The sequence below is a fragment of the candidate division WOR-3 bacterium genome, from assembly GCA_039803925.1.
Classification (GTDB): domain Bacteria; phylum Hydrothermota; class Hydrothermia; order Hydrothermales; family JAJRUZ01; genus JBCNVI01.
In genome coordinates this window covers 1-46,837 of the sequence record JBDRZL010000017.1, presented here as the reverse complement: position 1 = coordinate 46,837, position 46,837 = coordinate 1, and the positions used below count along the sequence as shown (strand labels likewise).

Here is a 46,837-nt window from a genome sequence, read left to right as displayed (position 1 = left end):
CCAATAAACACTTCAGTTTTGAAAGGAGGAATTTTCCCTTCTTCTGGTTGAAATTCAATAAATTCAGTTATTGGGGTTAAAGATAGCCATTCATTTTCTGATAGAATCCCATCAATTACAATCTTTCCTACCTCAAATTTTTGAAGGGTTAAAAGATAGGAGAATAATAAAATCAATTTAATCATTTAATTCCTCCTTTTTATTTTTATTCAATTTTTTTATTGAATGTATCTTTTTCAACATATCCTCCCCAACAGAATTTTTTACAATAAAGAAATTTAAAAGGTTTGTGTGTGGAAGGAGGACAAACATATTCATTACAATATTTTATTTTACAAGGTGTCTGTTTTTTTAAATTTTGAAATTCTTCACCTTTATTTATTACCTTCATTTTGTTCCTCCTTTTTAATTTTTATAATTATATCGAAAAATTGATTAAGAGTTTCAAATTGCGAGGGCGATGTAATTATAAATGTCTTATCTTTAAACTTTCCCATGGTCTCTAAAAACTTTTCCTTTCCATTTTCGTCAACATTAGTAAAAGGTTCATCAAAAAGATATATATCACTTTTTTTAAGAAAACATCTTATTATATCAATTTTTTTTCTTTCCCCCGCTGAAAGCAAATTTACATTTTTTGTTTTTAAATGATTCAAATTAAAAATATCAAGGTAATAGTCTATTTCCTCTTTTTTACATCCCGAAATAATTTCTAAATTCTCGTATATATTCCCGTCCATTAAAAGTGGAGGGGCAAAGGAAATTGAGATATTTTTTGAAAATAAACTTATTTCACCATTAAAAGAATATAGACCACAAAGGGTATAAAGTAGTGTTGTTTTTCCACTCCCATTTTCTCCTAAAATTAAAACCCTTTTACCTTCAGGAATTTCAAAATCTGGATATTTAATTTTTTTATCAAGAAGACTAACTTCAACATTTTTAAATACAATCTTTTTATTATTTGAAAAATTAAATGAAACTTTATAAGGGGATGGAGAAAGTTCTTCCATTCTTTCTATTTCTCCAGTGCATTCTCTGATGTTTATTATTGAATTATACAGGTTTTCAACAGCAGAAATCAACTGCCATAATATTGTGCTAAAACCTAAATAACTACCTATTGTTAACCTACCATTTAAAATTTCATAACCTGCAAAAATCAGTAACCCAATCTGCATAATCATCTGGAGAAATGCTTGAATATTGTTTATAGAAGCTGTAAAGAATGTTACTTTTGTTAAAAATTGAAGAAATTCTTTTAATTTCAATTTAAATTTTTTCTCTGCATGGTTAATTATTTCAAAAATTTTTATCAACTTATAATTTTCAATTAAATTATTTAAAAAACCCTGAAGTAAAGCACTTTTTTCATCCCTTTCTTTAATAAAAATTTTATATTTTCCTCCGAAAAAGTAATTTAAAAAGGTATTTATTAAAAAAAATGGGATAATGAAAATGCATAACTGGGGAGCAATTAAGAAACCAATAGAAAAACCAAGTATACTCCAGAAAAGATTTAAAACAATACCAGAGGTTGTTGTTAATAAACTTGTTATTATTGAATCGGGCTCATCATGAATTCTTGATAAAAAATACCCTGAAGGACGTTTTGAAATAAATTCATAATCAAGGGAATAGAAATTTTTAAGTAAATTTACCCTTAGTTTTATTTCGACCCTGTTTCTTAAATATCTTAAAGTTATAGTTGAAAAGAAACCCAAAAGTATTGATATCATCCAGGAAAAAAGTGTCAAAAAACCAAAACGAAAAAGAAAGTTAAAATCTTTATTTATTACACCCTTATCCACAATTTCTTTCACTAAAAACGAAGTAATTGTAGCGAAAAATACACTTAAAAGGGTAAATAAAACAAAAACTGAAAATCTAAAACTGTTGTTTTTCCATACTAAATTTTTGAAAGTTGAGAAAAATTTTTTAATTTCTCTCATTTAAATTTAAATTCGTAGATTTTCTTTAAATAATCTTTAAGTGAATACTTCCAGAATGAGCATTTAATAATTCCCTTCGACCTTCTCAAAGGACAGGAACCATTACATAGTGGTAAAAACTTACAATAAACACAAAAATCTGGTAATTTAAATTTAAGATTACTCAATTTTTTATTAATTTTTTTATCAAAAATATTACCACAGCTTTCCTCTTCTCCAACAAGTTCAAGGCATTCTTTTAATCTTCCATCAGCATCAATTATAAAACTGTTTTCGGATACAAAACCACATCCACCTGCATGAGGTTGTGGATAAAGTTCAAAATTATTAAAACCTATCTCAAAAATTAAAGGAATTATATTTTCTGTAAGTATTTTCCCAAATTCTTTTTCATCAAAATGAATATTTCTTTTATCAGGATTTTCTTCAAATTCACCCAGGATGGAAGAGAAATAGAAACTAATATTTTTATCTTCATCAAATTTTTTCAAATCATTTAAAAGATTCTTAATACTAAAAATGTTTTCCTTATCAACCTGAATTCTTATTGAAATTTTTAAATCTTTAAATTCTTTGATTTTTTCTAAATTATTCATTAAAATTTCATAACTGTTATTTCTTCTTTTATTATGAAAATTTCTATCACCATCAAGGGTTATTTGGACAAATTTTAAATTGCAAATTTCGCAGAGTGCTTTTGCAGTGTCATAATTTAAATAATAACCATTTGTAATGATTGAAGAAGAGAAATTTAATTTTTTTTCTTTTGATATATTTTTTATGACTTCTCCAAACTTTAATACCATGTCAAGTTTTATCAATGGTTCCCCTCCAAAGAATAACACACTTATATTTTCTAGCTCATTTTTGCTATCTATAATTTCCTTTATAAATTCAATAGATTTTTTAAAAATTGATTCTTCCATATCATATTTTTTACTTCTTTCAAAACAGTAAGAACAATTGAAGTTGCAGAGCTGGGTTGGGACAAAAGTGATGCCTAAATATTTTTTATTTACATTTTCAATTTCATCGAAATTTTTTAAAAAAGTTTCCCTATCATTTCCTTTAACAATAAATCCATTTGAAGTAAACTCTTCTAACATTTTTTCGTTTTTATCCCATAAATTTTCATTTTTATAAAATTCAATATATTCCTTTTCATCAAGAAGAACAAAACCTTTTGACAGAATATTGTAAAGTAAAATTCCTTTATCAACTTCTATTTCTATATTATAATAGCTTTTTTTCCACTCAAACTCACTCTTTTTATTCATCTTTTTATTATTTTTTATTTTTATTATGGATTAATATGAAAGGGGGGGGAGTACCCCCCCTTGTCTTATTTGGGTTTTTCACGCATCACCCCTATAACCCAAGAAACAGAACTTTCCACAATACAAAATGGGGCACTCATTTTGGGGTGTGACACTTGTTTTTCCTTGGTTTACTATTTTCATGTTTTCCTCCTTTTTATTTTTAATCCCTGAGTTGGGCTTTAACCAATTTATCAGGGTCTTATTATATATATAACAATTTAAAAAGCCTTTTCGGTTTTTTTTTTTTTAACGAATCTGAGATTTTGTTATGATTAAAATTTTTTTATGTTTTAAATCTGAAATAAAACTATATTCAATCTTTTTCAAAAATTCCCTTCCTTCAAATAAATATATCCTTTTACACCTTAATTGATTTTCTGGATTCTTTAATGAATTTATATTTGAAAAAATAACAATCTTACTTTCCTCTTTTATTTTCCCAATTTCTAAATCATCAAATAAAAAAATATTTAATAAGCAATCCTTACAATTTAATTCCACTGAAAAACTATTCTTTTTCAAATCCTTTAATTCAATTTTTTCACATTTACATAAAAATTTTAAAAAATTATAAATAACATTTAAAAAATCTTTATTTAAAAGTCTTCTTAAACTCATATATTTTCTCATATAAAACGGAATTTTTGATCTCCAATTTTTATGGTAATCCTTATTCTTTTTTCTCCATTTAATAAAATAATGAGGATTTTTATTTTTCCATTTCCTTTGAATCTCTTTCACCCTTTCTTCATTTTCAACCAACCATTTCCTTCTTAATTCTTTCCTGCTTCTTTTATCAGGATTAATTTTACTCTTTATCTCAGAAAAAATATCCTTAACTCTTTCATAAGAAATATTCAATTTTTTTGAAATCTCTTTTAAATTAAACCCTTGCTTTATTAAACTTATAATCCATAATTCTTCATCCTTTAATCTATATAAAATCCTTTCAAAGTCTTCTAAAAATTTTTCATTTTTTACCTCATTTAGCATCTCAAGTTCCTCATTCTCTTTTAAAATTAATTTTGTTTCCCTCTTTAAATAATTCAAGAAATGATTATCTAAGGATTTCAAAAAATAATTCTTAAACTCTCTTTCATCCCCTTTAAATTTTTCCTTACATTTTTTAAAACATAAAAATGCTTCTCCTAAAAGGTCATCTTTATGATGAAGAAAATTATACTCTTTACAAAAATTTAAAATTTTAATATTGATTTCTTTTAAATATTCTTCAAAATTCATATTTAAAGCAAATTATAATAATATTCAAAATAAATTATAATATTAACATGTTAATTTTATCAAAAATGCTTGAGAGGTAAGAAAATTTCAAAAAAAAATTGGAAAAATTGATAAGATTAATTTAACTATCAGTCTGAAAGAATTAATTTTAATGAGATCTGAAGGTTGCTTAAAGATTATATTTTTAAAACTTGAAATTTTATTTTTTTTACAGTATAATTTATATTACAAATTAATTTGTAAATAAAAGGTTCAAATCCTGTAAAACAAAAATTTTTAAAAAATGGAAAATAAAAAATCACTAAAAAGTGCAGGTCCCATGATATTTTTAGGTTTTCTTTTTATCGGATTGGGTATAGGCTTTCTTTTCGGAAAAGTTGCTGTAGGCTCTTCTATAGGTATGGGTTTCGGTTTTATACTTTGGGGAATTCTCTATTTTCTTAAAAAATGAAATTCAAAGAACTTGACCCAATAATTCATGAAAAAACAAGGCTTTCAATACTCATTTATCTTCTGCAGAATAAAGAAGTAGATTTTTCAACACTCAAAAAAATTACTGATACTACTGAAGGAAACCTTTCCTCCCATTTGAGGGTGCTTGAAGATAATAAATTAATTGAAGTTAAAAAAACTTTTGTGGGCAGAAGACCAAAAACTTTTTATAAATTATCTGATTCAGGTAAAAATAAACTTTTAGATTACCTTGATAAGCTAAAGAAAATTTTAAAAGAAATAAAATAGGGTTCAAATCCCCCTTAAATTTTTATATAAAATATGAAAAAAGAAATTGAAGAAATCCTTGAAACCATAGATATACTTAAATATATCTCTCAGAGAGCTAAAAAAGAAATTAAACACTTTGCTATATACATGATAATATTCGGGTTTTATATTTCAACTTGTGTTTTTATAACTCTTATAACAGAAAAATACATTTTATGGTTTTATCTTTTGCCTCTTGCCTTCTTTTTCTCTACAATTCATGTTTCAGGCATAATTTTCTCTATTTTAATATGGGGAATCTTTTCTATAATCTATTTCTTTATAATTCCAAAACTTGGAATACCCCTATATATTTCTGCAATTTTTATTGGAATTCTTGTTACCTTTGGTTATTACATGAACTACTACATAGGAATTAAAAGAAAAACTTATAAACCTCTCAATTCAAAATTAAGTGTAATTCCTAAAATAGGCATTTTCTGGGGATTTGCCTTTGCTGGAATTATATTTAATATTTTTCTTTTTTATAATGTTCTTGGAGAAGATATAAATAAAATTGTCAATCCCCTTTATAGCTACACAACCGGAATGGGTCTTTTTGTTACAGGATTTGTTCTTCCATTTTTTTATATTCTTGGAATTATAGAAGTTATATTTATTCCTCTTCTTAATTATATAAATAATGCCTTAGCCTATATTACCCATGGGATTGTTGGTTTACTTATGGCATTTTATTCTATTTACCTTTTAAAAAAGAAAGAGGAATAATTTATTTCTTTATATAAAAACTTTTTCTTCTTTCTACATATGCTCCAAAAACACCCTTTACCCACTCTTCCTCTATCCTATCACTCCTGTTTAAATTCCAGTAATAAAGATCTTCATTTTCAGCCCTAACATAAACCTCGTAAATACCTTCAGATCTAAATGCACTTCCCCTTCTGAAAAGATCAAAAAAGGTGTCAGGTGAAAAAAATGTAAAAAAGGAATCTTTAGTATTCTCTAAATAAATAACATAAAATTTCGCTCCTTCACTTTTATTCCATATAAGTAAATTGTTAGAAGGAACATAAATCGTATCGTAAATGGGATAAATTATATCAAAATCAGTTGGAACCTTTGTAACCTTGATAAGCTCCCTTGAATCAGGAAACTTAATTTTAAGGGTACAATCTATACCTGAGGGAACATAAAAAGTATCATAATATACAAGATATTCATTTGAATCTATGTCACTAACTATTTTTTCTTTAAATAAATATTCTTTACCCCCAAATTTTATTTTAACAGAACACCCGGAAACACCTTGTGATGGAACTTCATCTGGACTATATAACCTATCAACAAAAACAATCTGCTCTTCAAATTTTTTACTTGACTTTAATACACACCAAACAATGTAATCCGGAATAATCACCTTCTCTATTTCTTTTTTACAGGAAATAAAAATTAAAGTCAAAAGAAAAATTTTTAATCTTTTCATCTAAAAAATAATTTTTATTTCAAAACTTGGAACAAAGGGAATTTGATATAATTCTCGTTTCACAGGTGGTTCTTTATCATAATCATAATAATATAAAAATACATTTTTTCTGTTGTAAACATTTATTATACTCAAGGAATAAAAGCCCTTAATTTTTTTTATTTTGAAATCCCTTGAAAGGGAAATATCAAGCCTGTGATAAGGTGGAAACCTTACACTATAAGGATAGGATTCAATTTCATCCCATATAACCTTTGGATATCTATCTGGATATGGATTATAAAAGAATCTATACCTTTTAATAACATCTGTGAAGGGTGAACCAGTTGTATATAAAAAATTTAACCCCAGATCTAAATTGAATATTAACTTATAAAATAAACTTAAAGAAAAATTGAAGGTTTTATCCCACCTCATTGAATGATATTTGTTTTCCTTTTCAAATTTTCCGTGAGACTTTAATACTGTCAAACTTAAATTAAAATTTAATTTTCCAAAGGTCTTTTCAATAAAAGAATCAAAACCGTAACTTTCTCCTTGCCCTTTTAAAAACAAGGTTTTATCAGGATTTAATGGGTCATAGTTTTTTATTTCATAGTCAAGAATGTAATCATACTTCTTGTAAAAGATTTCAAAATCAATTTTACCCCAATCTGGCAAATAGGAAATTCCTGTTATATAATGTTTTGAATTCATTGGCCTATAACCATCAAAAATTGTTACCCAGTAATAAAAGGGATCAAAAACTTCTGAAAAATTGATAGCCATAAGATACTGATTGAAAACTCCAAAAGCAAATTTAATTGCAAGATTTTCTCTCAGAAAATATTTTAAATTAATCCTTGGTTCAATTCTAAAACTTTTAGCATTTCTCTCAGGTGTTTCCTTGATTCTTAAATAAAAATAATTTGTCCTTAAACCCGGATTAATTCTTAAATTATTTACTTTGAAATTTAATTCAGAAAAGAAAGAAAGGATGTGAGGATTTCCTTTATCAAGTTGTTTAATACCAAAAATATCATTCTGAAATTTTCCATTTAGATTCTCATATTCAAAACCAAAAGTTTTATCAAAACTTCCCTTAAACTCTCCCTTCCATTTTAAACCAGCTATGGAAACAGGATTCCAGAGGGAAATAAACTCTCCTATTTTAAAATAACTGAAAAAAGAAGAGAAAAATAAATTTATTTCATGAAAGTTTTTTCTATGTATATAAAAAGTTCTAAAGGAAAAACCATCATTTCCCCATTTTAAAAGGATTTCATCTTTTTTCTGATAAAATAAATCTCTACTTGTAATGTAGGAGAATTTAAATCTTAAAGAGGGTGATTTTTCAATCTGATAGGAAGATAAAATATCAAAAAAATGATAGGGAAATTCAAAATCCCTGTTTATCAAAGAAATATATTTATCAAAATAGGTTCTTCTCAAAAAAACAAGGTAATTTCCCTTAAAAAGTTTTCCTTCATTTAAAAGGCGGAAAGATAAAAAACTTAAAGCTAATTCAAGATTTATTTTTTCTGAATTATAAGGTTTTATTTCAGCATATAAAAGCGAGGATAAAGCATTTCCAAATTGAGCCCCATAAGCTCCCCTGTAAAATTCATACCTTGAAAGTGCTGAAAGATCAAAAACCGAGAAAATTCCACCGAGATGATAGGGGTTATAAAGGGGAATTTCATCAATAAGTGTTAAATTTTCCTGAGGAGAACCTCCTCTAACAGAGAACCTGCCTGATAAATCTGTTACCTGAACCACACCAGGTAAGGTGGAAACTGTTCTTAAAAGATCTCCTTCAATAAATTTTGGAAGTCTCTTTAAAATTTCTGTTTCCCTTTTTACGGCAGAAGCCCTTTCCTCTTCAAATTCCTTTTTTCTTGAATAAATGATAATTTTTTCAATTTCTATTTCAATCTGATTTAGCTCAACATTTAAAATTTTATTCTCTCCTTCCCTCAATTCCACTTCTAAACATTTTTCCTCATAACCAACAATTTTAAAACATAAAAGATATTTTCCTTCTTTTAATTTTGAAATAACATAAAAACCCCTTTCATCTGTAAGTGTTCCTTTATTTAAATCCTTTATATAAACAAAAACAAAAGGAAGAGATTCACTTGTTTTTTTATCTATCACCCTTCCAGAAATACTTGAAAAGGCTATAAGAATTTTAAACAAAATCATTTTAAGTATTAATTGCCATAAGAAAAGGACAGTTTATATGTAGTTTTTTATAACTCAAATTTTTATGACAATAATAACCGGAAATTTCAAAGCTAAAATTGAAAATTGAACCCCTTAAAATTTTTCTTTTTATACTATAAGACCAGGCTCTTTCTCTTTTACTTTCATTAACTGAAACTATAATGTATACTTTACCTACTTCCATATCCAGAATATCATCACCTGAAGGAGAAGATTTTCCCTTTATTCCTCCAACCATTGGATGGGAATGAAAATCTCCTATAACTTTAAGATTTTCAATTTTTAAGGAATTAATTAATTGAATTATTCTTTTTTCCCTCTTTGCTATAGGCGCAACACTGTAAGGAGACTTTTTTACAATCTGTAAAACCTGCGCATCCTCAACAATTATTTCCCTATTATTAAAATAACCAAGTATAAGACCATAACATTCATAGTGATAAGATTCTGCTGAGGCAAGTATCATTTCAAGGAAAGCTGGCGATTTCAAAATAATAACATCTGGTGATAAATTCATAGTTAAAAAATAAAACCCTCTTTTAAATTTTCTTTTAACTGATTAAGTTCATCTTTTTCTATTTTATCTTTTTTTAAATATTCAGATACAATAAGATTCATGTTGCTTAACCTTTCTGCTATAATTCTTGATATTGAAAATAAAATCTCAATGTAAGGTTTTTCTCCTTTTAAAATTTTTTCCTCAAGAAGTTTCCCATCAATTCTAAAAAAAATTGAATCCTTACTTGCTCTTAAAGTTGCTGTTCTTCCACTCTTTAAAAGAAAAGAAAGCTCACCTATTATTGCTCCTTCCTTTAACTCTGCAATTTTCACAAGTTCTTTTCCCTTTAAAATTTCAGCTTCACCTTCAACAATTATATATAAATCCTCTCCTTCTGAACCTTCCTTGAAAAGTATTTCGCCCTTTTTAAGATATATAAAAGACGCAATTGAAGAAATACTATCTATCCCCTTTTCACCTATACCTTTAAGTAAGGGGTGATTTAAAAGGAAATTTTTATAAGTTTCTTTCATTTAAAATTTTCTCTGTTAAATAATTATAAATCTTGTATAAATCTTTTTTAAAATTTTTTAATATTTTCCTGTGAAGTTTTATTGTTTTTAAATCCTTTCTTCTTGCAGGACCTGTTAAAGAGTTTTTTGCTCCTTTTGAAAGGACATTTTTAAAGGATGCATTTATTATTGGTTTTAAAATTTCTCTTTTCAATTTTAAACTTTCAAGGATTTCCTCTGCCTTTAAAATTGAATATACAGAAAAATTTGAGGCAAAAACACAGGCAATGTGAATCAAAATCTGCTCTTTATCCTCCATTTTTATTATTTTGAAATCCCTTGAGAAAATTTTTTTTAAGATTTTATAAGTTTCTTCATTTCCTGAAAAAGTTGCGTATATATTTTTAAAACTTTCTTTACTTCTTTCAGGAAAAGTTTGGATTGGATGAAGTTTACCTATAAAATTTCCCTTTTTCTTTAAAGGCTCAAGAATTGATAAAGGTGTTGCACCTGAAAGATGAATAAAGTGTTTTCCTTTAATCCCTTTTATTTTACTTATTTCTTTAACCCTTAAAGGAATAAGATCGTCCTTAACAGTTATGAAAATTAAATCTGAATTTATAACTAAATCTTTTAAATTTCCTTTTCCCTTTGTTACTGAAAATATATTTACCTTAAAAGATTTTTCCCTCAAAAGGTCATAGAGGGAACTTCCCACTTTTCCAAATCCAATAATTCCTGCTTTCACAATATATATTATAATTAATTATGAAAGTCTTCTCTATAAAAGAAAAAATTTTAAAATCTTTAAATAACATGGATTTTGACGAGGAAATTTTTTTAGATGTATTTAAATTTCAGTATGATAACAACAAAGTATATAAAAAATTCTGTGATAGGTTTAATAAGGATAAAAGCAAGGTAAAAAATTTTGAGGATATTCCTTTAATGCCTGTTAGATTCTTTAAAAAATATGAGGTTAGGTCAATTAAAGAAAAAGGAGGAGTTATTTTCCTTTCATCTGGAACAAGTGAGTTTTTAAGATCAAAATCCTTTTATGTGGATACTGAATTTATAAATAGAAGTATCCTTATTTCCTTTAAACATTTTGTTTTGCCTGATGATTTAAAAACTAACTTTTATATATTTTTTGAACCTTTTGAAAAGAGGAATAATTCCTCCCTTTCCTATATGCTTTCCCTTGTTGCAAAAAATTTTTCAAAAAATTTTTATTTTGTATTTGATAGAAAAGATTATAAGGATGCTCTTAAAAAAATGAAAAGAGAAAAGAAAAAAATAGTATTACTTGGAACAACCCTTTCCCTTTATGATTTTGCAATTTTTTTAAAAGAAAATAATGAAAAAATTTTTTTAAAGGAAGGCTCGAGAATTATGGATACAGGTGGATGGAAAACTAAAAGGATTTTATTAAAGGAAAAAAATTTAATAAAGATTTATAAGGAATTTTTTAACATTGATGAAAGTTATGTTATAAATGAATATGGAATGTGTGAAATTGCTTCACAGTTCTATGATATAACTTTAAGAAAATTTATTTTTGAAAACAAAAAGGTAAGATTTAAATCTTCTTTACCCTTTTTAAGATTTAGAATTTTAAATGAAGAGGGAAAATTCTCTAATAAAGGCTTAATAGCAATTTACGATCTATTCAATCTTGAAACCTGTTCTTTTCTTTTAACACCTGATATGGGAAAAATTAAGGGAAAAGGTTTTGAAATAATTGAAAGGGTTGATGAGGAATTAAGGGGCTGTGCCCTTATAAGTGAAAGTATTCTTTTTAACTAATCCTCTAAATCCTCTTCAAAAAGGGGCTCAAATTTCTTTTTATCCCTTTTTAACTTTTTCCCTAAAACTTCATAAACTCTATCAGGTGTTATGCCTTTTATTGGTCTTAAAGCTACAATATCATTCTTTTCAATTATTTCTCCTTTTCTTTTATTTCTTTTCAAATAAATTGATCTTCTTGCAACTTTTTTTACTTCAATTTCACTTTTTGTTATTCTTTTAATTCCATCACCGAGCATTTTTTCTGTTAATCTTATATTTTTAACCCATAAAAAGAGCTCTTCAGGTGAAAGGGAAGCCTTATGATCTGGACCAGGAAGACCTTTCCATAGAGTGAAATGTTTTTCAATAATTTTTGCTCCAAGAGAAACTGCAATACAACTTGCAAGGTATCCTTCTGAATGGTCAGAAAAACCTATTATTGCATCTTTAAATTCTCTTTTAAAATTTTCAATAACTTTCAAATTGAGTTCATCAAAAGGTGCTGGATATTCCGAAGTGCACTGAAGTATAGCAATTTCAGGAACCTTTCTTTCTTTTAAAAATTCGTAAGTTTTTTTCACTTCCTCTAAATCTGCCATTCCTGTTGAAATTATAACTGGTTTTTTAAATTCTGCTATTACATCAAGAAGATAAAAGTTGTTTAAGTCTGTTGAACTTATTTTAAAAAATGGAACACCAATTTCATTTAAAAATTCTGCTGATCTTATATCATAAGGGGTTGAGAAAAATAAAATTCCAATTTTATCACAGTAATTTTTTATAATCTTAAAATCTTCAAAGGAAAGTTCCAGTTTCTTACACATCTCATACATATCCTCTGATTCATCTTTTCTTTTCTGATAGGGTGCTTTCTCTGTTCCCCTTGAAATAACCTCTTCTGTTATGAAGGTCTGAAATTTAACAGAATCACAGCTTGCCTTTTTAGCAAGATCACATAAATAAAGGGCTAAATCCCTTGAACCATTATGGTTATCACCTGCTTCTGCTATTAAAAAAGTTCTATCTTTTGTTAGATCTTTCAGTTTCATTTTTTAATTTTAAAATAATTTCAGTCATTTTTAAATCATATATTGTGTCTATATCAATAGATTTTTCCCTTGGCATATAGTATATGGTTAATTTTTTTCCATAAAAGGTTTTTTCCTTTAAAAGAGCTTTTTGCTTTGCTATAAAAATAGCTCCATTTGGTAAAAATAGTTTTTTTCTGAATTTCTTTGAGAAGTAAAAATCAAAGAATTTGTTTTTTTTATAAATTGCCCATTTAAAAGGTTTTTCAAAATCAGTAACACTTACAAGAAAATCAGCTCTTTCCCTTTTTATTTTATCAAAAGCCTTTAATATATCGTTTTTATCCCTTAAAGGTGATGTTGGTTGTAATAAAAATATATAGTTAAATTCTTCTTTTAATTTTTTTAAAACATGAAATACTGCACTTATAATTTTTGCTTTGTCACCTGATAATTTTGCAGGCCTCTTGATAACATCTACACCTTTTTCTAAACTTAATTTTTTTATTTCCTCAGAATCAGTTGAGATAACTATTCTATCAAAAATCCCGCTTTTTAATGCCTCTTCAATTGTATATAAGATAAGTGGTTTTCCAAGAAGTGGATAGATATTTTTATTTTTAAGCCTCCTTGAAGAGGCTCTTGCAGGTATTATACAGAGCAATTTATTCTTCAAGTTTTCTAATAAACTCCTCCTTTAATTTTGCTATAAATACATTTGTTTCCCTCTCAGTTTCTCCCTTTCTGTTTGAACAGAAAACAAGGTATTTTCCATCCCAGGAAAACATCGGAAAGGAGTCAAAGCCCTCAAAGTAAGTTATCCTTTCAAGATCACTTCCATCTGTTTTCATTATATAAAGGTCAAAATTAAAGGGTTTATCTTTATCAAGGTTAGCAGAAAAAATAATGTATTTACCCTTTGGATGGGGAAAGGGTGCAAAGGAAATTTTTCCAAAGTTTGTCAATTTTTTTATTTCTGAACCATCTCTTTTAACCATATAGATTTCAAGTCTTAAAGGTGCAACAATATTTTTTTCAATAAGTTCTTTATAATTTTTTAACTCTTCCTCATTTTCAGGATAAAATGCCCTATAAAGTATATATTCATTTCCTGGCATAAAATAGGGTCCACCTTCATAACCATACAGATTTATAACTTTTTTAACTTCACCATTTTCTGGGTTTAACATATATATTCCAATATCACCGTCCCTTAAAGATGTAAAAACTATTTCTCCCTTTTCATTTACAGTTGCTTCAGCATCATAAAAAGGGTTATCTGTTAACCTTTTAAGCTCTTTTTTTTCTAAATTAAACATAAAAATATCATAGGGAAATATAGGCCAGTAATATCTTTTTATATCAAGTTTTGGAACTTCAGGACATTCAGGAGATATGTGATGTGTTGAGGAATATATAATATTTTTACCGTCTGGCATAAAATAAGCACAAGTTGTTCTACCCTTACCCCTTGAAACAAGGTTATACTTTTTCTTTTTTAAATCGTATATGAAAATCTGGTCGCACATATATTTTTTGTAATCACTTCTCTGAAAGATGATTCTTGTATTATCAAAGGAGAAATAGGCTTCAGCATTATCACCACCTGATGTAAGTTTTTCAATATATTCAAAGTATTTTTCTTCTCCCTTGTAAATAAACTCTTTTATTTCTAATTGTTGGAGGATTAGATAAAAAATTACTATCATCCTGTTTACTTAACTTTTTTAAAAAGAGAATTGAACTCTTATTATTTTAAAGATATTATTTTAAGAAAATGAAAAAGAATTTTAAAATTCTCCTTGTAAATCCCTGGGTGACTGATTTTTCTTTATATGATTTCTGGATCAAACCCCTTGGTCTTTTAGTGCTGGGTAGTATTTTAAAAAGAGAGGGTTTTAAGGTTTTTCTTCTTGATTTTCTTGATAGGCACAATCCCTTTTTCAGGGAAAAATTAGGTGAAAAAGATTTAAAGAAAATAAAGGATAAAAGTTTCAGTACCGGAAAGTTCCCCTCAAAAGAAATTGAAAAACCCTCTTTATTAAAGGATATAAAAAGAAAATATAAAATTTATGGGTGGTATGAAAATATTTTAAGAGATTATTTAAAAAATTTTGATAATTTTGATTACATTCTTATAACAAGTGGAATGACTTACTGGTATCCTGGGATAAGAAAAACAATTGATTTTTTGAAGGAATTCTATCCTCAATCTATATACATACTTGGAGGAAGGTATGTTTTTCTATGCAGAGAACATGCTGAAAAAAATTTTTACGATACAATTATTATTTCTGAAAGAAAAATAAAGAATATTTTGGAAAAATTATCAAAAATAATGGATGTAGAAATTGATATTGATAAGTATTTAAAAAGGGATAATATCTGTTTTGACATTTATTTTGATTATCCAATTTTAAAACATTTTGCAATTTTAAGGTCCTTTGGGTGTCCTTTCAGTTGTTCCTATTGCGTATCAAACCTTTTGTTTCCAGAGTTTTATGAGCTTGGGGATGAAAAGATAATAGATGAGATAGAAAGAATAAATAAAATTAAGAAAGCAAAAGATTTAGCCTTTTATGATGATGCACTTTTGTACCCTAAGGAAAAATTTAAAAATTTTTTAAAAAAATTAATAGAAAAAAATCTTGATATAAGAATTCACACTCCCAATGCAATTCATGCAAGGTATATAGATGAGGAGATGGCTTATCTTTTAAAGAAGGCAAATTTTAAAACAATAAGAATAGGATTTGAAACAATTAATGAGGAAAAACTTAAAAACAAATGGTCAAAAAAGCTTACTTTAAAACACTTTGAGGATGCAATTACAAATTTAAGGAAGGCTGGATTTGATGAGATAGGTTGCTATGTTCTTATAGGAACTGAGGATGATGATTTTGATGAAATTTTGAAGAGTTACGAATATCTTTATAATAAAAAGATAAAAATTTATCCTGCTCAATTTTCACCTGTGCCTTCAACAAATTTTTTTGATAAAGATACGGACCCTCTTCTTTCAAATAAATCCATTTATTTTAAAGGTAATAAGGATATAGGTTTTGAACTTTACGAAAAAATAAAAGATTTTGCAAAAATTTTAAATAAGAATATAAAAGAAAACCTTTCTTTCAAGGAACTTATGAAAAAATTTTTTAATTGACTTATTATTTGTGAAGAGTATAAAATATAAAAAAGGAGGTTAAATATGAATTTAATAGCATTTTTCTTTATAAATAAGTATGCCTATGCGGTTTTACCTTATGAATCAAGAAATGTAGATTCCAATGTTTATAGAATTGTTATTGATTATATGGAGGAGGAACTTTCCTCTTATGGAAGTGTTCTTGAAAGGAATAAGGTTCAAGAGTTTTTTCTTAAAGTAAAAGAATGTGAAAGTGACACTTGTTTAAAAAAATATTCGGAAGAATACGATTTGGAAAATATAGTATTTGTTTATCTTGATAGACTCGGTGAAAAATACCTCTTAAGGGTTAAAGTTTTTAATTCAAAGGAAGGTAAATTTGTTTACAATCAGAGAGATGTTGCTGACAGGGAATCAGATTTAAATATTATTGTTGAGAGAATGGCAAAATCTGTATATGAAGGAAAAAGCATTGAAAAAGTCGTTTCAACAGAAACAATCACAGGTTATGAAGCTGAAGAAGAACCAAGAAAGAGACGAACGAGGAGATATTTAACTGCAAGGGTAGGTTCAATTTTCCCTTTAACAGGATATTATGATGAAAATAGGGATGTTCCTTTGAATCTATCAAGATTTATTCTTGGATTTCATTATGAAGTAAAAAAGACATCAGTTTCCCTTGAATATGCTGTTTTTTCAAGAGGTTTTGGATTTGAATTTCCTGTAAGGTTTTATACTTCAACCGGAGATAATGCTCTATTTTATGAATTTGTGCCTGGTTACTATTTTATGCCTGATATTTATGAAAACGGATATTGGTTTAATGATGGTAGTGGTCGCAAAATTGCTGGAGGAAATGGACCTGCTCTTGGAATAGGTGGGGGTTTTATTCTTTTTCACACATATGATATTCAATTTATTATAAATGCAAAATACCTTTTTATTTTAAATAATGGTCCTGATTCAGGAGTTGAAATAACTTTCGGGCTTTTAGCCGGAAGGTAAGTTAGTTAAAACTTAAGGGACTTTTTCAAGGGTATTGGAAAACACATTTTTCATAAAATGGAGGTCCTGTAATGTTTTTAAATTTAATTTTCTTTTCTTTAAATTAATAAGGTCTTCTAAGGATATAACATAAACTTTTGTTTCACCAAGTTTTTTTTCTACAATCTTATAATCCTTTATATTTTCTTTTAAGTGCAGTTTAATTCTCCATGGAAAAATTCTCCTGTGATAAAAAAATAAAAATTCCTCTTGAAAACTTTCTTTGTTTTTTAAATACTCATATAAAAATTTGTATTTTATATTTCCTTTTATTTTCATCCCCATATTCTGCATTAATTTTATAAATCTTTCAAGGTTCTTATCTTCAAAATCAATTATTAAGTCTATATATCTTATTTTTTTTCTAACCCCCCACATATATACCGCTGTATCGCCGAAGATTGCGAAATTTATTTTGTATTTTTCAAAAAAGTTAAAAACCTTTTCAAATTTTAAGAGATATTTTTTCATTTTTGCTTTCTAATATTACTTTTTACTATTATAAATATTTAATGATAAATTTTTCAAATATACTATCTTTTTGTAAGAACGTTTTTTTCTATTGCTACATTTGTACTAAAAATATTAATATGTTTTACAAAGTAATAAAGGCTACTTAAAGAAAAAAGTAAAAGCCATGGAAGCGCACCCCAGATTTTCAGTTTGAAAGCTAAAAAAATGGAAATAAAGGAATAGAAAATTTTTAAAGTTTCTGATATACCTATCTCATATTTTACAGAGTAAGCTTTTCTTGTCCCATTTCCCTTTTTTGGAGTTCTTTCAAAAATAAAATCCTTTTTGAAAATTGCTTCAAGAACAGCTTTTGTTCCTTCAAAACAGAAAGAAGTAAAAACTATTATCAAATAAAACATATCTTTAAGTCTCCACTCATATAAGTAATCTTTTCTTACTTTTTTATCTATTGTCCATATGTTATATAAATTTACCATACCAAGAAAAAGAACAAGAAGTCCAAAGAGTATATGTGAATATCTTGATAAAGGCCAAATAATAGCAAAGTAGATTACATTTAAAAGGTAAAGGAAAGGTGAAAGGGTATGGATTAAAATATTAAGTTTATCCTCTCTATCTAAATTTGATTTCAAAATGCTTTTCCATAGCTTCAGACCGACCTGAAAAGTTCCTTTTGTCCACCTTTTTTGCTGAATTAAAAAAGCATTAAAATCTGTGGGTAATTCAGAAGAAACTAAAAGATCATCTAAAAAAATCCCCTTGAATCCTTTAAGGTGACTTCTTATTGATAAATCAAGGTCTTCTGCAAGGGTATCTTCATGCCAGTTACCTGCTTCAATTATAGCAGATTTTCTCCATATTCCAGCAGTTCCGTTAAAATTAAAGAAGAAACCACTTTTAAACTTTGCCTCCTGCTCAAGCCAGAAATGAGTTCTTAAAAGCATTGCCTGAATTCTTGTAAGTAAGTTTTCATTTTCATTTATATAATCCCATTTACTTTGAACAAAACCAACCTTTGGGTTTTCAAAATAGGGAAGGGTTCTTTTTAAAAAATCAGCGGGTATTATAAAATCAGCATCAAATATTGCCACAAACTCTCCTTTTGCATATTTAAGTCCATTTTTAAGTGCTCCTGCTTTGAATCCCTTTCTATTATCTCTTCTTATTACGTAAATATTAAATCCTTCTTTTCTCTTAATTTCAACAAGTCTATCAACAAGTTCCTTTGTTTCATCGGTTGAATCATCAAGAATTTGAATTTCGAATTTTTCCTTTGGATAATCAATTTTTACAGCACTCTCCACTATTCTTTCCACTACATTAAACTCATTATAAATTGGTATCTGAATTGTAACAAAGGGAAATTCCTTAATTTCCTTCTGGGGCAATTTTACTTTTTCTGAATTTCTGTAAAGAAGTAAAAGCCAAAGTCTATATGCCCCAAAGATGGCAAATAACAAAAAGACCGGAAAAAATAAAAATAAATAAAGAAAATACATTTGGTGAATATATTTTAATTTTAGTATGGTCTTAAAAGCAAGTTAAAAAGAAAATAAAAGTAAATTGAATATTTAATCACATTTGATAAATTTTTCTTTTCTCTTTTAAGATAATTCCAGAAAAGTGATATAAAGGTAAAAAGGAATATAAGAGTAAAAATTATTAGATAGATTTCAAAAAAACTTAAAGAGCCTGAAAAAAGTGATTTTAAAGAAGTTTTATTGAAAGCAGAACCATAAACAACTAATAGATGTGAATAATATACAAAAAGTGATTCCATTCCGACGATTTTTATAATATTCAAGAATTTATTTTCTTTATTTTCAAATTGATATAAAATTAAGGATAAAAGGGTTAAGTTAAAGATTTTAAAATAAATAGAGGCGACAAAACTTGTAAAAGATTTTAATAAAAGGTATACTAAAAAATTTATTAATGCAAAAATTATGAAATAAAGATTTTTATTTTCTTTTTTTATCACTAAATATCCGAGAAAAAAACCTGAAAAAAGGTATATGGAAAAGGGTGTTAAGGGAAAGTTTGAATTTTTAAAATATTTATAAAAGAAGAGGGGTAAATTAGGTTCAAATCCTTTATTAATAAAGAAACTTAAAATTGAAAAAATAAAAATTAAAAAAAAGTTTGTAATTAAAAAAAATTTCTCCTTTTTGGTAATAAAATAAAAAAATTGAAGTATTAATAGGCTTACTCCTATACATTGAAGGATATCAACATTAAAGAAATTATTCCAATCATTAAATTTTGAATATAATAATATTTTTCTTAAGGAAAAATAGGGAAGATGAAGGGTATAACCAAGTAAAATAATAAAAAGTATTCTTCTTATTCTTGTAAATAATTTTTCAGAAAAAACAAGGTATTCTTTTCTATCTATTGTTGATAAAGCAAAGCTTATTCCTGAAGCAAAAAGAAAAAGGGGAGCAGTGTATCCTCTAACATGCATCCAGGTTTGGTAAAAGAGGGATGATTTCTGGGAAATTGAGAGTAAAGCATCAAGGGAATGTCCGTTAATCATTTCAATAACAGCGATACCTCTTAAAAGGTCAAGGAATAAAAACCTTTTTTTATCTTTCACCTTATTATTTTATGAAAAAATCTTATTTTTTCTTCAATAATTTTTAATTTTTTAAAGGCAGGTTTTATAAATTTTTTAAACCATTTCTTTTTCTTTTTTAATGATAAATAAGAGTAAGCACCAAGTGCCTGCATTAACCTCTGAGAGGAAGTGAGTAAGTAATAATGATAAAATTCATCAAAACTCATTTTTCTAAATCTATCTTTTATTCTATCGTAATAATAAAACAAAAGGTTTTCCTTAACATTTTCATTAATTTCTACATAAGGATCCTCAAGAAGAGATGAAAGGTCATAGGTGAAAGGTCCTATATGAGCAGTCTGAAAATCAATTATTCTTATTTTATTTTGTTTTAAAAAAATATTTGTTGATTGAAAATCCCTGTGCATAAAAAGTTTTGGCATTTTATCACATTCTCTTGCAAGTTTATCAAAATCCCTGTCAATTTCCCTTAATTTTTCTTCTTTGAATTTCAAAAAATTTATCAGGAATTCCCTTTTAAAATAATCTGTCTCCCATCTTAAAGATTCATAATCAAAAATTTTTTTCCTTTTTAAGGATAAATTTAAAAAACCTTCTCTTGCCTTAAACTGAAGTTCTATTAAAAAATCAATTATTCTTTTATATAAATTGAAAGTATCTCTTTTATAAATTTTAAAAATAGATTTATCACCAAGGTCTTCAATAATAGCAATTTTATTTTCTAAATCATAAAAATAAATTTTTGGGGCTGAAAGCATTTTTTTATTTAAAAAATTTCCTATCTTTATATAATTTAAAAACTGAATTTCATCACTATCCTTTAAAATAACAGAATTTTTTAATTCTTTTATTTTCAAAAAAATTCTGTCAGAGCCACCACTTAAAATCTTTATTTTTTTAATAATTCCTTAAATATAAATTAAAAAGAGTTTTAAAACTACCTATGTCAAAAATAAGACCTTCTTTCACTTTAAATCCCGCAAGTTCCTTATATTTTATCAATTCAAAAAAAACATCAAGTAAATCACTTTTACCTTCAGGTATAAATCTGAAAATTTCCTTTTTAAAAATTGAAATTCCCGCATAGGTTAAAAATTTATTTTTTCTTTTATGAATCTTAATATCTTTTACTAAATTTCCTTCTAAAACTACTTCACTTTTTGTTTCCATAAAAGTAAGAAGTAAAGTTCCAATTTTAGAATTTTTAAAATGGAAATCAACAAATTCATTTAAATCAAGTTTATGATAAATATCACAGTTATGTAATATAAAATTACCTTCAATATATTTTTCAAAATTTTTTACTCCACCACCAGTTCCCATAAGTTCCTTTTCCTTAAAAATAAAAATTATATCTTTATATTCTGAATTTTTGATAATTTTTTCTATTTTATCTTTTTTATAATAAAGATTAACATAAATTTTTTTTACACCTAAATTTTTAAGATTATCAAAAATATGAATAATAATAGGTTTACCTTTAATTTTTATAAGAGGTTTTGGAATAAAAAAACTCAAAGGTCTTAACCTTTTTGAATAACCTGCTGAAAGAACCACTCCTCTTTCAATCATATAGAAAATATTTCCTCCTCTTTTCATCAAATTCCTTTAGATCTTTCTTCCATTTTTTTTCTATTTTTTCAATTTCATCACCTTTTTGTAACATTTCCCTTACATAAGAATTCCCCACAAGAATATCAAAGGGCTTTTTTTCCTTTTCAAATTCATAAGGAGGGTTTTTAAATTCAAATTTTTCAGGGTAAAGCTCCATTATACTTTTAATAATTAAAAGTCCCATTTTAAAGGATTTTAATTTTCTTTTATTTTCTATGTATATTTCACATCCACCACAAATTTTTTCCTTGTATTTATTCCACATTGGTCTGAAATAAACCGGTTTAAATCTAACACCTTCTATTTTTTCTAACTTTTTAAACAAATTAAATGGGTCAATAAAATCTGCTCCAAAAATCTTAAAGGGTTTTGCAGTTCCTCTTCCCTCTGATATATTCGTTCCTTCTAAAAGACACATTCCTGGATATAAAAGAGAAGTCTCAAAATCTATCATATTTGGTGACATTGTTATAAATGGAAAAGAGGTATCATCAAAAAATAACTTTCTTTTCCAGTTTTTTATTCTAAAAATTTCAATATCTTTATCCATTTTAAATTCACCTTTAATATAAAGAGAAAGTTCTCCTATTGTTAAACCGAATCTAACAGGTATAGGGTAAAGTCCGACAAAAGATTTATAATTTTTTTCTATTAAAGGTCCTTCAATAGAAATTCCGTTTAAAGGATTAGGGTAATCAAAAATAATAATTTTTTTATCAAATTTTTCAATTAACTTCAAGGCTGTCCATTTATATGTATAGTACCTTGAACCATTGTCAGGAATTGCTATAATTAAAATTTCTATATCATCTAAATCCTTTATATCTATATCAATTTTATCACCATAAAGACTTTTTACAGGTATATTCTTATAATAATCATCATTAACTTTTTCCTCCATCTGAAAGGTTCCAAAAAATCCATGTTCTGGCGAAAAAATAACTTTTATATTAAAGTTTTTCTCTAAGAGAAAATCTAAAAAATTTACCAAGTTTCTATTACAGAAGGAGTGATTGGTTAAAATTCCAATTTTTTTATTTTTTATTTTTTTATATTTTTCAAAAAATCCTTCAAAATCTAACACAGTTAGAGAGGTATTATTAAAAAGAAAATTATTGCAGGAATTAAAAATATAATATTTGGTAACCAAGCTGAAAGAAAAGGTGATAAAATATATGCGTGCCCCATTGCCCTTGATATTTCAAGCATTCCCCAGTAAATAAAGGATAAAGTGGTAGCAAGAGTTAATACAAAAGCTTTACCTTTCTGCCTTGTTCTTGAAGCAAGGGAAATTGAGAGCAAAAGTGTTATGAAAATTGAAAAGGGGAAGGAAAAATGAATAAAGAATTCAACTTCTTCCTTTTTATAATCAAGTCCTGCATTCTTTAGAGTATTCAACAATTTTTTTATTTCAAAAACATTCATCTCTTCAAGGGATTTTCTTAAAGATAACATTTGTAAGGGAGAAACCCTTATTTCATAAAAAGGTTTTTCCTTAAAGTTTTCAAAATTTAAAACACTCTCACCGTCAGAGCTATATTCATATAAAATTCCATCATAGAGCTTCCATCCTTCATTTTTAAATTCTCCCCTTTTTGCATATATAAATCTTTTTGTTTTACTTTTTTCCATTTCAGTGATATAAATATCTTCACCTTCTTTTCTTCTTGAATCAATTAATCCAAAGTGAAAAAATCTATCTAAATTTCCTTTTTTTTCTATAAAATTAAAATCTGTTTCAAAAATTCTTTCCCAAGGTGCAGGTCTTTTTTCAATTTCCTTGTATTTTATGCTCATTGCTTTTCTCATAAAAACCGGCTCTATTGTCTCATTAATAATAAAGGAGATTAAAGAAAGAATAATTCCAAAAAATAAAAGGGGAAGAAAAAATTTTTTTAAATTTATTCCACCAGTTTTTAATGCAATAAGTTCAAAATCCCTTGCCATTCTCCCGATGGTAAAAAAGGGTGCAAGAAGGGATGCAACAGGTAAAAGTAAAACTGTAAGGTAAGGTGTCTGAAAAAAATAATAAAGAAGAATTTTATAGGGCGAAAATCCCTTTAAAAACTTATCAATGTTTTCAAAGAAATCAATAACAATATAAAGGATAATTAGTGAAAATGTAAAAAGTATTATGAAAATTAAATTTTCAATTATCACAAATTTTACAATTTTTTTATTCATCAAGATATAATTTTTTAAGTCCCTGAACTTTCCTTAAAACAAGAGTTATAACTCCTCTTCTAAAAAAATTAATTTTTGCTTTTCCATCTCCTAAGTCAAGAACAATTCCTTCACCCCAGAAAGGATGATAGACTCTATCTCCCCTTTTTAAAATTTTTTCCTCTTTCTTTATAAATTCTTCTTTTTTAACCCATTCCAAACAGCTTTCTGGGAGTTCGTACAAAAACCTTGAGGGAAGGGTTTCTCTTGTTCCCTTTCTCCATCTCTCCCTTGAATATAAAAGATAAACTTCTTTTTTTGCTCTGGTCAGTGCAACATAAAATAATCTCCTTTCCTCTTCTATTTCTCTGTCATTTTCAAGGGATAAAAAGTGAGGGAAAAGACCTTCTTCAAGACCTGTAATAATTACAGTTTCAGCTTCAAGTCCCTTGGCATTATGAACTGTCATCAAAGTGAAGATATCTTTTTCTATATTTTCTTCATCAATTCTTAAAACAACATTTTGAAGATAATTTGTTAGTGAGGGTTTTTCTTCTTTTAATACAAATTCTCTCATTGAAGCAAAAAGTTCCATTAAGTTTTCATATCTTGATTCAAAGTTTAAATTATCCGTTGAAATTTTTTTTAAATGTTTTATAAATTCAACCTCTTCATAAATTTTCTCAGCAATTTCAAGACAGGTTAAATTTTCTAAATTAAATCTTATATAATCAAAAAGTTCTGTAAGTTTTTTGATTTCTTTTTTTAAATTTGTTGATAGACTTTTTAAAAATTCCCCTTCTTTCATTGCATCAAGAATTGATATTTCTTTTTTTTCTGCAATTTTTTTTAATTTTTTCTGAGTTACTTCCCCTATTCCCCTTCTCGGGGACTCAATAAGTCTTTCAAAACTAACATAATCGTATGGGTTAACTATAAATTTTAAGTATGAAATAAAATCTTTAATTTCTCTTCTTTCAAAGAATTTTAAAGCTCCAACAACCTGATAGGGAACTTTCTTTAAGTTAAAAATTTCCTCTAAAGGTCTTGATTGGGCATTTGTTCTGTAAAGTATAAGAACATCTGAAGGATTTTTATCTTTTATAATTTCATAAACTTTTTCAGCTTCTTCCCTTTCATCTTTTGTTTCAAGGATTTTTATTTTTTCACCTTCTTTAACATCTGTCCATAAATTTTTACCTATTCTACCTTTATTATGACTTATAAGATAATTTGCTGCTTTTAAAAGGATTTCGTGGGAACGGTAATTTCTTTCAAGACGGTATATTTTAATATCAGGGAAGTCCTTAATAATATCAAATACATTTTCAACCCTTGCACCCCTAAAGGCATAGATTGATTGATCTTCATCACCTACTACAAATAAATTTCTATGTTTTTTTGATAAAATTTTCAATATTTTATATTGAATAAAAGATGTATCCTGATATTCATCAACAAGGATATGTAAAAACTTTTCCTGATAATAATTTCTAACATTTTTATCCCTTTTAAAAAGTTCTATAAGTAAAAGTAAAAGGTCATCAAAATCAAGTGCTTTATTTTTTCTTAATGATTCTATATATTTTTGAGCTATTTCTTTTTCATATGTGTCAGGAGTTTTAAGACCATTTCTTATTTTTGAAATATTTTCAACCCACATAGATAGGCTTTCACCTTCTCCCACTATATCCTTTAAAATTCTTTTACTATCCTCTCTGTCATAAACAGTGAAATTCTCAGGAATATCTATAATTTTTCCCCATTCCCTTAATATCCTGTATCCAAGAGAATGAAAGGTTCCCATCCATAGTTTTTTTGCCTCATCCTTTATTAAATTTTTAATTCTTTCCTTCATCTCGTCAGCAGCCTTATTTGTAAAGGTTAAAGCGAGAATTCTGTCAGATGGAACATTATTAATAATTAAATAACAGATTCTGTAAGTTAAAACTCTTGTTTTTCCTGTTCCTGCACCTGAAAGAACAAGGGCAGGACCTTTTTCATGGAAGCAAGCTTTAATCTGTTCCTCATTTAAAAATTTTTTAAAATCAATTTTTTCCATATTTTTTTATTATCTTTTCTATAATTTTACTTGTGCTTCTTCCCTTTAAAAGCTTAACAAGATAAACTTCTCCTTTATTTTTTAAAACTATATCACTTCCCACAACTTCTTCTAATTTATAATCAGCACCTTTAACAAGAACATCCGGTTTTATTTCTCTTATTAATCTATATGGAGTTTTTTCATCAAATAAAATCACATAATCTACATATTTAATTGAGTCAAGAATTTTTGCTCTATCCCTTTCATTAATTATAGGTCTTTTATTTCCCTTAATTTTTTTAATTGATCTATCTGAATTTAAACCCACTATAAGTATATCACCTTTTTTCTTTGCCTTTCTTAAAATCTCTATATGTCCAAAATGTATAATATCAAAGCATCCATTGGTAAAAACAATTTTTTTTCCTTCTTTTTTAAATTTTTTTAGGATTTTTTTAAGATTTTTTAATTCAACTATCATATAAAAAATTTAATGAAAATAAAGCCAAAAAGGGAAATAACTGATAAAGAAAGTGTAAAAAATTCGAAAAATTTAGAATAATTTTTTTCTCTTAATTTTCCTGGTTCAAGAAAGAAGTAATTTAAAAATTTTATATAGTAACCAAAAGATAGTATTGTTAAAAGAATAAGAATTAAAACTTCCTTTTTATATCCTGTTTTGAAAAGTTCATATAGAAGATAAAATTTTGCAAAAAAACCTCCTGAGGGTGGAAAGGAGGAAAGGGATATGATAAATAAAAAAATTGAAATTGAAATTATTTTATCTGTGAAAAATAATCCCTTGAATTTTTCAAATTCTATATCTTCTTTTCCTTGAATAAAATATGTTAAAGAGATTAAGATTCCACCTTTCATTATAAAATAAATTATAAGGTAGTAAAGTAAAACATTTTTAGAGGCAGGATCAGGAAGTAGTATGGAAAAAAGCAAAAAGGCAGAGTGAGAAATTGATGAATAGGCTAAAACTCTTTTAATTCTATTTTCGTAAATTCCAGCTAAATTAGAAAGAAGTATTGTTATAATAGCGAAAAAAGAGAGAGGAAATGTTATTTCAGGAAGATAAAATTTTATTTTGTAAAGGAAAATAAGGATACCTGCCTTTGGAGTTAAGGAAATTAAAGTCAAATAAGGAATGCTTATTTTTTCAAAAACATCTGGCATAAAAAATTGAAAGGGAATAAAAAGAATCTTAAAACCAAGAGAAAATATAAAAAGCTGAAAGGAAAGAAGATAAAGCTTGTCATTTTTTTCAAAGAGGGTAAAGGCTTTATAGGAAAGAGTTTGAGTTTTGGTATAGAGCAATATGAGGGAAAAAAGTAAAAAAAGAGAAGATAGGGAACCAATAACAAAATATCTTATAAGGGGTGAAAGGTCTTTAAATTTTTTTGATTCAAGCCCGATTAGAATGTAAAATACAAAGGACAAAAGTTCAAGGGAAATGAAGAAAATTATTAAACTTTCAGTTTTTAAAATAAGATGAAGGGAAAGTAAATGGGCATAAATAAAGAAATTGGAAATAGAGAATTCTTCTTTATTTTGAGTTAAATAAAAGGGGTAAAGAATTAAAAAGGTTCCAATGTCAAAGAGATATAAGAAGCCTTCTGATTTCAAAATAAAGTTTGTTAATATAAGAGAAAAATAGGAAAATATCAGAAAAACATGATAACCTTTTTTATTAAATGAAATCATGTAAAAAATATTGATGATTAAAAATGTAGTTAAGAGTATTTCCTGCGAATAATTTAAAATTATTTCCTTTACCATCTATGAAGTATATAAAGAAAAGGTGAAGGAATAATACCTAATAAAAATACAAAAATTGTTAAAAGTAAAAGTATTTTCCTTTCCTTTAAGTCAAGATCAGGAAGATGTTTTAATTCTTCTTTTTTTATTTTTCCCCATAAGGTTTTTTTTACTGCCTTTAATGCATAAAGGGCAGAGAAAAAGGGAGCAAAGGCAAGGATTATTCCATAAGCTAAATTATTTTTAAAGGAAGAATAGATAAGAAGAAATTCACCAACAAAGTTTGATGTTCCGGGTAATCCAATTGTGGAAAGGAAAAATAAAACAAAATAAAAGGAGAAAAGAGGGATAGTTTTTGAAATTCCACCAAAATCAGAAAGTTTTCTTGTATAAGTTCTTTTATATAAAATTCCAACAAGAATAAAGAGTGCACCTGTTACAATTCCGTGATTAAACATCTGTAAAAAAGCTCCCTGAATTCCTGAAACATTTTGCATTGATAATCCCAATATAACAAATCCCATATGAGAGACACTTGAATAAGCGACAAGTCTTTTTAAATCTTCCTGGGTGAAACTCATTAAAGCTCCATAAAATATTGAAAAAATTGAAAGAAAAATAATGATATTTTTAAAGTTTAAAAAGGCATGAGGGAAAAGTGGAATTAAAAATTTATAAAATCCCCATGTTCCCATTTTAAGAAGAACTCCCGCTAATATAACACTTCCAGCAGTAGGTGCTTCAGTATGGGCATCCGGTAACCATGTATGAAAGGGGAATAAAGGAATTTTAATTGAAAAACTTATTAAAAATAAAAGGAAACCTATACTGCTTTTAGAATCAAAGAATTTAAGTTTAACTCCAATTATACCTGTTAAAAGAAATGCACCTGATAAAAGAGTATAAAATACAAATTTTAGATTTGCGATTTTTTTTCTTTCTCCTCCCCATATTCCAATTAAAAAGTAAAAGGGAATTATTGAAAATTCCCAGAAAATAAAAAAGGGTAAAAGAGAATCTGAGGAAAAAAGAAAGTTTAAAGATGTTTGGGTAAACAAAAGCCATACATTTAGTTCTTTTATTCTGAATAAAATATCTCCCTTAGAAAAATATATTGATAAAGAAAATAAGAGGTTGTTTAAAAAAATTAAAAATGAAGAAAAGGAATCTATTTTAAAGACAAGATCAAGAAATGAAATTTTAAATTCAATTAAATAAAATTCTTTTAAGGGGTTTTTGAAAAAATAAAATAAATAAAATCCAGAAAATAGAAGGGGTATAATTGAAAAAAGAAGAGAAAGATTAAAAATTAAATCTCTTTTTTCCTCTTTTAGAAAAAATAAAGTTATTGCACCCAAGAGTGGTATTGAATATATTAGGATTTCTTTCATTTTTATTGATTTTAAGAAAGTTCAAATGGGATTTTCATTTATTTATTGCTTTATAATAGATTTATGAAAATTTACGATAGAGAAATATACGAACTTATAAAAAGGGAAATAAGAAGGCAGGAAGAAAATATAATCCTTATTGCTTCGGAAAATTATGCCTCTTACAATGTTTTGAGAGTAATGGGAACTCCACTTTCAAATAAGTATGCAGAGGGTTATCCTTTTAAAAGGTATTATGGGGGATGTGAAGTTGTTGATGAGATTGAACAAATTGCTATTGATAGATTAAAAAAGCTTTTTAATGCAGAACATGCAAATGTTCAACCTCATTCAGGAACTCAGGCTAATTTGGCAGTATATCTTGCCCTTTTGAATACCGGAGATAAAATTTTATCAATGAAACTTCCTCATGGGGGGCATTTATCTCACGGACATAAGGTGAATGCGGCAGGAAAATATTACAGGGTTATCCAGTATGGTGTGAGAAAGGATACTGAAACAATTGATTTTGATGAGGTTAGAGATTTAGCAAAAAGAGAGAAACCTAAAATTATTGTATGTGGGTATTCGGCTTATCCAAGAAAAATTGATTTTAAAACCTTTAGAGAAATTGCAGATGAAGTTGGAGCATATATGCTTGCTGATATAGCCCATATTACAGGTTTAATAGCAGCAGGATTTCATGAAAATCCCTTTCCCTATGCCCATGTAGTAACAGGGACAACTCACAAAACTTTAAGGGGACCAAGAGGTGGTTTTATACTTTCAACAAAAGAACTTGCAGAAAAAATTGATAAGGCAGTTTTTCCTGGAACACAGGGAGGTCCGCTTGAGCATGTAATAGCAGCAAAAGCTGTATGTTTTAAGGAGGCAAGCACACCTGAATTCAGAGAATACATAAAAAATGTATTAGAAAATTCAAAAAAACTTGCTTTTTCTTTAAAGGAAAGAGGTTTAAGGATTGTTTCAGATGGAACTGATACTCATTTATCCTTGATTGATTTAAGACCACTTGGAATTACAGGAAAAGAGGCAGAGGACCTTTTAAATATTGCAGGTATTGTTGTTAATAAAAATACAATACCCTTTGATGAAAAACCTCCAACAGTTACAAGTGGTATAAGAATTGGTTCACCATGTGTTACAACAAGGGGAATGAGGGAAAAGGAGATGGAATTGATTGCCGACTGGATTTATGAGGTGATAAGTTCTAAAAGTGAAGAAAAAGCAAAGAAAATAAGAGAAAAGGTAAAAGAATTGACAAAGAATTTTCCTGTTTATGGAAATGTTTTTGATAATGTTTTAAGTGAATAAGATAATTTTTTTATTTTTTCTTTTATTTTTAAGTTGTGTTTATTCTTTAAGACCACCTTTACCTGAAGGTATAAAGACTATTGGTGTTGAAAATTTTTCAAATTCTTCAGAAAGGTTAGGTATAGAGGTTTTTGTAACGCAGAGTTTTATTGATGGAATTCTTGAAGATAGGAGAATACCCCTTAAAGATTTAAATAACTGTGATTTACTTATAAAAGGAGAAATTACAAGGTATTTAAGAACACCTTTTGGAGTTACAATGGGTGGAGAGGTTTTTTCTTACAAGGTGATAATAAAGGCTAAAATTAATTTTTTAAAAAAAGATGGTACACAGATTTTTGAAGAAAGAGAATTTCAGGGGGAAAGTGTTTATGATACAAGGGAAAAAACAGAAGAGGAAGCAATTAAAGAAGCCGCAAAAGACCTTTCAAGAAAAGTTATTCAATATATCTATGCCCAAGCAATTTGAAATACAAATAGAAAAAATAGTTCAGGAAGGTTATGGAATTTCAAGGGATAAGGGTAAGATAGTTTTTACTCCTTTTGTTTTACCAGGTGAAAAAGTAAAAGTAGAAATTATCGAAGATAAAAAGGATGTTACATTTACTTATCCGGTTGAGATAATTGAAAAAAGTGGAGAGAGAATAAAGCCAAAGTGTCCCTATTTTGGAGAATGTGGTGGCTGTCACTTTCAGATGGCAAATTACAATTATCAATTAAAAATAAAGGAAGAAGTTGTAAGGGATGCTTTTTATCATAATGCTAAAATTAAGGAAATTCCACTTGAAAGTATTGTTCCTTCGCCTCTAATTTTTTATTACAGAACAAGGGCACATTTTCCATTAAAAAGGATAAAGGGAAAAGTTTATGCAGGATTTTATAAAAGGGAAAGTCATTATTTAATATCAATAGAAGAGTGTTTGATTCAAAAAAAAATAATAATTGATCACATGTTAAAAATAAAGGATATATTGCAGGAGGAGAGGATTACAATTTATGATGAAACAAAAGATTTTGGAAGGTTAAGATATCTATCAATTAAAACAAATAAAGATGAAAGTGAGGTTCTTATAACATTTGTAACAAGGAATAGGGGTTTTCCAAAGAGTATTGTAAAAAGGGTTGAAGAACTTGAAAGAATAACAGGTGTGGTTGAAAATGTAAATCCAAAAAAAGGAAATGTAATTTTAGGTGAAGAGGAGAGGATTCTATCAGGAAGAAATTATATTTTTGAACATGTAGGGGATTTAACTTTCAGAGTTTCTTCCAGGTCTTTTTTCCAGGTTAATCCTTCTATTTTACCTATGCTTCTTGAAAAAATGGAGGAGGAGATAAAAGGTTATGATACTCTCATTGACCTTTATGGAGGTGTTGGTCTTTTTGGTTTTTATTTTTCAAAGTTTTTTAAAAAGGTTTATGTTGTTGAAATAAATGATTCTTCCATTAAAGATACTCTTTACAATCAGAAAATAAATGATTTATTTAATGTGGATATAATTAGGGAGGATGCTGGAAATGCTCTTAAAAGTTTAAGGGGTGAAGTTTTAATTTTAGATCCACCGAGAAAGGGAATAGATGAAAGTGTAATAGAAGGTATAGATAGGATAAAACCTGAGAAGATAATTTATCTTTCTTGTTTTCCCCCTTCAATTGCAAGGGATTCAAAGGTTTTAATTTCAAAAGGTTATGCTTTAAAGAGAGTTATTCCCTTTGACTTTTTTCCCCAGACCTATCATGTGGAAATTTTATGTGTTTTTGATAAAAAAGATTAAAATTTTTTAAAAACAATCTTTTATTTCTTCCTCGTAGTAAAATTTAATTTTCTTTTTTGATTTTTTTAAAAGAACAATATGATAAGGTTGTGTAAAAGCCATTGTTACTATACAGTTTTTACCAGGTGATATTTCTTTAACATAAACTGATATTTCTCTATCATTTTCAACAATTTTTTTTATTTCAATGGAAAATCCACCTGTTGGTTTTTCTCCCATAAAGGTGCAGATTAACATATATTTATCAAAGTCAATTTCAGGAGGTTCGGGTAGAGGAAGGAGTATTTTTGTGTGATTTTTCCACATTTCAAGAAATTCCTTTTTATTTTTTATTACAATTTCCTTTTTTTCTTTTATTCCTGAATAAAACCCTTTTTCAAAAGTTTCAAATTCTAATTCCCCTCTCTTATTTTCCCTTGTATGAAAGCAAAAATTTAAAAATATAAAGAAAATGAATATAATTAAAAATCTCATAGAAAAATATAAGATAAGTTTTTTTCAAAAGTAAATATGTCTTATAATTTTTTATGTTTGGTGAACTTCTAAACTTATTGGAAACAGAGGAACAAAAACTTTTGAGGGAAACAGTTAGAAAGTTTGTTAAGGAAAAAATTGCTCCCATTGCTTCGCGTATTGATGAAAAAGATGAGTTCCCTTCTTATATTTTTAGAGAAATGGCAGAACTTGGGTTTACCGGAATTCTTATACCTGAAGAATACGGAGGTTTTGGAGAGGATGTTTTATCAGCTTGTATTGTGCTTGAGGAAATTTCAAGAGAAAGTCCATCAATAGCACTTTCACTCTTAGCTCACTCAGTTTTATGTGCCCATCCTATTACAAGGTTTGGAACTAAAGAGCAGAAGGAAAAATATCTCCCAAAACTTGCAAGGGGTGAGTTTATAGGTGCTCTCGCAATTACAGAACCTGATGCAGGATCTGACACCTATTCTATCAAAACTACAGCAAAGGAGGAAAAAGATGGGTTTATCATAAATGGTAGTAAGATCTTTATAACAAATGGTTCAATTGCTGATATCATAATAGTTTATGCAAAAACTTCCCCTGAAAAAGAAAAAGAGGGAATATCAAGTTTCATTTTTGAAAAAGACTTTAAAGGTTTTTCAGTGAGTAAAAAATTTGAAAAAATGGGAATGAGGGGTTCTCCAACTGCTTCTTTATTTTTTGATAATGCTTTCTGTCCTAAGGAAAATCTTCTCGGAGAAAAAGATAAGGGCTTTAACATACTTGTAAAATGCTTTGAAATTGAAAGAATTACAATTTCAGCCATTTCTCTTGGTATAGCCCTTTCATCCCTTGAATGGCAAATTAAATATTCAAAGGAAAGAAAGCAGTTTTCTAAACCAATCTATGAATTTCAAATGGTTTCTGAAAAAATAGCAGAAAATGCAGCTCTCCTTGAGGTTTTAAGAACTTATATTTATTTTCTTGCTAAGAATTATGATTTTAAGAAAGATAATAGAATAGAAAGCGCCACTTCAAAACTTCTTGCAAGTAGACTTGGAGTTAAAGCTTCTCTTGATGCAATTCAGATTCTTGGGGGTTATGGTTATACAAAGGAGTATCCTGTTGAAAGATTTTTAAGAGATGCAAAGCTTATGGAGATAGGTGCAGGAACTTCAGAAATTATGAAATTTATAATTTCCAATGTGTTAATTGAGAAATATCCTGTTTGAAGTTATAATTTATTATAATTTTTTTATAGGGTTCAAAAGGTTCAAATCCTATAGAATTTTTAAAATATTATGTTTAAAAAGATCTTTTTAATACTTTTCCCTATACTACTTTCTGCTTTAAAAGAGGTAAAGGATGAGTATTCAGTTTACAGGAAAAATTACCATCCTTCACCTAAGTTGATAAAAAGGGGAGACTTTTTCTATGATGTTGAAACAGGAAAACCTCTAACAGGTTTTAATTTAAAAGAAGGTCCTTATACTGGTTCAATTGAAGAAAAAGCAAGGAAATTTATAGGGAATTTTCAGAATAAACTGATGTTAGATTCTAAGGCAGAATTAAGGGTTTTTGATTTAAAAAATGGTCTTAAAGATTTGACCCATATAAGATTCAGAGAGTATTATAAAGGAGTTCCTATTTTTGGTTCAGAACTTGTTATAACCTTTAAAGGCAACTATGTTACTTCCTATTCTTCAAGATTGTTTGACATAAAGGGGGATATAGATGTGGAACCTCTTATTTCAAAGGAAATGGCTTATGAAATTGCAAAGAACTTTTTACCTATAAAGGGTAAAATCCATAAGTATATTGAGCCGGAACTTGTTATATACCCTTACAAAGATTTTAAACTTTCATACAGAGTTTTGATTCCATCTTCTGACCCTATAGGAGATTGGGAATTTTTTGTTGATGCTAAAAGTGGTGAAGTGTTATTTGTAAGGGACCAGGCTAAATATTTTGACGGACAAGGTTATTCTTTTAATCCGGACCCCTTAACCACTGCTCACAGGATTTATAATCAGAATAGCTACTGGGCAGATAATAATGATGCTGATAATGATTCCCTTAACGGACAGAGATTTTTAGTTCCTCTTTTAGGTTTAACAGATTCATCTGGATGGAAACTTTTGAAAGGTCCCCATGCCTATCTAATTGACTGGGATACTCCTTCTGTTCCTGTTGTAAAGACGCAAAACGGTTTATTTTATTATACAAGGAGCCAATCGGGTTTTGAAGATGCGATGGTTTATTATGGAATAGATAATATTCAGAGGTACATTCAGTCTCTTGGTTTTAACAATGTGAATAATGAGCCACAGGATGTTGATCCACATGGTGTGAATGGTCAAGATAATTCCTATTATGTTCCATCAACAGATAGAATTGCCTATGGGGAAGGTGGTGTGGATGATGCAGAGGATATGGATGTGATAATTCATGAGTATGGACATGCAATACAGGATGATCAGGTTCCAGGATGGGGTGCTTCAAGTGAAGCAGATGCAATGGGTGAGGGTTTTGGTGATTATTTATCAGCGAGTTATTCAATAGTTATTGATACTTTTAAATGGTCTTGGGTTTTTAACTGGGATGGACACAATCCCTTTTGGCCAGGAAGGTCAGTTAATATGGATAATTATCATTATCCTGAGGATGCTCCACCTAACAGAGAGATACATGATGCAGGTCAGCTCTGGTCTTCTGCTCTTTTTGATGTGATGTGGGCTCTTTTCAATATGTATAATTCAATGGATAGTGCGAGGAAAATACTTGATAAACTTGTTATTCAGCATCACTTTTATTTAACAGCATCTGCAACAATGCCAGAAGCAGCACAGGCAATTTTACAGGCTGATAATGATATAAATAATAGAAAACACTGGCCTATTATAATACCTATTTTTGATGCAAGAGGCTTTATAGATGCTTCTCAATACTTACCACAGATAATCCATACGTCTTTACCTGATAATGAGAATGTTTTTGGTCCATATACAGTTCTTGCTAAGGTTATTCCATCTACTGCACCTATAGATTCAGTTTTTGTTTATTACTGGATAAGTTTATTACCACAGGATACAGTTAAACTTATTATGCAACCAACGGGAAATCCTGATGAATACAGTGCAAATATTCCTGGTCCAGGGCAGGATGCAGATATAAATTATTACATTTATGCAAGAGATCAAAATGGGAACTTCAATACCCATCCACAGGGAGCTCCTTTAAATCACCATTCTTTCCATGTTGGGGAAGATACTGTAAAGCCTGTTATAGTTCATACACCAGTTAAAACACAGTATCCTATTTCAAGGTGGCCAGCAAAAGTTAAGGCAACTATTACTGATAATATCGGTGTTGATACTGCATATGTTGAGTGGGTTTATAATGGAAATATAGAGGTTTCTTTTGGTTTAACTAATATGGGTAATAATGTATATGAAGCAAATTTCCCCTTACCTTCAGTTAATTTGGGTGATACAATTGAATACAGAATTGTTGCTGTTGATGCTTCTTCGACACCCGATACAGCTAAAAATCCAGTTAATGGTTTTTATAAATTTTACATTGTTGAATCAAGGGGAATTGTTCTTGTTTTAAATGATGATTCAGGAGATAGAAAATGGGGGACAAAAATTGGTAAAAAGGATGATTGGTTAAGTTTTGTTGATTATAAAAAAGCAGGTGAAAGTGCTGATTCTATAGCTTCTTGGTTGAGTTCTATAGGATTTGATGTAACAAAAGAGAATATATGGCAGACAGATACTTTAACATGGAATAATTATGATGTTTTAGTTTTATCATCAGGACTTGATGTGAAAACTGTTGCACAGGATGATGTATATGGACCCGTAATGAGAAGTGCTTTAAAAAATTTTGTTTCAAGAGGAGGTAAACTTCTTGTGGAAGGAGGTGAAATAGGTTTTGATGCACAGGTATGGAATCCAGATTTTGGAACTCAGGTATTACATATAAATGACTGGGATTCTGATTATCCTGGAAATCTTAATATCTATTTACCTAATCATCCAATTGCCAATTCTCCCAATACTTTGCCTTCTCAGATTGTTGGTAATTTCAGCGGGCAGTGGGGAGTAGCTGATGCCCTTAAACTTGAGCCTGATGCCTATTTTGTTTATAACTGGACAAGTTATCAAAATGATGGTGGCATTATTGTTCACGATACAAATCAAGGGGAACCGAATGTTGTATTTATGTCAATAAATATACTTTCTATTTCTGATAAAAGTGTGGCAAAGGCTTTACTTGAGAATTGTGTTGAATACCTGATTTTTGGTGCTACTCCTATAAAAGAAACTCAAAAACCTTTAAATTTTGTCTTGGATATTAAAAAAATTGGAAGGGATATAAAGATTAATTTTACACTTTCTGAGCCTCAGAGGGTGGAAATAAAGGTTTTTGATGTAACAGGAAGAAAAAATTATGGTTATTCAAAAATGCTTAAAAGAGGCACATATACTCATTCCATAGTTAACTTAAAACCTGGAATTTATTTTGTATCTTTTAAAACTGATAAAAATTTAAGTGAGATAAAAAAAGCTGTGATATTAAAGTAAATAAAAACAAAAACACATAGAAAACATAAAAGAAAAATTTAAAAGTACTATGTGAAAATACAATTACAGGAATAAAAAAGGAGAAAAAAGCTATAATTCTGAAAGAAAATTCCTAAAAGGGAAAATAAGACTTTTATTTTGAATAATTTTCCTCCTATTTTATGTGTTTTATTCTAAACAACTTCATTTAAACCAGTTTATTTCTTCTTTTTCAAAGAGAATTACAATATAAAAAAACAAAATAAAAAGTCCAGTCGGGGAAAATAAATTAGAACTTATTTTAATTCCAAGATTCCAGAGTATTACTTGTAAGTGTAGTGAAAGCATGAAGATAAATTGTAGTATTTTCTGAATTTTTCAATGTTTTCTTTCAATGGATCTATTCTCGGAATAGCAATAAAAAGTAAGAAAAGTTAAAAGAATTTTGACATATAGCCGTCCATTTCTCCCTTTACATTCCAGTGTGATGCCATTTTTTTTAGGCATATGAGGGTAAAAATATAAACTAATTATAAAAGTGGGTAAGTAATATACTTTTAGATTTTGCCCCTTATCCATTACAGTGATTTATCTCTATAGTAATATGATTTGTTAGTGGATTTTTGGCAACTATACTTAAAATACAGGCATATTTATTCTGATTTACCCTTAAAATATGTAAATCACTGATTTTACTATCGCCATCAGATTCTATTATTTTTATTATTTCTCTCACAATTATTGAATCCATTTCTCTGTCTAAGAGAATAAAAGAAGTTTCTTTAATAAGTAAAAATGTCCATCTGAGTATTAAAAATGATCCAATTATACCCATTAAAGGGTCAAGCCAGTTCCAGCCAAAATATTTTGCTCCAAGTAATTTGAAGTTTGCAAAAAGTGATGTTAGACCATCTGCAAGAACATGAAGGTATGCTGATTTTAAATTTAGATCCATTTTATTATGGTTAGAATGTTTTTCATCATTATGAATGTGATTTTCGTGTTCATAACCGAGTATCAGGGCGCTTATGATATTTACTATTAGGCCGAGGAAGGCAACTATTAATGCCTGGTTATAGGAAATTTTTAAGGGTTTAAAAAATCTTTCAATAGATGCTCCAAGGAGGAATAGCCCAACAACTCCTAAAAGAATTGCACTTGTTTAAGTTCCTAGTATTTCAATTTTCCATGAGCCGAAGGTGAATCTTTTATCATTTGATAATTTTCTTGAAAGAATATATCCAATTAGAGAGATGCTTAGAGCAGTTGCATGCGTACTCATATGCCATCCATCAGCAAAGAGAGCATTGAGTTAAAAATCCATCCTGCAAAGATTTCAATAAGCATTGTGACGGTTGTAAGAATAACAACAAAAAGAGTTTTTTGTTCAGCGGATTTTTTATCCTGATTAAAGTAGTGTTGATGTTGCCACCGCTTTAAATCTGTAAGATGCATAAATTTTACCTCATGCAAAATTGTATATTAAATACAGAAAATTTTTCAAAAATAGAAGGTGGATTTACTTTTTACCAATTTCTAAAAATTTCATAAAATCTTTTACTTTCTTACTTTTCAGAGATTTAATAGGTATTCTTCCTTTTCTATTTTCCCTTCATTTAAAACTATTATCCTATCAGAAATTTTTTCTAAAAGATTTATATCATGGGTTGCAATAATTTTTGTTCCTTTTAAATTTTTTATCAATTTTATGAATTCAATTCTTGATTTTGGTGAAAGACCAAGGGTTGGCTCATCTAAAAGAAAAATCTCATATTGATTGATATTTTGAGAGATAGGTTAATTATATTTTTAATCAAGTTCTTTACGAAGGATTAAATTTTCTTTTTCCATTTCTTTTATAAAAATATCAAAGTCTTTTTCTGCTGTATTTTTGTCTATTTCAAAATTTTTTATTATTTCATTAATAATTTCTTCTTTATCATGCTTACCGTCACATAATTCAAAGATAAATGCACCGACCTCATTTAATATCTTGATTTCTCCTGTTTCTAAATTGTAAAGGAGTGCGCCATCTTCTTCCTTACGGAAAACAATTTTTGAATTTGTAATGTACTTTTCTTTCATTTTTCCACCAACCTTGTTTTTGGAAAAAGCCCTTTTTTATATGCTTCATCACAAAAACGAAATGGTGCATTAAATGTCCCTGTAAGATAATAAGTTTCTGCTGCACATTTTCCATTACAATAATTTTTAAACATACATTTTGAGCATACACCAAGAATTTTATGTGGTATGGTTTCTCTTAATTCTTTTAAAATCTTAGAATTTTCCCAAATATCTATAATACTATCTTTTTCTATATTCCCCATAACAAGTTGTGTTATATTTTTACCTATACCGCAAATAGAAACCATACCATTACTTAAAATCCCGAGAATGTTATGAATTTTACAGGTTCCAAAATCATCGGTTAAATCATTTAGAGATTTAAAAACTGGTGGAATATCAAAATGAACTTTTAAAGGAAAATTATTATTGAATGATTCCTTTAGTTTTTTATAAACTTCAAGTATTTTTTCTACATCCAAAAGTTCACCTCTTTTTTGCATATTTTCTCCGCGTCCCATCGGGATAACTGGATTTATTTTTAGGCTATCTGCTCCTAATTTTGATGCAAAATTTACTATATCAGGAAGTTCTTCTGAATTTTTGGAAATAAGAGAGGTAATAATTTGTGTTCTAACACCATATTCCTGAAGATAGTTTATCCCTCTTATTGTTTGTTCAAAGGCACCCGGTATTCCCCTTATGTAATCATGGACTTGTGAGTCTGTTGAATCAAGGGAGACTGAAACCTGTGATACTTCTGTTTCTTTTATAACTTTCGCAACTTCTTTTTCAATTAATGAGCCATTTGTTTCTATAATGATGCTTAATTCTTCATTTTTCAGCCAGTAAAGTAATTCCAATATGTTTTTCATTAAAAATGGTTCTCCACCTGTAAGTTTAATTCCTTTAAGACCGATTTTTTTTGCTTCTTTTATTGCTCTTTTTATAACTGATAAAGGAATCTCACCTGAATCCTTCATAAATTCCGGATCTATCCAGCAATGCCTGCATTTGAAATTACAGGAGGTATAATAGAAATAAATTGTTTCAAGTTTATAATTTAATTCCTTCATTTAACCCCCAGGATAGGTTCGGTAATCCCATCAGGTCTAAGACAATAAAATTCCTTGTTCCTTATTCCGTATAAATAATAATAAGGATTACATCTATGCCCTGTAAAACAGATTCTACGATAGATGCAATTTATGCAATCACCTATATCATCCTTTGTAAGGATAAAATAAGTGCGGAACTTTCTCATTACCGGTGAATTTTTCCATATATCAATAAAGTCTTTTTCTTTTAGATTTCCTGCTTCTACATCCCAGAGAACCTCACAAGGTGTAATTGCTCCATTTGGTTTTATATTGCATCTTGTTACACCGGCTGCACAGGGTGGGACTTCAATTTCATTGGTTTCAGGTGGTGGATTTTTCTCCGCCTCTTCAACTAAATCTACAAGTTGAACTGCTGCCCCTGTGATAAAATCACCGAATTTTTCTTTTAAAACCTTCAATCTTTTAATAATTTCTCTTAGTTCCTTAGGTGAAAGATACAATTCTTCTATAAAACATGCAGCATTACCTGTATAAAATATGGGATTAAACCTTACATTTCTAACACCCAGTTTTTTACATAAATGAACAATATTTTCCATATCATTATAGTTTAATTTCATCAGGGTAGTAGATATTAATATATTTAATCCTTCTTTTAATGCATTTTCTATACCCTTTATTGTTTTATTAAAAACACCTTCACCACGAATATTTTTTACTATTTTTTCTTCAGAACCATCAAGACTTAATGTAATATCTTTAACACCAAATTCTTTCAATCTTTTTGCTATATTAGGAGTAATAAGAGTTCCGTTTGTATTTAATGATAAACTGATAGGGAATTTTTTAAGTTCTTCTATGAATCTCCAGATATCTTTCCTTACAAGTGGCTCTCCACCAAAAATTCCGACACTAAAAACCTTAACATTACCTATCTTTTTTATTATTTTAATCATTTCTTCTGTATCCAGTTCTTCTTCAACTCCAGTAGCAAGACAGTGTCTGCAATTTAAATTACAACTGTTAGTAATTGAAAGACAAAGAGATGTTGGTGCACTTAAAGGTTTTATTTCTTTATCTATAAATCTCATTTTTTAAATTTAAAATAAAAAGGGCCGGGAACATAACCCCGGCCCAGGATTTTTGTTTAGCCCTGGAATCTTCCACCTGCTCCACAACCAAAGGAAGCGCGTCCACCACCTGCACAATAGTCACTTTCTGCACCCCCGCTTTCACAATCCGGTCCACTCTCAAACATTTTTACTCTTGGTGGTTCATACCTCTTCCTTTCCATTTTTGTTTCCCCATATGTATCCCTGCATACCATTTGTTCATATTTTTTATCTGTCATATCAACCTCCTTTTTATTTTTTTAAGGATTTGAACCTTATTTATATTACACCTCTCATTTTAAAATTTTCATAATTTAAAATTATACAATTTTTTAAAAAATTTGTCAAATAAAAAGATATGTGCAAACTCATGAATTTTTCTTGATAAAGTATATCTGGATACTCGTTGAAAGGAGCCAGAAATTTATTAACATTAATTTTTTCAATCTTTTGATTTTTCTTCATATTCTTCTGCCTTCTCAAAATCTCCAAGTTCTTTATAAATATCAGAAAGAGTTTCATAAATCTGTTTAACCTCGTGTTCAGCAAGCATTCCTCCTCTATCATGTATATTAATTGCTTCTTCCAAATATTCAATTGCTTTTTTATAATTTTTTAAAGTGTAATACATCACACCCAATGGAAGAAGGTACATTCCTGCTGTAAATTCAGGCTCATCAATTTCTCTTGATATTTCTAATGCTAACTCATAATATTCAATTGCTTCTTCCGTTTCTCCTAAATTATCATAAGCCTTAGCGAGCCCGCTATAACATTCTTTTTCCATATTTTTATCACCTGCCTTTTGAGAGAGTCTTAGTGCTTTATTATAATAGGTAATGGCTTTTAAATCCTTACCATACAAAAACCTGCTACCTAAGTTGAAATAAATAGGAATTAGGTTTTTATAACACTTAAATTCACCTGATTTATCACCAATTCCTTTAAAAATTTCCAAGGCTTTCTCATAATATTCAATTGCTTTTTCATCATATCCTATTCTTTCATAGCAAATACCTAAATTTCCATAACAGTTTGCCTCTCCTGATTTATCACCAATTTCTTTATAAATTTTTAATGCTTTCTCAAATTCTTCTATCGCATCTTTAAATTTTTCTGTTTTCATAAGTAAAAGCCCCCTATTCAGAAGTTCATCCGGGTTTTTTTCTAATGGAATATTCTCTTTTTCTTTTATTTTATTTAAAGCAGTCATAACCTTTTTCACTAATTCATCTTTATCAGAAAATTCCAAATGTCCGAAAAAGTATAAATAAGAATAAAAATATTCTTCCTTTGGAAAATATGCACATGGTATTATTCTTTTTTTAAGCTCTATCGCTTTTACACATTCTTCGGGAAGTTTATCTCCCTTTACAGTAATTATAACAAGATATTTGCAAGTTTCAATCGCTTTATCAATTTTTTCTTTTTCCTCTTTTCCCAATCTCCCACTTTCATAGTAAACCACAAAAAGATTATACCCTTGCTTTTTTATTATTTCTTCTAAATATGTTGCAAAATCTCTTCCTTCTTTGCTTTCATTACTTATTATAAGGACATCACATTTTTCCATTTTTACCTCCTTATTTTATTATTTTGGTTAAAGGTTTATAAATCCAACCTGTAAATAGTTCATCTGATAAATAGAAAATAATTTTATACCAATTGTTTTTTTCTGCCATAACCTTTACTTCATAATTTTCAGGAAATCTTGTAATTATTTCTCCATCTAATGAGGGTTTACTTCTTATATTCACATTATTTGCATTTATTTTTATAAGAAATTGTTCTTTTAACTCAACGGGTTCAGTAAATTCCTTATATACCCATCCTATGGTTTTATTTTTGTTAAATCTTATTTTATACCAATTTCCCTTTTCCTCTATTACATCTACCACTCTGCCAATAGGAAGTCGGGTTATTTCATAAAATTTAATATCCGGACCTACTCTCACATTTATTAAATCCTTTATTTCAATATAAAATTTTGTTTCTTTTTTCCTATCAAAAATTCCTAAATTATTTGTATCTTTTATATATTTTCCTACAAAAAGACCCCATAAGAGTAAACATCCGGCAAATTTAAAAGCTCCTTTCTTTCTCCATAAAAGAAATGGAAAAAATTGGAAAAATTTTTTGGACAATTGATAATAGAAATATGTAAAAAATGCAGAAATTAAAATTATATAAATAGAATAAAGAAATTTTTGCAAAAGCCAAAGAATAAAAAACCAGAAAACTGCTAAACCAAAGGATTCTTTATGAGAAATGGTTGACCATAAAGTTAACCCAATTAAAAACAACCAGAATAATATTAATTTATAGGTAGAAAATAAGAAAGGAAATAATATATTCATAAACAATCCAATTATTCCTCCTATGACAAAATAGACTCCTTCTTCCTCTTCCTCACTCAAAACAAAAGAGGGTTTTGTTACCGATTTGGGTTGTGCTACCGGGGGTTTTCTAACCTTTTTTTCTTCCTCTTTTATTATCCTTTCAACTTCTTTTTCTTTAAACCCTAATTCTTTTCCTTTTTGTTTTATGAATTCTCTTTCTTCTGATGAAATAACTCCATCGGCTAATGCTGGTCCTATTACATACTCCCTGAAAGTTCTTTCTTTTGCCTCTGGAGAGATCTCTATTCCAGGACGGGAGATAGGAGTTTGTTTTCCAATAAGAGGGGGAGGGAAAGGATCTTCACTCTTTTTTTGTTTAATTTCACACCAAGGGCACTTTTTTAAATGGTCTGCATAACTATGAAAATGGTTATTATTGCAGGTTTTAAATTTATCCTTATTTTTTAAAAAAACAGCATACCACTCCTCTGCTGATGGTCTTTTCTCCGGATTCTTATGACCTTCAGCAAAACACTTTTTAAATAATTCTTGTATCTCAGGAAATAAAATACCGAAGGGAGGAGCATCAGGTGGTGGCTCAATATTTTTAGAATTAGAACAATAAGGAAAGTATCCTTTTTTAATTTTGCTCTCGATTGAGGGTGCATCCTCTACCAAAGGTCCCCTTGCTTGATAAGGGTGAAACCCTTCCATTAATATCTGAAATAAAAGGACCCCAAGTGCAAAATTATCAGACTCTATAGTTCTATCTGTATCTTTAAAACTTTTATCTTGAAATTCGGGTGCTGTGTAAGAACCTTTACCTACAGGGCACCTGTAAACCTTATTTGTTTTCTTATCCACAACCTGAAAGGAATCGCAATCAATTATACATACAAGACCATCCTTGCTTACTAAAATATTACTTTCATTTAAATCCCCTATAATATATCCCTTTTTGTGAATTGCCGCAATAGCACTACATAAATTTAATGCAACTTGATATAATTCACTCCATGTAAAACTAAAAAAATTCCTTTTTCGCTCGAAAGGGTCTATCACAAGAGCCATTTTTTTATACTTATTAAAATCTATTTTAGGCATTATAAAACCTACAAAATTTTTTAAATCTCTGTCTTCATATAAAGGAACAACCGGCCAAGCAATAGAACGACCCCCCTTTTTTTCCATTGGATCAGAAGGAGGATTTTGACACATTAACTCAATCTTATTCTTTAACTCAACGGTAATTTCCTTGGTGTATATTTTTGCACAATATTTTTCATATCCATATATATTAAATACAATTCCTTCTCCACCTTCGCCTAATTTTTCTCCTATCTGTATTTTTCCTCTTTTTTTATTTTTATCTAATGTCCAATATGTTACACCGGGTTCGGGTCTCATTTTATTGAGTAATCCGGTTCTAATACAATTATGAGGAGTGTCTTATCATCTTCCATATATTCATTTATTTTTTTTGAAGAAAGTAATTTTATTATTTCCTCTGTCCCTTCTTTTGGATCTTTAATTTTTTTTGAATAGGAAAATATGGGATTAAAAAAGCCCTCAAAAGGAATAAGTGTATCTTTTTCTTTTTTAAAGGCAGCTCTATGACAACCATCTGTCATTACAGCAATACATTCAAATTTTTTATTGTAAATACTAAATCTTAAATGTCTTTCCCAGTTTTCATAAGTAAGCGGAATTACTTCATTTATATATTCAGATTCTTCGGGATAAGAAAGAACTTCAAGTCCATTTTTTGTTTGCCCAACTACCGCTCCATCTCCTATATGAGCAACAATCACCTTTCTTCTCTCTACTACTACTACAATAAGGGTTGATGCAAAATCTTCAAATTTTCCTCCACATTCTATTGCCTTTCTTTTTAATTTTTCCCTGCTTAAACCTATGTATTTCTTTAAATTCCTTTTGTTTAATTTTTCCTCTTTTTCGAGACTATCTACAATCTCTTTTACTACAAAAGTTGCACCTTCGTTACTTTTGGATGCGCTTCCGAGTCCATCTGCTACAGCCACTATTACCTTATTCTGGCTTACCTTATAAGCACAAGCATCCTGACAGGGTAAATTTTTTCTTAAATGGGAAGGACCTATTACAGAACCACCTATTACAAAAGGTAAATTTATTAAAGTTCTATCTCTCCCCATCCTGCTTTTACAGGGTCTTCCAGAGTTAGCTTTTCTCCTACTTTTGACGATGAAACTTTAATCTGACTTTTTGATAACCACATGAAAAGTTCTTTAAATTTTGTGCCTTTAAGTTTCACGGGTGGCCTTTCTGGAGGAGCCAATTTTTTAAGAATTTCAAAATTAGCAGGTTCAACACCTACACAAAAAAATAGGAATTTTTTATTTCTTTCCCCCTCGTGAATTCTTTTTATCACCTCCTCCCATTTTTCGTCTCCTTCTCTCATATCAGTGGGTTCTCCATCTGTTATCATAAATATCCAAGGCCTGTAATAATCAATTCCTCTTTCCTTATATTCTCTTTTTCTTTCTTCCACCATCTCTATTCCTTTAAGTATTGCATCACCCATGGGAGTATTTCCGGAAGCTTCAAATTCAACAGGTTCAAAATTCTCTACGGGCGAAAATTGATGAAACACCTTAACTTCTCCTCCAAAAGTTATAATTGCAAGGTCTACTCTTTTAGATGCGAGTTCATCTTTTTCAATTTCTTCTTTGAATAATTTTACTCCTTCATTTAAAGAAGATATTTTTACACCTGCCATAGAACCCGATACATCTAATAAAAGCACAACAGGACAATGAGGATGCTGTGGATTTGCAATTTCTACTATTTTTTCTAATTCTTCCATTTTTACCTCCTTTTTATGGTAAAAATTTGTTAAAATTTTAGTATAATAAAAATAAAAAAGTCAAATAAATGTAAAATAATATAACATTACTAAATTTTTTGATTTAATAAGTTTTCAAAATATTTCCCTCCTCTAAAACTATTATCCTTTCAGAAATTTCCTTTGCCATTTCTATATTATGGGTTGCAATTATCTTTGTTCCTTTTAAATTTTTTATCAATTCTATAAATTCCTTTCTTGATTTTGGTGAAAGACCAAGGGTTGGCTCATCTAAAAGAAAAATTTCTGGATTATAGGAAAGAATTGTTGCAAGGGAAACCTTTTTAAAA

At 28.3% G+C, this 46,837-nt stretch carries 47 protein-coding genes and 1 pseudogene; 11 read left to right on the top strand and 37 right to left on the bottom strand.

Going from position 1 to position 46,837, the window contains the following annotated elements; translation table 11 throughout:
• The 5 genes from ABIN17_07530 to ABIN17_07510 form a co-directional block, all read right to left on the bottom strand.
• The coding region (locus ABIN17_07530; GenBank protein MEO0284899.1) for a hypothetical protein at positions 1-185 on the bottom strand (185 nt) is incomplete at its 3' end.
• A 20-nt stretch (positions 186-205) separates the two neighbouring features.
• Entirely contained in the window at positions 206-391 is a 186-nt protein-coding gene (locus ABIN17_07525; GenBank protein ID MEO0284898.1) for a hypothetical protein, read from the bottom strand.
• Positions 375-1,952 carry an ABC transporter ATP-binding protein gene (locus ABIN17_07520; protein ID MEO0284897.1) on the bottom strand — a complete coding sequence of 526 codons (1,578 nt, stop codon included), beginning with the start codon at positions 1,950-1,952 and terminating at the stop codon, positions 375-377. The genes ABIN17_07525 and ABIN17_07520 overlap by 17 nt, the downstream gene beginning before the upstream one ends.
• A complete protein-coding gene (locus ABIN17_07515) occupies positions 1,949-3,229 on the bottom strand; it encodes a radical SAM protein (GenBank protein MEO0284896.1) in 1,281 nt (426 codons plus the stop codon). The genes ABIN17_07520 and ABIN17_07515 overlap by 4 nt, the downstream gene beginning before the upstream one ends.
• Positions 3,230-3,517: 288 nt before the next feature.
• Positions 3,518-4,513 carry a sigma-70 family RNA polymerase sigma factor gene (locus ABIN17_07510; GenBank protein ID MEO0284895.1) on the bottom strand — a complete coding sequence of 332 codons (996 nt, stop codon included), beginning with the start codon at positions 4,511-4,513 and terminating at the stop codon, positions 3,518-3,520.
• A 283-nt stretch (positions 4,514-4,796) separates the two neighbouring features.
• On the opposite strand from ABIN17_07510, the gene ABIN17_07505 reads away from it, so the two are divergent.
• Genes ABIN17_07505 through ABIN17_07495 form a run of 3 tightly spaced genes read left to right on the top strand, consistent with a single transcriptional unit; the run spans position 4,797 to position 6,004 of the window.
• Positions 4,797-4,964 (top strand): hypothetical protein, encoded by a 168-nt coding sequence (locus tag ABIN17_07505; protein ID MEO0284894.1) that lies wholly within the window; start codon positions 4,797-4,799, stop codon positions 4,962-4,964.
• Complete coding sequence (locus ABIN17_07500) at positions 4,961-5,254, top strand: transcriptional regulator (GenBank protein MEO0284893.1); 294 nt, start codon at positions 4,961-4,963, stop codon at positions 5,252-5,254. Before ABIN17_07505 ends, ABIN17_07500 begins: the two co-directional genes overlap by 4 nt.
• 33 nt (positions 5,255-5,287) lie before the next feature.
• A complete protein-coding gene (locus ABIN17_07495; GenBank protein ID MEO0284892.1) occupies positions 5,288-6,004 on the top strand; it encodes a hypothetical protein in 717 nt (238 codons plus the stop codon).
• Between the two features lies 1 nt (position 6,005).
• Here ABIN17_07495 and ABIN17_07490 read toward each other — a convergent pair whose 3' ends face one another.
• The 5 genes from ABIN17_07490 to ABIN17_07470 are packed head-to-tail and all read right to left on the bottom strand — an operon-like array spanning position 6,006 to position 10,683.
• Positions 6,006-6,719: a hypothetical protein gene (locus ABIN17_07490; GenBank protein ID MEO0284891.1), complete on the bottom strand. Its 714-nt coding sequence runs from the start codon at positions 6,717-6,719 to the stop codon at positions 6,006-6,008.
• Positions 6,720-8,903, bottom strand: a complete 2,184-nt coding sequence (locus tag ABIN17_07485) for a carboxypeptidase-like regulatory domain-containing protein (protein ID MEO0284890.1) — start codon at positions 8,901-8,903, stop codon at positions 6,720-6,722.
• 1 nt (position 8,904) lies between these two features.
• A complete protein-coding gene (locus ABIN17_07480) occupies positions 8,905-9,441 on the bottom strand; it encodes a Mov34/MPN/PAD-1 family protein (protein MEO0284889.1) in 537 nt (178 codons plus the stop codon).
• Between the two features lie 2 nt (positions 9,442-9,443).
• Positions 9,444-9,956: a cyclic nucleotide-binding domain-containing protein gene (locus ABIN17_07475; GenBank protein MEO0284888.1), complete on the bottom strand. Its 513-nt coding sequence runs from the start codon at positions 9,954-9,956 to the stop codon at positions 9,444-9,446.
• Entirely contained in the window at positions 9,940-10,683 is a 744-nt protein-coding gene (locus ABIN17_07470) for a Rossmann-like and DUF2520 domain-containing protein (protein ID MEO0284887.1), read from the bottom strand. Before ABIN17_07470 ends, ABIN17_07475 begins: the two co-directional genes overlap by 17 nt.
• Positions 10,684-10,703: 20 nt before the next feature.
• Between ABIN17_07470 and ABIN17_07465 the strand changes: the two genes are divergently transcribed.
• Complete coding sequence (locus ABIN17_07465) at positions 10,704-11,741, top strand: hypothetical protein (protein ID MEO0284886.1); 1,038 nt, start codon at positions 10,704-10,706, stop codon at positions 11,739-11,741.
• Here the strand turns inward: ABIN17_07465 and ABIN17_07460 are convergent.
• The 3 genes from ABIN17_07460 to ABIN17_07450 are packed head-to-tail and all read right to left on the bottom strand — an operon-like array spanning position 11,738 to position 14,460.
• Positions 11,738-12,772 (bottom strand): N-acetylneuraminate synthase family protein, encoded by a 1,035-nt coding sequence (locus ABIN17_07460; GenBank protein ID MEO0284885.1) that lies wholly within the window; start codon positions 12,770-12,772, stop codon positions 11,738-11,740. The genes ABIN17_07465 and ABIN17_07460 overlap by 4 nt on opposite strands.
• Complete coding sequence (locus tag ABIN17_07455; protein ID MEO0284884.1) at positions 12,744-13,427, bottom strand: acylneuraminate cytidylyltransferase family protein; 684 nt, start codon at positions 13,425-13,427, stop codon at positions 12,744-12,746. The genes ABIN17_07460 and ABIN17_07455 overlap by 29 nt, the downstream gene beginning before the upstream one ends.
• Positions 13,417-14,460 carry a hypothetical protein gene (locus ABIN17_07450; protein MEO0284883.1) on the bottom strand — a complete coding sequence of 348 codons (1,044 nt, stop codon included), beginning with the start codon at positions 14,458-14,460 and terminating at the stop codon, positions 13,417-13,419. Before ABIN17_07450 ends, ABIN17_07455 begins: the two co-directional genes overlap by 11 nt.
• A 68-nt stretch (positions 14,461-14,528) precedes the next feature.
• Here ABIN17_07450 and ABIN17_07445 point away from each other — a divergent pair, with 68 nt between their 5' ends.
• Positions 14,529-15,914 carry a radical SAM protein gene (locus ABIN17_07445; GenBank protein ID MEO0284882.1) on the top strand — a complete coding sequence of 462 codons (1,386 nt, stop codon included), beginning with the start codon at positions 14,529-14,531 and terminating at the stop codon, positions 15,912-15,914.
• Positions 15,915-15,959: 45 nt separating this feature from the next.
• Positions 15,960-16,901 (top strand): hypothetical protein, encoded by a 942-nt coding sequence (locus tag ABIN17_07440; protein MEO0284881.1) that lies wholly within the window; start codon positions 15,960-15,962, stop codon positions 16,899-16,901.
• Positions 16,902-16,913: 12 nt separating this feature from the next.
• Here the strand turns inward: ABIN17_07440 and ABIN17_07435 are convergent, their stop codons facing one another.
• The 11 genes from ABIN17_07435 to ABIN17_07385 all read right to left on the bottom strand — a co-directional run bounded on the left by ABIN17_07435 (position 16,914) and on the right by ABIN17_07385 (position 28,968).
• The gene (locus ABIN17_07435) at positions 16,914-17,411 is read right to left on the bottom strand and encodes a hypothetical protein (protein ID MEO0284880.1); all 498 of its coding nucleotides are present in this window, start codon (positions 17,409-17,411) and stop codon (positions 16,914-16,916) included.
• Between the two features lie 62 nt (positions 17,412-17,473).
• Positions 17,474-18,913, bottom strand: coding sequence for a glycosyltransferase (locus ABIN17_07430; protein ID MEO0284879.1), 1,440 nt, complete (start codon positions 18,911-18,913; stop codon positions 17,474-17,476).
• Positions 18,914-18,933: 20 nt separating this feature from the next.
• The gene (locus ABIN17_07425; protein ID MEO0284878.1) at positions 18,934-20,010 is read right to left on the bottom strand and encodes a heparan-alpha-glucosaminide N-acetyltransferase domain-containing protein; all 1,077 of its coding nucleotides are present in this window, start codon (positions 20,008-20,010) and stop codon (positions 18,934-18,936) included.
• Positions 20,007-20,879 carry a phosphotransferase gene (locus ABIN17_07420; protein ID MEO0284877.1) on the bottom strand — a complete coding sequence of 291 codons (873 nt, stop codon included), beginning with the start codon at positions 20,877-20,879 and terminating at the stop codon, positions 20,007-20,009. Before ABIN17_07420 ends, ABIN17_07425 begins: the two co-directional genes overlap by 4 nt.
• Before the next feature lie 10 nt (positions 20,880-20,889).
• Positions 20,890-21,564, bottom strand: a complete 675-nt coding sequence (locus tag ABIN17_07415; protein MEO0284876.1) for a sugar phosphate nucleotidyltransferase — start codon at positions 21,562-21,564, stop codon at positions 20,890-20,892.
• The gene (locus ABIN17_07410) at positions 21,557-22,690 is read right to left on the bottom strand and encodes a DUF1343 domain-containing protein (GenBank protein MEO0284875.1); all 1,134 of its coding nucleotides are present in this window, start codon (positions 22,688-22,690) and stop codon (positions 21,557-21,559) included. Before ABIN17_07410 ends, ABIN17_07415 begins: the two co-directional genes overlap by 8 nt.
• A gap of 2 nt (positions 22,691-22,692) precedes the next feature.
• Positions 22,693-23,790, bottom strand: a complete 1,098-nt coding sequence (locus ABIN17_07405; protein MEO0284874.1) for an LptF/LptG family permease — start codon at positions 23,788-23,790, stop codon at positions 22,693-22,695.
• On the bottom strand, positions 23,783-25,831 hold the full coding sequence (locus ABIN17_07400; protein ID MEO0284873.1) for a UvrD-helicase domain-containing protein: 2,049 nt from the start codon (positions 25,829-25,831) through the stop codon (positions 23,783-23,785). Before ABIN17_07400 ends, ABIN17_07405 begins: the two co-directional genes overlap by 8 nt.
• Entirely contained in the window at positions 25,818-26,294 is a 477-nt protein-coding gene (rfaE2, locus tag ABIN17_07395) for a D-glycero-beta-D-manno-heptose 1-phosphate adenylyltransferase (GenBank protein MEO0284872.1), read from the bottom strand. Before rfaE2 ends, ABIN17_07400 begins: the two co-directional genes overlap by 14 nt.
• The gene (locus ABIN17_07390) at positions 26,291-27,598 is read right to left on the bottom strand and encodes a proton-conducting transporter membrane subunit (protein MEO0284871.1); all 1,308 of its coding nucleotides are present in this window, start codon (positions 27,596-27,598) and stop codon (positions 26,291-26,293) included. The genes rfaE2 and ABIN17_07390 overlap by 4 nt, the downstream gene beginning before the upstream one ends.
• Positions 27,592-28,968, bottom strand: coding sequence for an NADH-quinone oxidoreductase subunit M (locus ABIN17_07385; GenBank protein ID MEO0284870.1), 1,377 nt, complete (start codon positions 28,966-28,968; stop codon positions 27,592-27,594). Before ABIN17_07385 ends, ABIN17_07390 begins: the two co-directional genes overlap by 7 nt.
• 63 nt (positions 28,969-29,031) lie before the next feature.
• On the opposite strand from ABIN17_07385, the gene glyA reads away from it, so the two are divergent.
• Genes glyA through rlmD form a run of 3 tightly spaced genes read left to right on the top strand, consistent with a single transcriptional unit; the run spans position 29,032 to position 32,054 of the window.
• A complete protein-coding gene (gene glyA / locus ABIN17_07380; protein MEO0284869.1) occupies positions 29,032-30,282 on the top strand; it encodes a serine hydroxymethyltransferase in 1,251 nt (416 codons plus the stop codon).
• Entirely contained in the window at positions 30,275-30,751 is a 477-nt protein-coding gene (lptE, locus tag ABIN17_07375) for an LPS assembly lipoprotein LptE (protein ID MEO0284868.1), read from the top strand. The genes glyA and lptE overlap by 8 nt, the downstream gene beginning before the upstream one ends.
• Positions 30,735-32,054 (top strand): 23S rRNA (uracil(1939)-C(5))-methyltransferase RlmD, encoded by a 1,320-nt coding sequence (gene rlmD / locus ABIN17_07370; protein MEO0284867.1) that lies wholly within the window; start codon positions 30,735-30,737, stop codon positions 32,052-32,054. Before lptE ends, rlmD begins: the two co-directional genes overlap by 17 nt.
• A 6-nt stretch (positions 32,055-32,060) precedes the next feature.
• On the opposite strand, the gene ABIN17_07365 is transcribed toward rlmD, so the two are convergent.
• The gene (locus ABIN17_07365) at positions 32,061-32,528 is read right to left on the bottom strand and encodes a protease complex subunit PrcB family protein (protein MEO0284866.1); all 468 of its coding nucleotides are present in this window, start codon (positions 32,526-32,528) and stop codon (positions 32,061-32,063) included.
• Between the two features lie 53 nt (positions 32,529-32,581).
• Here ABIN17_07365 and ABIN17_07360 point away from each other — a divergent pair, with 53 nt between their 5' ends.
• Both ABIN17_07360 and ABIN17_07355 read left to right on the top strand, forming a co-directional pair.
• A complete protein-coding gene (locus ABIN17_07360; protein MEO0284865.1) occupies positions 32,582-33,748 on the top strand; it encodes an acyl-CoA dehydrogenase family protein in 1,167 nt (388 codons plus the stop codon).
• Between the two features lie 69 nt (positions 33,749-33,817).
• A complete protein-coding gene (locus ABIN17_07355; protein MEO0284864.1) occupies positions 33,818-37,105 on the top strand; it encodes a M36 family metallopeptidase in 3,288 nt (1,095 codons plus the stop codon).
• Between the two features lie 550 nt (positions 37,106-37,655).
• Here ABIN17_07355 and ABIN17_07350 read toward each other — a convergent pair.
• From ABIN17_07350 to ABIN17_07295, 12 genes and pseudogenes are all read right to left on the bottom strand, one after another.
• A pseudogene (locus ABIN17_07350) lies at positions 37,656-38,366 on the bottom strand (cation diffusion facilitator family transporter).
• Positions 38,363-38,539, bottom strand: a complete 177-nt coding sequence (locus ABIN17_07345; GenBank protein MEO0284863.1) for a hypothetical protein — start codon at positions 38,537-38,539, stop codon at positions 38,363-38,365. Before ABIN17_07345 ends, ABIN17_07350 begins: the two are co-directional and overlap by 4 nt.
• 117 nt (positions 38,540-38,656) lie before the next feature.
• Positions 38,657-38,788: a hypothetical protein gene (locus tag ABIN17_07340; protein MEO0284862.1), complete on the bottom strand. Its 132-nt coding sequence runs from the start codon at positions 38,786-38,788 to the stop codon at positions 38,657-38,659.
• A 105-nt stretch (positions 38,789-38,893) separates the two neighbouring features.
• On the bottom strand, positions 38,894-39,169 hold the full coding sequence (locus ABIN17_07335; GenBank protein ID MEO0284861.1) for a PqqD family protein: 276 nt from the start codon (positions 39,167-39,169) through the stop codon (positions 38,894-38,896).
• Positions 39,166-40,227 (bottom strand): radical SAM protein, encoded by a 1,062-nt coding sequence (locus ABIN17_07330; protein MEO0284860.1) that lies wholly within the window; start codon positions 40,225-40,227, stop codon positions 39,166-39,168. The genes ABIN17_07335 and ABIN17_07330 overlap by 4 nt, the downstream gene beginning before the upstream one ends.
• Positions 40,224-41,303 carry a radical SAM protein gene (locus tag ABIN17_07325; protein MEO0284859.1) on the bottom strand — a complete coding sequence of 360 codons (1,080 nt, stop codon included), beginning with the start codon at positions 41,301-41,303 and terminating at the stop codon, positions 40,224-40,226. The genes ABIN17_07330 and ABIN17_07325 overlap by 4 nt, the downstream gene beginning before the upstream one ends.
• A gap of 56 nt (positions 41,304-41,359) precedes the next feature.
• Positions 41,360-41,563, bottom strand: coding sequence for a hypothetical protein (locus ABIN17_07320; GenBank protein MEO0284858.1), 204 nt, complete (start codon positions 41,561-41,563; stop codon positions 41,360-41,362).
• Between the two features lie 203 nt (positions 41,564-41,766).
• Entirely contained in the window at positions 41,767-42,897 is a 1,131-nt protein-coding gene (locus tag ABIN17_07315) for a tetratricopeptide repeat protein (protein MEO0284857.1), read from the bottom strand.
• A gap of 10 nt (positions 42,898-42,907) precedes the next feature.
• The gene (locus ABIN17_07310; protein ID MEO0284856.1) at positions 42,908-45,070 is read right to left on the bottom strand and encodes an SH3 domain-containing protein; all 2,163 of its coding nucleotides are present in this window, start codon (positions 45,068-45,070) and stop codon (positions 42,908-42,910) included.
• Positions 45,067-45,837, bottom strand: coding sequence for a PP2C family serine/threonine-protein phosphatase (locus tag ABIN17_07305; protein MEO0284855.1), 771 nt, complete (start codon positions 45,835-45,837; stop codon positions 45,067-45,069). The genes ABIN17_07310 and ABIN17_07305 overlap by 4 nt, the downstream gene beginning before the upstream one ends.
• Positions 45,816-46,508 (bottom strand): VWA domain-containing protein, encoded by a 693-nt coding sequence (locus tag ABIN17_07300; protein ID MEO0284854.1) that lies wholly within the window; start codon positions 46,506-46,508, stop codon positions 45,816-45,818. Before ABIN17_07300 ends, ABIN17_07305 begins: the two co-directional genes overlap by 22 nt.
• A gap of 103 nt (positions 46,509-46,611) precedes the next feature.
• On the bottom strand, positions 46,612-46,837 hold a 226-nt coding region (locus tag ABIN17_07295; protein MEO0284853.1), incomplete at its 5' end, for an AAA family ATPase.

What these genes read in the sequence shown, in the direction of transcription:
- ABIN17_07305 (MEO0284855.1), bottom strand. Translation starts at nt 45,837, where the DNA reads ATGGGGAGAGATAGAACTTTAATAAATTTACCTTTTGTAATAGGTGGT.
- ABIN17_07485 (MEO0284890.1), bottom strand. Translation starts at nt 8,903, where the DNA reads ATGATTTTGTTTAAAATTCTTATAGCCTTTTCAAGTATTTCTGGAAGG.
- ABIN17_07500 (MEO0284893.1), top strand. Translation starts at nt 4,961, where the DNA reads ATGAAATTCAAAGAACTTGACCCAATAATTCATGAAAAAACAAGGCTT.
- ABIN17_07405 (MEO0284874.1), bottom strand. Translation starts at nt 23,790, where the DNA reads ATGAATAAAAAAATTGTAAAATTTGTGATAATTGAAAATTTAATTTTC.
- ABIN17_07320 (MEO0284858.1), bottom strand. Translation starts at nt 41,563, where the DNA reads ATGACAGATAAAAAATATGAACAAATGGTATGCAGGGATACATATGGG.
- ABIN17_07400 (MEO0284873.1), bottom strand. Translation starts at nt 25,831, where the DNA reads ATGGAAAAAATTGATTTTAAAAAATTTTTAAATGAGGAACAGATTAAA.
- ABIN17_07355 (MEO0284864.1), top strand. Translation starts at nt 33,818, where the DNA reads ATGTTTAAAAAGATCTTTTTAATACTTTTCCCTATACTACTTTCTGCT.
- ABIN17_07460 (MEO0284885.1), bottom strand. Translation starts at nt 12,772, where the DNA reads ATGAAACTGAAAGATCTAACAAAAGATAGAACTTTTTTAATAGCAGAA.
- ABIN17_07365 (MEO0284866.1), bottom strand. Translation starts at nt 32,528, where the DNA reads ATGAGATTTTTAATTATATTCATTTTCTTTATATTTTTAAATTTTTGC.
- ABIN17_07345 (MEO0284863.1), bottom strand. Translation starts at nt 38,539, where the DNA reads ATGCATCTTACAGATTTAAAGCGGTGGCAACATCAACACTACTTTAAT.
- ABIN17_07435 (MEO0284880.1), bottom strand. Translation starts at nt 17,411, where the DNA reads ATGAAAAAATATCTCTTAAAATTTGAAAAGGTTTTTAACTTTTTTGAA.
- ABIN17_07360 (MEO0284865.1), top strand. Translation starts at nt 32,582, where the DNA reads ATGTTTGGTGAACTTCTAAACTTATTGGAAACAGAGGAACAAAAACTT.
- ABIN17_07445 (MEO0284882.1), top strand. Translation starts at nt 14,529, where the DNA reads ATGAAAAAGAATTTTAAAATTCTCCTTGTAAATCCCTGGGTGACTGAT.
- ABIN17_07490 (MEO0284891.1), bottom strand. Translation starts at nt 6,719, where the DNA reads ATGAAAAGATTAAAAATTTTTCTTTTGACTTTAATTTTTATTTCCTGT.
- ABIN17_07495 (MEO0284892.1), top strand. Translation starts at nt 5,288, where the DNA reads ATGAAAAAAGAAATTGAAGAAATCCTTGAAACCATAGATATACTTAAA.
- ABIN17_07450 (MEO0284883.1), bottom strand. Translation starts at nt 14,460, where the DNA reads ATGATAGTAATTTTTTATCTAATCCTCCAACAATTAGAAATAAAAGAG.
- ABIN17_07520 (MEO0284897.1), bottom strand. Translation starts at nt 1,952, where the DNA reads ATGAGAGAAATTAAAAAATTTTTCTCAACTTTCAAAAATTTAGTATGG.
- ABIN17_07325 (MEO0284859.1), bottom strand. Translation starts at nt 41,303, where the DNA reads ATGAGATTTATAGATAAAGAAATAAAACCTTTAAGTGCACCAACATCT.
- ABIN17_07480 (MEO0284889.1), bottom strand. Translation starts at nt 9,441, where the DNA reads ATGAATTTATCACCAGATGTTATTATTTTGAAATCGCCAGCTTTCCTT.
- ABIN17_07440 (MEO0284881.1), top strand. Translation starts at nt 15,960, where the DNA reads ATGAATTTAATAGCATTTTTCTTTATAAATAAGTATGCCTATGCGGTT.
- ABIN17_07465 (MEO0284886.1), top strand. Translation starts at nt 10,704, where the DNA reads ATGAAAGTCTTCTCTATAAAAGAAAAAATTTTAAAATCTTTAAATAAC.
- ABIN17_07515 (MEO0284896.1), bottom strand. Translation starts at nt 3,229, where the DNA reads ATGAATAAAAAGAGTGAGTTTGAGTGGAAAAAAAGCTATTATAATATA.
- glyA (MEO0284869.1), top strand. Translation starts at nt 29,032, where the DNA reads ATGAAAATTTACGATAGAGAAATATACGAACTTATAAAAAGGGAAATA.
- ABIN17_07475 (MEO0284888.1), bottom strand. Translation starts at nt 9,956, where the DNA reads ATGAAAGAAACTTATAAAAATTTCCTTTTAAATCACCCCTTACTTAAA.
- ABIN17_07525 (MEO0284898.1), bottom strand. Translation starts at nt 391, where the DNA reads ATGAAGGTAATAAATAAAGGTGAAGAATTTCAAAATTTAAAAAAACAG.
- ABIN17_07505 (MEO0284894.1), top strand. Translation starts at nt 4,797, where the DNA reads ATGGAAAATAAAAAATCACTAAAAAGTGCAGGTCCCATGATATTTTTA.
- ABIN17_07335 (MEO0284861.1), bottom strand. Translation starts at nt 39,169, where the DNA reads ATGAAAGAAAAGTACATTACAAATTCAAAAATTGTTTTCCGTAAGGAA.
- ABIN17_07390 (MEO0284871.1), bottom strand. Translation starts at nt 27,598, where the DNA reads ATGGTAAAGGAAATAATTTTAAATTATTCGCAGGAAATACTCTTAACT.
- ABIN17_07310 (MEO0284856.1), bottom strand. Translation starts at nt 45,070, where the DNA reads ATGAGACCCGAACCCGGTGTAACATATTGGACATTAGATAAAAATAAA.
- rfaE2 (MEO0284872.1), bottom strand. Translation starts at nt 26,294, where the DNA reads ATGATAGTTGAATTAAAAAATCTTAAAAAAATCCTAAAAAAATTTAAA.
- ABIN17_07315 (MEO0284857.1), bottom strand. Translation starts at nt 42,897, where the DNA reads ATGGAAAAATGTGATGTCCTTATAATAAGTAATGAAAGCAAAGAAGGA.
- rlmD (MEO0284867.1), top strand. Translation starts at nt 30,735, where the DNA reads ATGCCCAAGCAATTTGAAATACAAATAGAAAAAATAGTTCAGGAAGGT.
- ABIN17_07300 (MEO0284854.1), bottom strand. Translation starts at nt 46,508, where the DNA reads ATGGAAGAATTAGAAAAAATAGTAGAAATTGCAAATCCACAGCATCCT.
- ABIN17_07510 (MEO0284895.1), bottom strand. Translation starts at nt 4,513, where the DNA reads ATGAATTTTGAAGAATATTTAAAAGAAATCAATATTAAAATTTTAAAT.
- ABIN17_07385 (MEO0284870.1), bottom strand. Translation starts at nt 28,968, where the DNA reads ATGAAAGAAATCCTAATATATTCAATACCACTCTTGGGTGCAATAACT.
- ABIN17_07430 (MEO0284879.1), bottom strand. Translation starts at nt 18,913, where the DNA reads ATGTATTTTCTTTATTTATTTTTATTTTTTCCGGTCTTTTTGTTATTT.
- ABIN17_07415 (MEO0284876.1), bottom strand. Translation starts at nt 21,564, where the DNA reads ATGATTGAAAGAGGAGTGGTTCTTTCAGCAGGTTATTCAAAAAGGTTA.
- ABIN17_07330 (MEO0284860.1), bottom strand. Translation starts at nt 40,227, where the DNA reads ATGAAGGAATTAAATTATAAACTTGAAACAATTTATTTCTATTATACC.